The organism is Streptomyces sp. NPDC003036, from assembly GCF_040611175.1.
Classification (GTDB): domain Bacteria; phylum Actinomycetota; class Actinomycetes; order Streptomycetales; family Streptomycetaceae; genus Streptomyces.
In genome coordinates, this window is sequence record NZ_JBEXNO010000009.1 from 1 (window position 1) to 57671 (window position 57671).

Genomic DNA, 57671 nt, shown 5'->3' on the forward strand with positions numbered 1-57671 from the left:
GCCGCGCCGGCCCGTCAGAACAACAAGCCTCTTCCTCCGGCTATCGCGGAGAAAGAGGTGTCGGCGTACAAAAAGGGCTTGCCCAGGTGGCCTGAGTGAGGCGACCATCAGGACCTTCGAGAGCGACCGCGGGGACCTGCCCACCCCGACCGTTGCCCGCAGCTTCGAGGAAGTCCTCGGCTGGGCTCCGGGCAGCATCAAGACCACGCTGCCCGAGGCGATGGGCCGTGAGCCATCAGCCGACTTGGCCATGGACCTTGAATAGGCGCTCTGTCTGATCGCTGACCGTGGGCCTCGTCTGCTCAACCCCCGAGAGAGAACGAGGCCCTGGCCGCGACTTGTCAGGGAGGCGACCCGGGCCCGCACCGACAAGCTACCGACACCCCCGCACGGCTCTCCTCGGACACTCCGCCCGGCCCCGTCAGGTCACCCGATCAGTGGCTCCCGAACTCGCCGGAGAACACTGCCCACTGCCGAGTACATCACCGCCACGAACGGCCTACACCTCGCTCCCGTTCACACCGGAGCAGTGGCTCTCATACGACCCGATGAAATCAGGCCCGGGTCAGGCGCAGGAACAACCTGCGGGCGGGGCTCCCTCGTGTGTGGACTCAGTAGGTGTTTTTGGACCAGAGTAAGTGGGCGATGTTGAAGGCTGATCGTTGATTGAGCATGGCCTTGTACGATGGCAGACAAACTCGGTTGCGGCGGCGCGGGGAAGCCCAGTGAGATTCGTTCCATGGACGGTGCAACAGACGATGTGAACCACGCAATCGCCCTCGAGTTGCAGCTCATGGACCCGCGTGTCCGCGCCTCCCCGGAACTCGCCGGGCAACTCCTCGACCCAGATTTTGTGGAGGTCGGCGCGTCTGGGCGACGGTGGACGTATGAGGCCATGCTCGCCGAACTACCCGACCATCCGGGCAGTTCGCTGGATGCTCCCCGGTTCGAGCCCTCAGACATCTCAGGAGTGCTGCTCGCACCGGGGCTGGTGCATCTGACGTTCGAGACCATGCTCGGCGAGCGCAGGACGAGGCACAGTTCGATCTGGCGCAAGGGAGAGGGAGCTGCGGGGTGGCGGATGTACTACCACCAGGCCACACGCGTGCCCCCAGGTATCAAGTAAGGAAAAGTTCTCGCGCCATACGGAGCGGCCAGCCTGGCCGGGCCGGGCCCAGTGAGTAAGGCCTGGTCGACCTCGCCGCCGCCGAACAGCGGCAGGCGGCCGGGGCCAGCCAGGCCGGATCCCAGCCGACGCCGCCCGACACACCGCCCGGTCGGCGCTGGGCAACTCAGCCGGACCCGCGGACCGCGCGGCGCGGCGGGCGCGGTTCGCCGCAGCTGGAGGACCCGCGGACCGCGCGGCGCGGCGGGCGCGGTTCGCCGCAGGCAACCTCACAGCGGCGCGGCTGTCCATGGGCCGGTACGGGACGCCGGCCGCTCCGCGCGGCGCGGCGGCCGAGGAGCCCGGCGGACAGGCGGAACGGGCGCTGCACGGGCCCACTCGGCCAGCTCGCCCACCAGATGCGTGAGCCGCCTGCGGGCCGTTTACCAGCGCGCGGCGAGTGTTGCGTTCGACGATGGCCATGTACCGCAACGTCACGCGGGCGATGGTGGCGACCTCACCAGTGAGCTGCTTTCAGCGTCGACGCAGTGTAGGGAGATGCTGCCGTTCAACGAGTTCCCGGCGGACTGGATCGTTCGCCTCACATACCGTTATGCACGCGCAGTGCGCACGCCAACCGCTTGTCTCCACATTTCACGGGGGGTATGAACGTGTCGGAAATAGATGACGACTGGCTGTTGAAGGGACGCACCACAGAGCTCGGAATAATAGATTCCGCCGTCCGGCGGGGCCAAGGCGCTCTAATCGCCGGGTATTTCGGTATGGGCATGAGTCGACTGCTCTGCGAGGCGCTGACCCGCGCCCGGTCCCAGGGTCGGGTCGTGCTGTCGGTCGGCGGCATAGGTGGCAGGGCCGCCGACGCGGGCGACGCTTTCGACACCCTGGATGAGTGCCTGGCGCGGATGCGGCGAATGCGCCGTGCGGAAGGATCCGGCCCTCCCGTGCTCGGCATCGACGACGCACACCTCCTCGACACCGCCGCCGCCGCGCAGCTCCACACCTTGGCCTCCGCCCATCGCGTCTGCGTGATCGCGACCGTCATGCGGGAAGTCAGCCCGCCAGTGGGCATCGACCGGATGTGGCTCGAGCATCACGTCGAGCGTGTCGACCTCACCCGCTTCGACCGGATGACCGCCGCCCGAGCTCTGCGCGCCCGGCTCAGCGGCAGCGTCGGGACCGCCACGCTGGAGCAACTGTGGTCCGTCACCAGCGGACACCCGCTGCTGTTGCGGGAGCTGGTCGAACAGTCCCTCGCCGATGGCTCGCTCCACCGGGTGGACGGTGTCTGGCGCTGGAGAGGTCTGCCCGCCACGCCCGCCGAGCGGCTGGCCAACGTGGTGCTGCTCCGACTACGAGATCTGAGCCCAGAGGAGCACGAACTGGTGCGCATGCTCGCCGTTGCCGAACCCCTGGAGACCGACCTGATCGTGCAGTCGGGGCTGGGTTCCGCCGCCGAGTCGCTGTACATACGCGAAGTGGTGAAGGAGGAGCGGTGCGGGCGCCGGGTCCACCTGCGGCTGACCGAACCGCTCAGCGGATACGTGCTCCTCTCCCAGATCTCCGAACTCACCGGGCGCCGCCTGCGCAAACAGGTCGCCGACGCGCTCACCGCCACCGGCGCGCGCAGGGAGGACGACCTGCTGCGCATCGTCACCCTGCGCATTGACGCGGGGCTCGCGCTCGAGCAGGCGCAGCTCCTCGGGGCTGTCCGCAGCGCCGTCCAGCGGGAGAACCACCAGATCGCCGAGCGCCTGTGCCACGTAGCTCTCGCCCGTGAGGGCGCCGGGTCCGCTGACGGCGCCGCCGCCCGGCTGCTGCTCGCCCGGGCGTTGTTCGGCATGGGTCGCCACGAGGAGGCGGAACGGCAGTTCACCGCTGCGGCCGAGGTTCCCGGGTCGGTCCGGAACACCACCGAGTATCTGGCCGCCCTGCGGGATCGCATCGACAACCTCGCCTGGGGGCTGCGCCGCGTTGAGGAAGCTGCAGCGCTCACGCACAGTACGGTGGAGGACCTGGACGGCGCGGCGGCCAGAGCCCTTGAGGGCTCCCGGGCCGCGCTCGCCCTTCTCGCCGACCGGTTCGCCGACGCCGTCGCCGTCGCCGACCGCGTGCTCCCGCTGGAGCCCGCAGGCTCCCCCGCGGTACAGACCCTGCTGCCGGTGGCCGCGTTCGCCCGCCTGGAGCTGGGGGACCCGGTCGGTGCGCTGGAGCTGCTTCGCGCCCATCAGGGGCGCCTCGAGGACTGGGAGGAGGACGCCCGACGCTGCCAGACCACGGTACTCGTGGAATGTCTGTACCACCTGGGCGACCAGGACGCCGCGGCCTCAGCGCTCGAGGACATGGACCGCGGCACCGGTACCCACGACCGCTCCCAACAGCTGCGGACCTCCCTACTGCGGGCCCGCTTAAGCCGTCAGGGCGGCCGTCTCACGGAGGCGGTGGCGCTGCTGCGCGAAGCCGGCGCCGTACGCGGACGGCGGCACTGGCTCGACACCCGGGCCCGGGCGGTCGGCTGGCTGGCTGGCGCCCTCGCCGAGTCGGGCGAGCACAGCGAGGCCCTGTACACCCTGATCGAAGCCGGACATGAAGAGTACGTCAGCCGGGACTACGTGATCGTCGAAGACGGCATAGCCCACGAACGCGCCTTGGTGCTCGCCTACTCCGGAGACGTCTCGGGATCCGTCGCCCAGGCGCTGGAGGTCGCCCGGCGCGCCGCTGCGTCGGGCCGCAGCCTGGCTGCTGTCGCGGCCCTGCACCTAGCAGCCCGCGTCGCAGACGCCGCACCCCTCGCCCACCAGGCACGCAGGCTCGCCGACGGCACCACCTCCGCACTCGCCCGCCTCCAAGCCGACCACATCGCCGCGCTCGCGGCGTCTGACGGCGACGCCCTGAGCGACGTGGCGGCCCGGTTCCGGGCCATGGGCGCGCTGCCGCTCGCCGCAGAGGCCCTGGCTCAATCCGGCCGCGCCAACCAGTCGGCCGGACAACTGCGCAAGAGCCAGGCGGCATGGGCGGAATGCCAGGAAGTCCTTACCGCCACGAAGGGCTCGCTGCCGCCCTGGGCGGCGTGGGAGACGCCGGACGAGAGTCCGGCCGCCACGCTGACCACCCGCGAGCGGGAAGTCGCGGTCCTGGTGGCGTCCGGGCTGTCAAACCGTGAGGTGGCAGCCCGTCTGGTGCTCTCCGTACGCACGGTGGAGAACCACCTACACCGCACGTACAACAAGCTGGGCATCTCGGCGCGCACGGACATCGGCCGCGCCCTCACGGACCGGAGAGGCGGCCGCACCGCTGCCTGACAGACCTGTCAAGCCTACTTGTCGCAGTGTGGTGAGCAGCCCAGGCGCCTGAACAGGCCGCCTCACACACCGGACGGACTGAAGTATGCGCCCGGGCGGGTCGAAAGGACGCGCGCAAGAAGCCCTCCGCTGCTGTCGCTGAGTTCGCCCGTCTCCGGGTGCGGGACGGGTGCCAAGTGCGGCGGCAGCGGCGGCACCCGCGATGACAAGTACTCCAATGCCGCCCGCAGCGCCTGCTGTTCGTCCGTCAGCCGGTCGACATGCTTCCGCAGCCGGTCGATCTCCTGCGCGTTGGTCGAGTCGGCCCCCACCGGGCCACCCCTCTCAGCGGCCGACCGGTTGGTGCCCGCCTGCGGCCACGTCCGTACGTCGGGTCTATGCCCCGGGCTCAGCGCCGTGCCGGCCCGGCGAACCGACCCGGTGGTCGCCTCGGCCCTGCACTGCGCGTGGTGGCGCGCGAGTACCAACTGGCTGCGAAAGCCCACACGGTCGGGATGGGCCGCAACCAGCTCCTCCAGCGGGGCAAGCACCTGCCGGTACCGGCCGATGCGCACCGAGGCGTTATACAGGTTTTCCAGCGCGCGCAGCCTCTCCTCCTCAAGGCGGGCGGCTGCTTCCGTGTACAGCGGACCGTAATAGGAGCCGTGCTGAGCTGGTCCGCGCCATAACATCAGCGCCCGCTGCAAGAGCGCGACGGCAGTGGCCGGATCACTGACCACGCACTTGCGGGCCCTGGCCGCGAGAAGCCGGAACTCCACGCAGTCGAGTTCCTCAGGGCGTACGTGCAGGAGATAGCCGGGGCCCCGGGCGATCAGCCGAGGGGTATTGGCCCGGGCGGGCTCGCTCTCGATGAGCAGTTGCCGCAGCCGCGAAACGTGGGCTTGGAGCGCGTTCGCCGCCTTGTCCGGGGCGCGTTCTCCCCACACCTCTCTAATCAGCTCGTCCTTCGGCACCGGCGAGGACGGCCGGGCCAGCAACGCCCCTAGCAGCAGACGCTGCTTGGGACTGTTCAGATGGATCCGGCGCTGTCGCACCTCATCGAAGATCTCCAGCGTACCGAACACACGGAACTGCATCTGCGTACCCCTCATTCCGCACGGCCCCCGCCATGCGATTCGTTCGAGCAAAGCAGGGAAAGCGCGCGATGGCTTGAGTACGCGACACTCAAACCGATACGGTCGAAATCGACGGTCGGCCGTGAGATCGTACGTGGCGAGTTTGCGCAGGTAGAGCAGGGTGGAAGGATCCGGTCGGCCATGGAGAGCGGATCCTTGCCGCCCGGGCCGGGGCCCGGCGGCGCTCACCGCCCCGTCGGCATGCCGGGACTCCTCGCGACGTTCCATCCGCGCGGGGATCAGCTCGCTGATCAGGTGTTCAGTTGAGGGGATCGTCGTACTGGTCAGCTCTGCGCCGCAGAGCAAGGCCGGCTCGCGCTGTAGGACTACTTCGCCACAGGTTGTTCAGTCTGACCACCAACCCCTACCGCAGTAACGGCGCCGGAAGTCGCTCCTGTTGCTCCGGTGGCGTTTACAGCCTAGCCACTTCATGACTTGGCTCCGCGTGTACAAGCTCAGGCACTGGAAGGTCGCGCTGGACGCCCCCAGGGCGGAAGTAACAGCACCAGGCCGGTGGCCGTTCCGCCCCGCAGATCGCCTCGCCCCTGTCCTCGCGGCCTTGAGGGCCTTGCGCGAGGGGTAGGTGTAGAAACAGCACCAGCTGGACCCGCGTTTGCAGTGGCGCTGGATGTGCCACCCGAGGAACTCCAGCCCTCATCAGATATGGGTGATGAGGGGCTTCTCCACGGACAGGCGCAAACCCATCGTGGACAACACCTCCTCAACCTCGTTGCGCAGAGCTTCGGCGTTGTCCTTGGTGCCGTGGACCATCAGCACCAGTCATCCACGTACCTGGAAAACCGGTAGTTCGGTAGCCGTTTACGACGCCGCTTGCCCCGAACCCGGGGCGTAGGCCCCGGGTCTCCAGGCGACAAACGTCGCTTTCTTGATCCCGGAAGGGCAGCTTCGGTCGTGGTGCGAGCCGGTGCAGTCGGACGGTGTGGGTGACGCGTTAGTTGGCGGCCGAGGGTGAGCCAGTTGATGCGGCGGGCCTTGGTAGCGCGGGGTGAGCCTCGGCCGGGGCGGCCCTGGCGCCAATGCGGATTAGGTGGGCGCCTATGCCACGGATTCCGGTATGGCTGTACCACGTCAACGAACTACAGGGCCGGAAGCAACACGTAGATTCTCTGCGAGCCCTTGACGTCCTCCGGGTGCCCCCGCTCGAGCAGCGCGCTATGCCTCGCGGGCGGCACGCTGACACCGTGCTGACAACCTTGCGCAAACCTGACACCTACGCCCGCCGATCCACCTCGCCATCGACATCGCCACAGTTCAGAACCTATATCGACGGTTCGCCGCACCGCCGCTCCCATGTCAGCGGGTACCCGGCCGGGGCCTCTTCGGCTGCACTCGCCGCGAGCGCCTGCCTACGGTCCCAGCTGTGCGGGGCGAACCCTGCACAACAGCCCGTGGAAGGGAACGTGGGGAATGCGAAGGGTTTCGGCCGAAGAAGCACAGCAGTGGCTGATCAAGAAGATCGCCCACCGGACGGGTGTCCAGCCCGCCGACGTACCGCCGGAGCAGTACTTCGACGAGCTGAAGCTGGACAGCACCGAAGCGCTCATCCTCGCCGGTGAGATGGAGAACTGGCTCGGCTTCGAGCTCGGCACAACGGCGCTCTGGTACCACCCGACGATCCAGGACCTGGCGGCGCACATCGCCGAGGAGAGTGGGCAGCGTGCCACAGCCGCGTAAGGCGGTCCGCCTGGCGGTGCCGCCGATTGTGCTGCGGCACCGGCCGCCCGCTGCGGGGGGACGTACCGTCTACGCCGTCCACCCGGGCGCCCTACCGGTGGGCGTCTGGGGCAACCTGGCCGAAGCCCTGCCCCGGGACACCGGTCTCACCATCCTCGACCTGGCCGGGGTGCCCGAGTACTTCGAGGCCGCCCTCCTAGGCGACCACGACGACCTCAGCGTCGCCTCGCTGGTCGACCGCCTCGCCAACGCCTACAGGGACGAGCGTGCAAGCGCCCCGGACGGGCCGCCGCCCGTTTTCGCTGGCTGGTCCTTCGGCGGCGTCATCGCCCATGCGATGACCGAGTGGCTCGCGCGGGACGAGCGGCCCGACCGGCTGATCCTCCTCGACAGCATCGCCCCGACCTACGCCTACCAGCATCCCGAGGAGGCTCTGGACGCGCCCCTGCTGCTGCGCTGGTTCGCGATGTACCTGGGCGCGAAGCGCGACCGCACTATCTCGCTCGGCCCCAGCGGGACGGACGGCCGGGACACCGACACTGGCCTCGTCCGCCTCCTCGACGCCGCCGTCAAGAGCGGCGCACTGCCGTCGAGTACCCCGCTTCCTGGTCTGCGGAAGCTCTACAGCACTTATGTGGACGGCCTGTTGCGCAACAACCGCCTCACCGCCGGCCATCGGCCCGTGCCCTCGACCGTGCACCTGGTCCTGGTCAAGGCCGAGGGGAGCCTGATCGAGCAGGACGACACCCTGGGCTGGACGGAGCTCGCCGCCGACGGCCTCGACCTGCACACCGCCCCGGGCGACCACTACACGATGCTGACCCGTCCAGACGCCGCTGCGGCCATCGCTGAACTGTGCAGCCGCCCCTGACCGGGCGAACCCACTGTTCGCCCCAGAACCTGAGAGACTCGCCGTGAAACATTCGCAGGACACCGACATAGACCGTCGGCTCGCCCGTGACCCCATCGCCATCGTCGGCCTCTCCGCCCTCTACCCCAAATCCCGTGACGTGAGGGAGTTCTGGGGCAACATCGTCGCGGCATCCGATTGCATTGAGGACGTGCCCGAGAGCCACTGGGACCTCGACGAGCACTACGACCCGGACCCGACAGCACCGGACAAGACCTACTCCCGGCGCGGCGGCTTTATCCCGAATGTCGCCTTCAACCCACTGGAGTTCGGGCTCCCGCCTAACACCCTGGAGGTCACCGACGTCCTCCAACTGCTGAGCCTCATGGTCGCCCGCGACCTGCTCAAGGATGCGGGCGCCGACCAGCCCTGGTATGACGCGTCGCGCACCGGCGTCATCCTCGGCATCACCGGCGCCAACCAGCTCACCCAGCCGCTGACCGCCCGGCTGCAGACCCCGGTCATCAAGGAAGTCGTCCGCAGCTGTGGTCTGACCGACCAGGACGCGGAAGAGATCGCAGCCAAGTTCGCCAAGGCCTACGCCCCGTGGGAGGAGAATTCCTTCCCTGGCATGCTCGGCAACGTCGTCGCCGGCCGGGTCGCCAACCGCCTCGACCTCGGTGGCATCAACATGACGGTCGACGCGGCCTGTGCCAGCTCCCTGGGCGCCGTGCGGGCCGCCGTGAGCGAGCTCCTGGAGGGCCGCTCGGACACCATGCTGGTGGGCGGGTGCGATGCCGAGAACACCATCTTCATGTACCTGTGCTTCAGCAAAACCCCGGCGATGTCGAAGTCCGGCCGTATCCGGCCCTTCGACAAGGACGCCGACGGCACGCTGATCGGTGAGGGCATCGGCATGCTGGCGCTGCGCCGCCTCTCCGACGCCGAACGCGACGGCAACCACATCTACGCGGTCCTGCGAGGCCTCGGCACCTCCAGCGACGGGCGGTTCAAGTCCATCTACGCTCCGCGCAAGGAGGGGCAGATGACCGCCCTGCGCCGGGCCTACCACGACGCCGACTGCTCGCCCGCGAGCGTCGGGCTGTTCGAGGCACACGGCACCGGCACCGCCGTCGGCGACGCCACCGAGCTCAGCGCGCTCTCCGCCGTCGTCAGCGAGGCCACCGACGAACGCGGCTACGCGGCGATCGGCAGCGTCAAGTCCCAGATCGGACATACCAAGGCAGCGGCCGGGGCGGCCGGCCTGATCAAGCTGGCCCTCGCGCTGCACCACAAGGTGCTGCCGCCCACCATCAACGTCGACCGGCCCAGCTCGGCCGTCGAACCCGCCTCCGGGCCGTTCCACGTCAACAGCGAGCTACGCCCGTGGATCCGCGAGCCCCAGCGCCCCAAGCGCCGTGCCGCCATCTCGTCCTTCGGGTTCGGCGGCACCAACTTCCATCTGGTCCTGGACGAGTACGGCGACGGCGACGACCTGCGGGTAATGTTCCCGGTCGCCCAGGTTCACCTATGGCACGCCCCGGACACCACCGGGCTCGAGAAGGCCCTCGCCGAGGGCGCGCCCTCGCAGGGCGGCCCGGCACCGGCCGGGCACGCGCGACTCGCGCTGGTCGCCCGGACCGACGAGGAATTGACCACTCTCCGCGAGACGGCGCTGCGCGAACTGCGCGCCCGCAAGGACGCGGAGTCCTGGTCGCACCCCAAGGGGATCCACTTCCGCCGCTCGGCCATGGCCGACCCCGGCAAAGTCGCCGCGCTGTTCGCCGGACAGGGTAGCCAGTACGTCAACCCAGGTATGACGGCCGTGCTTGCGCTGCCACCGCTGCGTAGCGCCTTCGACCAGGCCAACCGGCACTTCGAGGGCATAGAGCCGCTGTCCCGCGTGGCCTTCCCGGCACCGGCGTTCGACGTTCAGGGCCGCACGGCGCAGGAGACAGCACTGCGGGCCACCGAATACGCCCAGCCCGCCATCGGCGCACTGTCCGCGGGCCAGTTCCGCTATCTGACCGAGCTCGGCTTCGCGCCCGAGGGCTTCCTCGGGCACAGCTTCGGTGAGCTAACCGCCCTGTGGGCCGCCGGGTCCCTCGACGATGACACCTACTTCGCCCTGGCCCGGGCCCGTGGCGCCGCGATGGCCCCGCCCGCGGACGCTGGCTTCGACGCCGGTGCGATGGCCGCGCTCTCGGCCTCCGAGGAGCGGGTGGCCGAACTGCTCGTCGACCGGGCCGGGCTCGCCGTCTGCAACCGCAACGCGCCTGACCAAATCGTCGTGGGCGGTGCCACCGAAGAGGTGCGCAAGCTGGTCGCGGCCGCGGGGGAGGCCGGGATCAAGGCCTCTCATCTGCCGGTGTCCGCCGCGTTCCACACCCCGTTCGTGGGCCACGCGCTCGACGCGTTCCGTACGCACGTCGATGTCGCCGACGTGCGCGCGCCACGCGGCCCGGTGTTCGCCAACACGCGTGGCGCGGTCTACGGAGACGACGTCGCCGCCAACCGCAAGGTGCTGGCCGAGCAGCTCATCCACCCGGTGGACTTTGCCGCCCGGGTGGAGGAGATGTACGCGGCGGGCTTCCGCGTCTTCGTCGAGTTCGGCCCCAAAAGGGTGCTCGCGCAGCTGGTGCGCCGCACACTCGGCGACCGCGAGCACCTCGCCCTCTCTATGGACGGCGGCCCCGGCAGGGACGCCGACATGGCGCTGAAGCAGGCGGTGGCCCACCTCGCGGTTCTAGGCCTGCCCCTCGGCACCGAGGACCGCTATGTGGCGCCCGTGCCGGTGAGCGAGCCCGTGAAGAGCATGAGCGTCCTGCTCAACGGCATCAACTACGTGTCCCCGGAGCGCCGGGCCGCTTACCGCGACGCGCTGGAGAACGGCTATCGCGTCACCCTGCCGACGTCTCCCGCGCCTGCTCCGATCATCCCGGCTGCGACTCGGGCCCAGGCACCGGTTTCGGCGATGAGCCCGGTTGCGGGCCCAGCTGCGGCCACCGTGGTGGCCAAGGCCCCCGCGCGGGTCCCCGCACCCGCCGCGCCCCAGAAGGCCCCAGCTGCCGCCCATCCCGCCCCCACTGACACGGAGGCAGCCCACGTGGACGCCGACCACCTGGCCCAACTGATGAGCGATCACCTCGCCCTGCATGACGACTACCTCACGGGTCAGCTGCACAGCACCGAGCGCCTTGCGGCGCTCCTCGAGCGCGCCGCCGACCAGGGCCGGGTCGGCGAGGTGCTGCCCGGCGTCAACGCCGTCAAGGAACACGGTCTAGCCATCGGCCGTACGCATCTGCGTGCCAATGAGATCCTGCGCGACCTCGCTGGGCTTGAGAGCGGCACGGTCCCAGCGCGTCAACTCGCTGCCCCTGCGCCCGTCGCCGCACCTCGCCCCGCGCCCGTGGCTCCCGCCCCGGTCCCGGCGGCTCTGCCTGCCCCGAAGACCGTGGCAATAACGGCGACATCCGCACCGCCGGCCACCCCGGCTCCGGTCACGGCCCCCCTAGCCCCCACCCCGGTCTCCGCACCGACTGCGGCTCCGGCCGTGGACGCAGAGGCAGTCCGGGCGGCGCTGCTCGAGGTCGTCGCCCAGAAGACCGGCTACCCCGCAGACATGCTCGACCTGGCCATGGACGTCGAGGCCGACCTCGGTATCGACTCCATCAAGCGGGTCGAGATCATGGGTGTCCTCCAAGAGCGCTTCGCCTCCGATACTTCCGCAGGCCCCGAGCAACTCGCCGAACTGCGCACGCTGAAGGACATCGTCGACTTCGTCGCCGGTCACGCACCGCCGGCCACCCCGGCTCCGGTCACGGCCCCCCTAGCCCCCACCCCGGTCTCCGCACCGACTGCGGCTCCGGCCGTGGACGCAGAGGCAGTCCGGGCGGCGCTGCTCGAGGTCGTCGCCCAGAAGACCGGCTACCCCGCAGACATGCTCGACCTGGCCATGGACGTCGAGGCCGACCTCGGTATCGACTCCATCAAGCGGGTCGAGATCATGGGTGTCCTCCAAGAGCGCTTCGCCTCCGATACTTCCGCAGGCCCCGAGCAACTCGCCGAACTGCGCACGCTGAAGGACATCGTCGACTTCGTCGCCGGTCACGCACCGTCGGCCACCCCGGCTCCGGTCACGGCCCCGGCAACGACTCCCGGCGCCGAGCCCGACGTCACAGCAGAGCGGGACCGCATCGGCCGGGCTCAGGCGGTGCTGGTCGCGCTGCCCACGCCCGACAAGCTTACCGACGCCTACCCCGAGAACGCCGGCGCGCTCGTCGTAGACGGCGGCGGCGACCTCACCCCGGTGCTCGCCGCACGGCTCGCCGACCTGGGCTGGCGAGTGCACATTCTACGCCTGCCGGGCGTGCCGGAGCGCACCAGCAGCTCCAAGGAGCACACCCTCACCGGCTGGGGCGTGACCGAACTCGCCGCACGGACTGAGGAGATAATCGCCGACGGCATCTCCCTCGTCCTTGACCTGACGGTCACGCAGGGAGATACCTGGGCCGACGGTGTGCGCCGACTGTCGCACTCGCTGCTCCTCGCCAAGCATGTCATCGAGCCACTGGCCAAGGCCGCCACCGACAGCCGAGCCGCGTTCGTTACCGTGACCCGGCTCGACGGTGCCTTCGGCTTCGGCGGTGTCGACGAGGAACTGGCGCCCGCCGGCGGTGTGGCCGGCCTGGTCAAGACCATGGCCATCGAGGCGCCCGAGGTCTTTTGCCGTGCCCTAGACCTCGCTCCCTCCCTGGACACCGCGACCGCGGTCGGCCTGATCCTCAACGAGGTGTACGACGCGGCGACCGAACCCGTGCAGGTCGGTCTCGACGGCACTCATCGGGTCGGACTCGGCCTCGGGGGGGACGAGCCGTCGCTCGCCTCAGGTTCGGACCTGCCGCCTCTCACCTCCGACGACTTCCTTGTCGTCACCGGCGGCGCGCGCGGCATCACCGCAGCGTGCATCGCGGAGCTTGCCCGCCGTGAGCGCCCGGGGCTGCTGCTGCTCGGCCGCACCCCGCTCGAGGAAGAACCGGCCTGGGCGCACGGCGTCTCGGAGGCCGGCCTGAAGGCCGCCGCCGCAGCCGAGCTGAAGACCGAGAGTGAAAAACCCACCCCCAAGCGGGTCGAGCAGCTCTACCGGTCCGTGATCGGCGCCCGGGAGATCCGGCAGACCCTGGAGCAGGTACGGGCGGCGGGCAGCGAGGCCGAATACCTGGCCGTCGACATCACCGACCTGGCCGCCACCGCCGCCGCCCTGGCCCCGTACCGGGAGCGCGTCACGGCCCTGGTGCACGGTGCGGGCGTATTGGCTGACCAACTGATTTCTGGCAAGAAGGCCTCCGAGATCGAGCGGGTCTTCGCGCCGAAGCTGGCCGGGCTGCGCTCGGTGACCGCGGCGCTGGACACCGACGCGCTGCGGCACGTGGTCCTCTTCTCCTCGGTGGCCGGCTTCTTCGGCAACCGGGGCCAGTCGGACTATGCGATGGCCAACGAGGTGCTGAACACCTGGGCGGCGTCCTGGAAGCGGCGCCACCCGCGGACCCGGGTCACCTCGCTCAACTGGGGTGCCTGGGACAGCGGAATGGTCTCCCCGGAAATCAAGACCGTCTTCCGGGAGCGCGGCATCACCCTGATCCCGGTGGAGACCGGAGCCGCGATGTTCGCCGAGCAGTTCACGGCGGAGCGCGCGGGGGACGTGGTAACCGTGCTGGGTCCGACGACCCCGCTGTCCGAGCGGGGGGCCGAACCGCTGACCGCCACGGTGACCGTGGAGCGCCGACTGGACACCTTGCTGACCGACCCGGTCGTCGCCGACCACGTGATCGGTGGCTCCCCGGTGCTCCCGGCGGCGGTCGCGCTTGGCTGGGCGATCGGCGCGGTCGAGCGGACCTGCGGCGCCGAGGTCCGCGAAGTGCACGACTTCTCGGTGCACAAGGGGATCGTCTTCGACGGCACCCAGCCCGACACTTTGCGCCTGGTGATGACCCCGGCCGGGGACGCCACCACCGAGGTGGCTATCTGCTCGGTCGGCGAGGACGGGTCCATGCGCCCGCATTACGGGGCCGCAACCGGCTTCTCGGTACCCGCCGCCACCAGAGTCGAGGGACTGCCTCCGCTCGGCGGCGGCCGGGACGCCGCCGGTCTCTACACAGACGGCACGCTCTTCCACGGGCCGTCCTTGCGCGGTGTACGCCGGGTGCTCGCCGAGACTGCGTCCCGCCTCGTCCTCGAGTGCTCGCTGGCGGAGCTGCGTCCCGCAGGCGGCGGGTTCGCTGGCTCGCGGTTCGCTCCCGGCACCGCCGACCTGCTGCTCCAAGCGGGCCTGGTCTGGGTGCGGCTGTTCCGCGGTACGGCCGGACTGCCCCTGTCGGTGCTCCGGGCGGAGCTACACCACCCGCTCCCGGATGGCGAGCCGTTCCTGGTCATGGTGGAGCCGGGCGCGTCTTCCGGCGGGGCCAGTACCTCACTAACCATCACCGCCTGTGCCCCGGACGGCCGGGTCCTCACCCGCCTCGACGGTGTCACTGTGGTCTCCGCTCCCCAGATGGAGGCGAAGTTTCGTCGGTAGCGAGCGCGTCGGCCGCCCGGTCGGCCCCACCGGGGCCAGCTGGCGGCTGACCCCGCCGCGCATCTGGCGAACCACGAGCAGGCCGGTCTGGACGGTCTTCTCAGCTGACCCTGGCCGTCCGGACCGGCCGCCCTTGAGAAGGGACCCCAAAGCTCTTATGAGCAAGTACGCCATCGTCGGCCTCTCCTGTCTGTTCCCAGGAGCGCGGACGCCTGCCGAATTCTGGCGGAACCTCCACTCCAGTACGGACAGCCGTCAGGAGGGGGGAGAAGAGGTCTTCGGGGCCGTTCCCGAGGCAAGGGACCTCGATCCGCAGCACGACATCTACTGCCGCCGCGGCGGCTTCATCAAGGACTTCGAGTTCGACCCCTCCGGCTATCTGCTGGACGGCGCCCACCTCGCCCGGCTCGACCGGCTCTTCCACTGGTCGCTACACGTGGCCAGGGAGGCGCTGCGTGACAGCGGCCACGCCGAACGCCCCCAGGTGCTGGCCCGCACCGGTCTGGTCCTTGGCAACTACTCTTTCCCCACGCCCACTTCGGCGCGGGTGAGCGTGCCGCTGGCGCAGGAGGCGGTACTCGAAGGGCTGCGCCGCTCCGGACTCCCGGAGCTGGCGGGGCTGCCCGGCGGCACCCCGCTGGTCGACGGCGGGCCGCTCATGGAGGAAAACCTGCGGGTCAGCGGCTCCCCCGCCGGGGTCACCGCCGCCGCGCTCGGGCTCGGCGGCCCACGCTACGCACTGGACGCGGCCTGCTCCTCCGCGCTGTACGCGCTCAAGCTGGCCTGCGACCACCTCGCCACCGGGCAAGCCGACCTGGTGCTGGCCGGCGGCGTGTGCGCCCCCGACCCCACTCTGATCCACCTGTCCTTCTGCGACCTCGGCGCCTATCCGCGCAACGGGTTCAGCCAGCCCTTCGACAGCCGGTCCGGGGGTATCCTCACCGGTCAGGGCGCGGGCATGGTCGCGGTCAAGCGCCTCGCGGATGCCCTGCGCGACGGCGACCGCATCCACGCCCTCGTAGAGGGCATCGGGCTGACCAACGATGGCAGCGGCCGTCACCTGCTGGTCCCTCAGGCCCACGGCCAGCTTGGTTCGTACGAACTCGCCTACGCTGACGCCGGGTTCGGCCCCGAACTCGTCGACTATGTCGAGTGCCACGCCACCGGCACCCCGATCGGGGACGCCACCGAGGCTGAGTCCGTCGCACGGTTCTTCGGCGGGTCCGGCAAAGTGCCGCTGATCGGTTCGGTGAAGGGCAACATCGGACACCTGCTCACCGTCGCCGGGCTGAGCAGTCTGCTCAAGGTCGTGCTTGCCATGGGCGAGGGGCACATACCGCCGACCCTCGGTGTGGACCAGCCGGTCACCTCCCAGGACGGCACAGTCGGCGCGCCGGTCCTGGTGCGCAACGGCCGCGCCTGGCCGGACGGCGACGGACGACGCCGAGCCGCGGTCTCTGCCTTCGGCTTCGGCGGGACGAACGCGCACGTGGTGCTCTCCGCACCGGATCCAGGTGCGGCAGACGCACACGCGGAGCAGCCCCCAGTCGAAGCGCCTCCCCTGGACATCGTTGGGCTCGGGGCGCACTTCGGCTCCCTGTCCAGTGTCGAGGAGTTCGAACACGCCGTGCACAGCGGCTCCGACGCAATTACGCCGCTGCCCGAGCGCCGCTGGCGCGGCCTGGAACAGTCCTCCGGCGGCTCCCTTGAGGGGGCCGGGGTCACGGCCGGGAAGGGTCCCCACGGCGCCTTCGTAGATGGTTTCGGCATCGACCCGGTGGACCAGCGCATCCCGCCAGCCGACCTGCGGACGTACAACGTCCAGCACGCGCTAGCCACCAAGGTGGCCGACGAGGCCTTGCGGGACGCCGGGTTTAGCCGGGAGGTGCCCGAGGGCGCCAAGGCGCCCGCCCCACGCCGGATAGCCGTCGTGGTGGCGATGGAGACCGAGCCTTACAGCCACGCCCGCCTCACCCGCTACGGCCTCGGCGCCTTTCTGCGCAAGGAGTACGAGCACGCCGGGCTGCGCCTGACCGACGAGCAGCAGGTTGCGCTGGCGGCCGTGGCCCGTGACGCCGTGGTTGACCCGATCACGGCCAACGAGGTGCTCAGTTACATCGGCAATGTCATGGCGAGCCGCATCTCCTCGCTGTGGAACCTGACCGGCCCGTCATTCACGGTCTCCTCCCAGGGGTCGGGCACCACCGAAGCCCTGGAGACCGCCCGGCTGCTGCTGCTCGACCCGAGCATCGAGGCCGTGCTGGTCGGCGCCGTCGACATGACCGGATCCGCGGAGAACGCCCTGCTCAAGCCCGGCGCCCTCGCCGCAGCCGGGCTGACGTTCGGCGAGGGGACTCAAGGGCGGCGCGTCGGCGAGGGAGCCGGCGCGATCGTGGTGAGGCGGCCCGGCGAGACGGACGGCCGCATCTACGCGCGTCTGGAGTCGCTTGCTGTGCGGCATGCCGCCGCGGCCGACGGGGCGGTGCCCCGGGCCGATGCGGACACCCTCGTGACGGCCGCAGAAGCGGCACTGTCCGCCGCCGGGGTGAGCGCGGCAGACATCGGTTACGTGGAGGCCCACGCGGGCGGCGCCGCCACTACGGACCGGGCCGAACTCGCCGCTCTGGCCCGGGTCTACCCGGTCGGCGACGGCAGCGTGGCCCTGGGCAGCGCCAAGGCGCAGATCGGCGACGCCGGGTGCGCCGCAGCCATGGCCGGGCTAATCCGCACTGTGCTCTGCCTGCACCACGGCTACCTGCCCGGTACCAGCGGCTGGCGCCGCCCGGCCGAGGAGCTGGTCGAGGACTTCGCCGCCTCCGCGCTGTACGTGCCCGAGGCGTCCCGCCCGTGGTTGCGCACGGCCAGGGGGACCCGCCGCCATGCGGCGGTAAATATGATCGGCTCCCAAGGGGCCCACGGCCACCTGGTGCTGTCCGCCGACGCCACCCGGGGCGCCGTCGCCCGTAGCGACTGGCGCAGGGCGGGCGGGGCGGTCCTGCTGCCGCTGGCGGCCGACACGCTCGACGGGCTGCTGGCCGCCGTCACGCGCCACCAAGAGCTACTGGAGAGCGGCACCTCTCCGTACAAGATCGCCCAGGAGGCGGCCCGGCAGCTTTCCGGCATGCGGCTGCGCGCGGTGCTGGTCGGCAAGGACGCGGCCGAGTTGCGTGCCCAGCTCGAGCTCGCCGCCAAGGGGATCGCCGAGGCGCACGCCAAGGGCGGCGAGTGGGCCACTCCGGCCGGGTCCTTCTTCACCGCCCGGCCGATCGGCCCGGACGGCAAGGTGGCCCTGGTCTACCCCGGCGCCTTCAACTCGTACCCCGGGCTCGGCCAGGACTTCTTCCGGGCCTTCCCCGGACTGCTCGACCGGTTCGAGGAGCAGGCAGACGAACCCGCCCGGCTACTGCGCGCCGACCGCCTCTACCCTCGCACCCAAGTCACCCCCGGGCGACGGGAGCTGATGGCGCTGGAGTCCTCACTCGGCCAGGACATCCCGTTCATGCTCGCCACCGGGACCAGCTTCGCCATCCTCTACACCGACCTGGTCCGCGAGGTCCTCGGCGTTACCGCTCATGGAGGCTTCGGCTATAGCCTGGGCGAGTCCAGCATGCTGTTCGCTACTGGCGGCTGGCTGCCCGAGGGCCGCCGCGATGGCCTGATCAGCGACACACCGGTCTTCAAGGACCGGCTGTGCGGACCACGCCGCACCGTACGCGAGCTGTGGCACCTGCCGCAGGAGACCCCGGACGACGCCGTGTGGGCCACGTTCGTGCTGCTCACCGATGCCGACCGGGTGCGCGAGGCCCTGACCCGCCATGAGCGGGTGCACCTCACCCACGTCAACACCCCCGGCGAAGTGGTGATCGCTGGTGACCCGGCGCAGTGCCACGCCCTCATCGGCGAACTCGGCTGCCCGGCGGCGCGCTCGCCGGCCAACGTGGTCATGCACTGCCCAGTCGTGGACACCGAACTCGACGGCCTGGCCAGTCTCAACGACTACCCGACCGGCTCGCTCGGCGGCCTGGAGCTGTTCAGCGCCTACGACTACGAGGCACTGTCAGAGCTGGACCGCAAGAGTGTCGCGAGGCGCATCACCCACACCCTGCGCTCCACGATCGACTTCCCGCGCCTCGTGCGCACCGCGTACGAACGCGGCTTCCGCTACTTCATCGAGGTCGGACCGAGCGCGACCTGCTCGCGCTGGATCCGTGACACACTCGGCGACTCCGCCCATGTCGCGGTGCCCGTCGATCGGCGCGGCGTCCCGGCCACGCGGTCGGTCGCCCAGCTAGTGGCCCGCCTGGTCGCGCACGGCCTGGACGTAGACCTGACGGCCCTGTTCGAAGCGCCCGCGCCCGCCGTGCGCGACAGCCGCGCCATCCGGTTCCGGGTGGGCGGGGGCGACCCCATGCCAGCCCGTATCAGCCAGGCTGTCCGCGCCCTGGCCACGGGGGACGGCCCCTTCTCCGCGACCTGCCCCGCTCCTGTACCCGTACCGCCGGAGGAATCCGCCCTCATGCCCGCCGACCCCACCCTCGCCGACGAGGTCATCGCCTTCGACGGCGAGCCGATCTCCCTCCTGCTGCCTTTGGCGCCCGCGGCGCCGGTGACGGCGGCCGCTCCCGCCGCCGCAGTCGCCGCGCCTCTCGAGGACACTGCCGCGTACGATTCTGACGCCCCGGGGCCCGGTGGTTCCCTCGGTACGCCCGTCGCCGCCCCGGCCCCGGCCGGACACGGTCCTTCCGCACCCGGCGGCTCCGCCGCCTCCGCGCTCGCCAGCGAGATGCGCCGCCAGATGCTCGACACGCACTCCGTCGTCATGGAGACGCAGCGCGTCCTGCAGTCGGCCACGCTCAGCAGGACCGAGGCCATGCTGGACCCGGCCGCGCCCTTGCCGAGCGCCGTGCCCGTCCCCGCACCCCGGGCGGCTTTGCCGCCCGAACCGAAGCAGGCCGCCCTGCCCGCCCCCGTACCGTCCGCTCCCGTGGCGTCCCAGGTCCTCGAGAGCGAGGTGGTCTGGGACGAAGGGGACCTTCTAGAGTTCGCCACCGGGCACGTCGCCAAGGTCTTCGGGCCCGATTTCGCCGTCATCGACGGCTACGCCAAGCGCGTCCGGCTGCCCGCGCCGCCGTACCACTTCGTTACCCGCGTCACCCGCGTCGAGGGCACCACGGGGGAGCTCAAACCCGCGAAGATCACGACCGAGTACGAGATCCCGGAAGGCGCCTGGTACGCCATCGACGGAGGCGTACCGCCAGCCGTGACCGTCGAAGCCGGCCAGTGTGACCTGCTGCTGGTCAGCTACCTCGGCATCGACTTCCGCAACAAGGGCGAGCGCGTCTACCGGCTGCTCGACAGCTCCCTGATCTTCCATGGCCCGCTGCCGCGCACCGGGCAGACTCTGCGCTACGACATCTCCATCGACCGCTTCGTCCACCAGGGCGAGACGACGATCTTCTTCTTCAGCTACCTCTGCTATGCCGACGGGGAGCTGATCCTCGAACTCAAGGACGCCTGTGCCGGGTTCTTCAGCAGGCAGGAGCTGGACACTCCGCTCGGGGTCGTCATCACCGAGAAGGAGAAGGCCGAGCGGGCTGCCCTCACCAAAAAAACGTTCAAGCCGCTCGCGTACACGGACAAGAACCGTCTGACCCCGGCCGACCTGGAGCTCCTCGCCCAGGGCCGCCCGGGCGACGTCTTCGGCCGGGACCACGCCCAGGACCCGGGCGTCAACCCAGCTTTGCGGCTGCCCGACGAGCGGCTGCGGATGGTGGACGAGGTCACTATCGACCGCACCGGCGGCCCGCGCGGCCTCGGCAAGCTCAGCGCGGTCAAGCGGCTCCAGCCGGACGCCTGGTACTTCGAGTGCCACTTCCCGGACGACCCGGTGCTCGCCGGGTCGCTGGTGGCCGAGGGCGCCGTCCAGCTCCTGCAGATTTACCTGCTGCACCAGGGCATGCACCTGACGCTGCCGGACGCTCGGTTCCAGACGATGACCGACCTCCAGATCGACGTCCAGGTGCGCGGCCAGATCACGCCAGAGCACCAGGAGATCCGCTACGAGGTCGAGATCATGGAGCTGACGCTACTGCCGCGCGCCTCGGTGGTCGCCGACATTCTGATCTACCTGGGCGACAAGCCGGTCATCCGAATGCGCAACCTGGGCCTGCAGGTCCGCGAGAAGGAGGGCACGCCCTACCGTCCCGAGACCGGCGGAGTCCCTGCCTTCCTCGGCCGCCGCAACCGCGACGGCGAGCCCGCGATGATCAACGAGATGCACTTGGCACACGCCGCCAAGGGCGAACTCGGCATCGCCATGGGCCCCGAGTTCGACATTTACGGTGAGCGCCGGGCGCCCTACATCCCCAACGGTGACTTCAAGTTCGTCGACCGGGTCATGTCGCTCTCCGGAACCCGCGGCGACCTGAGCCCAGGCTCAGAGATGGTCACCGAGTACGACTCGGCCCCCGACTCCTGGTACTACCGGGAGAACTCCTCTCCGTCCATGCCGAACTTCGTGTACATGGAGTCCTCCCTCCAAGCGGCCATCTTCCTCGGCTACTACCTCGGCGCCACGCTGAAGAAGCCCGAGGAGGAGTACGCGATCCGCAACCTCGATGGCCGGGCCACTCTCGTCAAGGATGTCGACTTGCGCGGCAAGACCATCCGCCACCACTCCAAGCTACTGCTGACCAGCGCGGTCTCCGGTGCCGTCCTGCAGAATTTCTCGTACGAGCTCTCTGCCGACGGCGAGGTCTTCTACACCGGCGAGTCGCTATTCGGCTACTTCAGCGACGCAGCCCTCGCCAACCAGGCCGGCCTCGACAACGGCGCCTACGTCGCACCATGGCTGGAGCAGGAGAAGCCGGACCCCGCCCGCGTGCGCACCATTGACCTATCCGGTCAAGCCCCGGCATTCCGGGACGCGACGGGCGGGCAACTACACCTGCCCGGCGGTCACTTCAAGCTGGTAGACAGCGTCGCCCTCGTCGTCGACGGTGGCCGCCACGGGGTCGGCTATCTGCACGGCAAGCGCGAGATCCACCCCGACGAGTGGTACTTCGACTGCCATTTTCACCGCGACCCGGTCATGCCCGGCTCGCTCGGCGTTGAAGCGGTTCTGCAGATCCTGCGCCTGTTCGTCATCGAGACGAACCTGGCCGACGGCTACGAGCGGCCGCACTTCGCGATGGCGACCGACGTGGAGATGGGCTGGAAGTACCGCGGCCAGATCCTGCCGCACGACCAGGAGCTGATGGTCGACGTGCACGTCAAGGAGGTCCGCCGCGAGGACGGCCGCCTGCTGGTGATCGCCGATGCGGACTTGTGGAAGCCGGGCCTGCGCATCTACGAACTTACTGATGTCGCCATCGAGGTCCGTCCGGCCCCCGCCCAGGCCTGACGGCCCTGCGCGCATAGCCCAAGGAGCACGTTTCCCATGCATCCCCACGACACTCTTCTCCGATGGTCCGGAGAGCGGTACCCGAGCACCGACCCGGCGGGCGTCTACGAGGCCCTGGCCGACCTGGACAACCCCTGCTACCTGACCATCACCCCGCAGGGCATCGGCGCCGTCTCCGGCGGCACCATAGCCGCCGGCGGCGGCGGCCTGCCCCTGCTGGCCGCCGTGGAGCCGCTGCCGCCACAGCGGCTCGGTTCGATCGCCTTCCGCAACACCCACGGCGTGCGCTTGCCGTACATGGCCGGGGCCATGGCGGGCGGCATCGCCTCCGCCGACATGGTCATCGCACTGGCCCGGGAAGGCTTCCTGGGCTCGCTCGGGGCCGCGGGCCTGCTACCCAAGACGATCGAGAAGGCGCTGGCCCGCTTCGCCGCCGAAATCCCCGGACTCCCGTACGCCGTCAACCTGATCCACAGCCCCAGCGAGGAGCGACTGGAGCGTGAGGCGGTGGAGCTCTTCCTCCGGCACGGCGTGAGCTGCGTCGAGGCGTCCGCGTACATGAACCTCACGCCGCACGTGGTGCGCTACCGGCTGGCCGGACTGCGCCGGGGCGCGGACGGGAAGGTGATCACCCACAACCGGCTGATCGCCAAGATCTCGCGCTCCGAGACCGCCGAGCGGTTCATGCGGCCCGCCCCGGCCGCGCTGGTCAGCGTCTTGCGCGAACAGGGTCTGATCACGGCCGAGCAAGCAGAGCTGGCCCATCTGGTACCGCTCGCGGACGACATCACGGTCGAGGCGGACTCCGGTGGCCACACCGACCGCCGCCCCCTCCCGGCCTTGCTGCCGTCCATCCTGCGGCTGCGCGACACCGTGCAGCGCGAGCACCGCTACCCACAGCCGATCCGGGTCGGCGCGGCGGGTGGCCTCGGCACTCCGCTGGCGGTCGCGGCGGCGTTCGCGATGGGCGCCGCCTATGTGGTGACCGGCTCGGTTAACCAGGCGTGCGTGGAGTCCGGTGCCTCCCCGGCGTCCCGGGCGCTGCTCGCCGAGGCGGGCATCGCGGACTGCGCGATGGCACCCGCGGCCGACATGTTCGAAATGGGCGTGGACCTCCAAGTCCTGAAGAAGGGCACGCTATTCCCGATGCGGGCCCGCCGCCTGTACCAGCTCTACCAGGCGTACGACGGGCTTGAGGCGCTGCCGGCCGAGGAACGCGGCAAGCTCGAGACGCAGCTCTTCCGCCGCCCGCTCGACGACGTCTGGCAGGACTGCGTCCGCTACTTCGAGCGCCGCGATCCTGAGCAGCTGGCCCGCGCGGCCGGGAACCCCAAGCGCAGGATGGCGCTGGTTTTCCGCTGGTACCTGGGGATGTCCTCGCGCTGGGCGGCAACCGGGGATCCCGACCGCGCGATGGACTACCAGGTCTGGTGCGGTCCGGCCATGGGCAGCTTCAACGACTGGGTAACCGGGAGCTATCTGAAGAACCCGGGCAACCGCAGGGTCGCGGACGTTGCCCACCACCTGATGCGCGGCGCCGCCTTCCACACCCGCCTGGCCCGGCTGCGGACCGCCGGTGCCCACATCCCCGCCTCCGCCGCCGACTACCGCCCGGTGCCCCTCGACGAGCCCGTTTCCGGCCTGCCAACGGGCACCCGATGAGCGCCCCTCTTACGCCCGAGGCGCTGGAGGAGTTGCTCGGCGACCCGTACGACCCCGCCAACCCGCACGGGTTCGCGGCGGCCGTCGCACGGGACGAGCGGGACGAGTTCCCTGCCCTGCTATGCGAGACACTGTGCGACGCCGGGTTCCACCTCAACTACCTGCCCAAGGAGTGGGGCGGCGCCTTCGAGTCGTTCGACCGCAGCCTGATCCTGGTACGGGCAGCGGCCCGGCGAGACGTCAACGTCATGCCAGGGACGATGTTCAGCATCATCGCGGCGACCTGCCTGCAGTTGCACGGCACGACCGAGCAGCGGGAGCGCGTGGCCGCGATCCTGCAGCGCGGCGGGGCGGTGGCGTTCGCCCTCACCGAATCCGGCCACGGCAGTGAACTGATCGCCAACGAGGCGCGGCTCGAGGATGGGCTGCTGCACGGCGAGAAGTGGCTGGTCGGCAACGGCCTACGCGCCGAAGCTCTGTACGTCGTCGCCCGTACCGGCGCCCGCGGCCCCGGCGCGTTCTCCTCGGTGCTGCTCGACCTGGCGGACGGCTGCGACGAGCGCCTCGTGCGCGTTCCGGCACCCCGCACCGGCGGAATGAGAGGCATCGACCTGGCCCGGGTGCGCTTCGACGCCCTGCCAGTACCACGTGACGCGCTGGTCGGCAAGGAGGGCGAGGGACTGGAGGTGTCGATCAAGGCCCAGCAGGCGGTCCGGCTGATGAGCATGGCCGGCTCGCTCGGCATCGCGGACAGCGCGGTGCGGCTGACGCTCGACTTTGCCAAGGAGCGCCGGTTCGGCCGTACGCGCCTCACCGAGGCGCCCTTCACCCGGCGCGAGACGGCGGTCGCCACGGCGGCGCTCCTGGCCGCCGACGCGGTCGCGCTCGCGGCCACCCGGGGTATTCACGGGGTGCCGGAAGCGTTCAGCGTGTGGGGGCCTGCGGCCAAGCATGTGGTGGCCGAGGCCACCGACGAGCTGATCCGGCGCTGTGGAGGCGTCCTCGCCACCCGTTCCGTCCTGCGGGACGGGGCAGGTGGCGCGGAGCTCTTCCAGAAGCTCCAGCGCGATTCGGCCGTGGTCCGGGTGATCGACGCGAGCCCGCTGGCAAACCTCCGCTCGTACGCGGGCCAGCTGCCCACGATGCTGCGCGGGGGCGCCGGGGCCGAGGCCGGAACCCTGGCCTCAATCTTCCGGTTTGACGCCCCGCTGCCGCCTTACCGGCCCGACCGGCTGGACCTCATCACCCGCGGCCTCGACCCCGTCCTCGACTCCCTGCCCCAAGCCGCCGGAGCGGTGCCGGGGGCCACACAGGCGGCTGCCTGCGTGGCCCGGGTGTCCGAGGCCGTGACCGCGCTGCCGGCCGAAGCCGACAGGGCCCGCCGCCCCGGCGCCGACCCCAACGCCCTGGTCGACCTGGCCGAGCGCTACGCGTGGCTGCACTCCGCCGCTGCCTGCGTCCACCTGTGGCACGCCAACCAGGACCGGTCGCTGTACGGCACCGCGCCCGGCTCGACGGGCTGGCTGGGAGCGGCCGTCGGGTATCTGCTGGCCCGCGCCGACGGCGTGGACCCCCGCCGACACGCCGCCGCCCTGACCCCCGCGCTCGACGCGGTCGCACGGCTGCGTGACGGTGGACTGCTCTTCACCGCGCGGCCCCTCCGGCTCGCCGCGACCCGATAGGAGAAACACCATGCCCAAGGCCGACCTGACCACCCTGGCGGCCCGGCTCGAAGCGCACCTCGGCGACCCCCACGACCCGGTGAGCCGTATGCCCTTCGCCACCATCCTCGACCATGACGAGCGAGAGGAGTACCCGTACCCGTTCGTCAACCTGCTGCGCCGATGGGGCGTCCCCGAGTACGCGCTCCCCAGCGAGCAGGGCGGCAAAGCGGGTGACGTGGAAGCGGAGTTCAACCTGGTGCGGCTCATCGCCCGCCGGGATCCCACCACCGCGACCGCGCTGGTCATCACCAACCTCGCCTTCATGCCGGTGTGGATCGCCGGGACCGACGAGCAGAAGCGGGCCGTCGTCGAGGCGGTCAAGCACGGCACCCGGCTGTCCTGGGGGCTCTCCGAGCGGGGCTACGGCAGCGATTTGCTTGCGGGCACCATGAGTGCTCGGAAGGTCGACGGCGGCTATCTGCTGTCCGGCGAAAAGTGGCTGATCGGCAACGCCACCTGGTGCGACACGGTCGTCGTCTTCGCCCGCACCGGTGAGCGCCCAGGGCCCGCAGCGTTCTCCATCTTCCTCCTCGACAAGCACAAGGCGCCCGCCGGGACGGTTGAGGAGCTTCCCCGCGAACGGCTGCACGGGCTGCGCGCCATGGACATCAGCGGCGTCCGGCTGACCGACGCCTTCGTGCCGGATTCGGCCCGGATCGGCTCCGAGGGCCGAGGGCTTGAGATCGCCCTGAAGGCCACGCAGACGGCCCGCGCCCAGATCAGCAGCATCCCGATGTCCGCAGTGGATACCGGGCTGAGGCTCACCCTGGACTTCACAGAGGGCCGCATCCTGTTCGGCAAGCCGGTCAGCGACATCCCGTACAGCCGCCGCCAGCTGACGGAGGTCTTCGCCGACCTGCTGGTGGCTGACGCTCTAACCCTGGGTGCGGTCCGCGGCCTCCAGGCGGCGCCGGAGCAGGCCAGCGTGTCGTCGTCGGTGACCAAGTACTTCATACCGACGCTGCTTGAGCGCACGATGTCCCAGCTGAGCATGGTGCTCGGAGCCCGCTTCTTCCTGCGCAGCCATCCGCACTACGGCATGTTCCAGAAACTGCTACGTGACCTACTGGTAGCGAATTTCGCAGACGGCAACACCGTGGTCAACCTGCGCAACCTCGGCCACCAGTTACCCGCTCTGCTCGCCACGTCCACCTCTGCGGACGACACCGTCCGCCAGGCGGCCGCTGAGCGAGCGGCCGTCCTGTACGGCATGAAGCGTGCGCTTCCGCCGTACGAGCCCTGGAGGCAGGAGCTGTCCAGCCGGAGCGGCCGGGACGATGCGCTGCTCGCCGCACCGGACGCCGTCCGCCGACTACGCGAGCTCGCCGACGGCGCCAAGGAGCAGGAACGGGAGTGGCTGCTGCGGGCGGCCGAAGCGGCGGACGGACTGCTCGCGCACGCCGTGTCCCTGCACGAGCGGTGCGAGGCGCTGAGCACGCGCCTGGGCCGGGAGTTCAGAGCGTCGGCGGAGCTGTTCGACCTGGCCAAGGAGTACTGCGTTCTGCACGCCACCGCCGCGTGTGTCCTCACTTACGTCCACTCACACGGCGCGCAGGAAGACCCGCTGCCCAGCAGCGCGGTGCTGCTGCTCCAGCTGGAGCGCCTGAGCCGCCAGCTACGTCCGCACGAGGCGGTCACCGACCAGGCCGTGGTCGACGAGGTGATGCGGGTCGTACGTGTGCTGCACCGCACGGACCGGCTCTTCTCGCACTGGCAGTTCCCGCTCGCCAAGCGCACCGGCGACCTGGCCCCCAGCCGCTACTGACACAGAGGAGGAGTCCGTGTCCGGCCCCGACCCCGTCTTCCTGTGGCTGCTGCCGGAATGTGCCGTCGGCCGGTTCGCCGATGAGCTGGGCGGTCTGCGGCTGCTGACCGAGGAGGAGCGGGCCCGGCTGCGGCGGCTGCGCGGCGACGGCGTCCGTCGCCGCTATCTGGGGGCCCGGCTGCTGTCTCGGTACGCACTGAGCGACCGCACCGGGCGCCCGGTGGGCCAGTGGCAGTTCCGCCAGGGCCCTTTCGGGCGTCCCGAGCCGGAACCGGACTGCGACGGCGTACGGTTCAACCTCTCGCACACCGAAGGCCTGATCACCTGTCTGGTCACACCCGGCGGCCGTGCTGGCGGTGTGGACGTGGAGCGCACCCCGGCCTCGGCGGAGGCGGTACGGCACCTAGAGCGGCACTTCGCCCCCGCCGAGCGGGCCGAGCTGGCCGCGCTGGACCCAGCCGCCCGCGCCGACCGGCTGAGCGAACTGTGGGTCCTGAAGGAGGCATACCTCAAGGCTCTGGGCACCGGGATGACCCGGGCCCTGGACGGGTTCTCCTTCACGGCCCGCGGCTCCGGCCACCGTATCGCCGTCAACGACCCGGGGCAGCCGCCGGGCGCCGACTCCCGGTGGTGGTTCGACCTGCTGCGCCCCGGCCCGGGACACGTCCTGGCGATCGCCGCCGAGGGCGGCTCCCCAATCACCCTGCACCGCACAGACCTTTTTCGCGAACTTTGCCCAGATTTCCAGTCCCCTGATGACTAAGGACAGATATATGCCCATTGACCGCACCCCTCGCATCGCCGTCGTCGGCTCCGGAGCAGCCGGCGTCTCCGCCGCCTACCACCTGCGCGAGCACGCCCGCATCACGCTCTTCGAGCGCGAGGACCGACTCGGCGGGCACGCCAACACGGTGGAGGTCGAAGAGAACGGCCGCACGCTGGGCATCGACACGGCGTTCGTCGTCTTCAATGAGCCCGCCTACCCCAACCTGACGGTGTTTTTGCGAGAGTTGGGGGTGGAGGCCGTCAAGCACCTGGGCGGCTTCAACTTCTTCGACTTGGACTCGGGCCTTGAGTACGGCACCGAGGAATTGGCCCTGGAGGAGGCCGAGGTCGTGGGCCGCTACCCCGAGGCGTTCGTGGGGATCTGGCGTGAGGCCCGCCGCTTCCACACTGAGGGCCGCAAGGACTTCCTGCGCAAGAAGACCGACATGCCGCTGGGCGAGTACCTCGACCGCGGCGGCTACAGCCAAGAGTTCCGCCACTCGTACGTCATCCTGCTCTGCTCGGCCGTCTGGTCGGTGCCCGCCGAACTGATCTGGGAGATTCCCGCCTCCACTGTCATCGCCTTCTACATGGGCCACGACGAGGGGGGCCTCGGCGGCCGCCGCGTCGACTGGCGCACCGTTGGTGGCGGCTCGATCTCCTACGTCCGCAAAGCGATCGCCGCGATCGGCGCCGAGGTGCGCAGCTCCGAGCCGGTCACCGGGGTTCACCAGGACACACAGGGCGTCACCGTGCGGACCGCCTCCGGTAATGAACGGTTCGACTATGTAGTGGTGGCCACCCACGCCGACGAGGCACTCGGCCTGCTTGAGAACCCCACGGAACGGCAAGAGAACGTCCTCGCTCCGGTCCGCTACAACGGCTCGCGGGTCATCCTGCACACCGATGCCGCGGTCATGCCCGCCGACCGTTCCCGCTGGGAGGCGTGGAACTACGGCAAGGTGGCCTTCGACGGTAAGGCGCGCACCTACGTCGCGTACTACATGAACAAGCTGCACGGCTTCACTGCCGAGCAGGACTACTTCGTCACGCTTGACTACCCAGGCGAGGTGGACCCGGCGAAGGTGATCTCCGAGTCCGCCTACACGCATCCGATCATCGACATCCATGTGCGCGAGCTTCAGAAGGACATCTACGACGTCAACGAGGGCCCACGGGTGAAGCTGTGCGGCTCGTACTTCCATTCCAAACGGCTGCACTGGGACCAGATCGGCTCCCACGAGGCGGCCTTCTCCTCCGGCGCTGAGGCTGCGGCGCAGCTCCTTCGCGAACTCGACGAGCGCGGCGGACTCCGTGCCCAGACGGCGGGCGAGTCCGGGTCGGCCGGCTGAGACATCGCAGAGGCAGACGCGGGCGAGTGGATCGCGTGGGGCGACTCCGGCGGGACGCGTGCCCGGATCGCGGCCCGGGCCGACGGCTACCGCGTCGCGACGTCAGGGCCGAGGCGGGCTACCGGACGAACCTGCGTGCGCACGAGCACGCCGAGTTCCTGTATCCCATCGAGGGCCGGCGGAGCAATCAGGGCCGAGCCCTCACCGGGGGCGGCGCGTTCGCGGCTTGCCGCGGGCTCTGTACACGACACCTTCGTCGCCGAGACTCCGGTGCGCTACATGCTTATCTTCAAAGTGACAGCCGGGGCGCCCGATGATCCGGATGCCCCCGCATCATGCCAGCAGTCGGTCAGGCCCCATGGCGCCTCGCCGACTCGTCCTCCTGCGCGAGCCGACGCAGCGCCATCAGCACGGGCTCGAGCAGTACGGTCAGCACCACGGCGCGTTCGGCTTGTTCGAGCGGGTCATCCACGCCCTGGAGCTGGTCGAGGTCGAGCACGGCGGTGCGCCGAGCCAGGTCTGCATAGGTGAGCAGGGTACGTGTGGGGATTTCCACCCCCAGCGAGCGCAGGGTCACCAGGGTCTCGCCGATGACCTGCTTAGCAGGCGCGTCCTCGGACACCTTCCAGCCGGCTGCCGCCAGCAGCTCGTCCACTTCGGCGACCGCCTCGGGGCTCACCTCGGCCGCCGACTTGTCCACCGGCCGCGCACCCAGCACCAATCCGAGCATCTGATGCGTGTCGGACGCGTGCTCGGCGACCGCGGTGAGCACCTCCTTGGTAGCGCTCACCGACAGGCCGCGCACGCCCACCAGAGCGCGGATCAGTCGGAGGCGCCGAAGATGGTGCTCGCCGTATGTGGCTTGGTTGGCTGCCGTGGCATGGCCCTGGGGCAGCAGGCCTTCCCGCAGGTAGTACTTGATCGTCGCGATCGGCACCCCGCACCGGCGGCTCAGCTCAGAGATTCGCACGATTTCTCGCCCCCGACTAGATATTGGATAGCTCTACACTCTACTATGGATAGCGACAAGTTCCATTACCCGTTGCCGAGGGGACAGCCCGGTGCCGACGCTTCCTTGGATCACTCCGAACCCGGCCACCCCGCACACGCGGGCGTTGGTCATGGCCTCCCGCTTCGAGGTGCGGTCCTTGAGCGACGTACCGCGCTTCTTCCTGCAGTCCCTAAGAGCCTGGCGCCAGGTGCGGTCGGCGCCGGGCGCCCTCGGCGCCTCGCTCATCGCCCAGCCGCTGAAGCGCACCTTCTACACGCTCTCCGCGTGGGAGAACCGCGACGCTCTCTACACCTATGCCCGCACAGAACCGCACCACAGCATCATGACCGGGCTCCAAAGCACCATGCGGACGTCGACCTTCGACTTCTGGGAAGTCCCCGCCGAGGAGCTCCCCATCACCTGGGGCGACGCCAAGCGTCGCCTGCGCGACAAGCGCGCCGCCGACGAGACCAAGCGGATGCGCCCGCAGGGCTAACCCCCTTCCTCCAAATCTCCCGGTCCGGGAGACCCCCGCTCCCGGGCCGGGCCTCTCTTCATCCCCATTGCTCGCCCAGCCGAGACCGATCAGAGGATCCGCATGACCACGCTGAAATCCACGGGTGAGGCACGCGCGCAGGCTCCAAAAGGACGCACCGTCCCCCTGTGGGTGACCATCGTCGCATGCAGCGTCCCAATGTTCATGGTGGCGCTCGACAACCTGGTGGTGTCCACCGCGCTGCGCACGCTCGCCGTCGACCTGAACGCGTCCACGTCCGATCTACAGTGGTTCGTCAACGCCTATGTCCTCGCCTTCGCCAGCCTGCTGCTCACCGCCGCTGGGCTCGGTGGCCGATTCGGGCAGCGCAAGGTCTTCGTCCTCGGCATCATCGTCTTCACCCTCTCATCCATCGCGTGCGGGCTTGCCGACACCACCAGCGAGCTCATCGTGGGGCGCACCCTCCAAGGAATCGGGGCCGCGGCTGTCATGCCGCTGTCCCTGACACTGCTCGCGGCGGCCGTCCCGGACCGCAAGCGTGGCCTGGCGCTCGGCCTCTGGTCCGGCATCAGCGGTATGGCCGTGGCGTGCGGGCCGGTCGTAGGCGGTGCTGTGGTCGAAGGCCTGGACTGGCAGTGGATCTTCTGGGTCAATGTGCCTGTCGGCGTGATCGCCGTGCCGCTGGCGATGTGGGTGCTCAAGGAAAGCTCGCTTCCGAGCGCCCGGGTCGATCTGCCGGGCATGGCGCTCGCCACGGGCGCTCTCGTCGGCATCGTCTGGGCGATCGTCAACGGCGAGCATGACGGCTGGACTTCGGGCCGCATCCTGGGCATTTTGACCGCTGGCGCGATCCTGCTCATCCTCTTCGTTCTGTGGGAGCGCCGAGCCCCGAGCCCCCTGCTCCCGCTCGGCTTCTACCGGATCCGGGCCTTCGTACTGAGCAACATCGTCTCCGCGACCATGTACTTTGGCGTATTCGGTTCGATCTTCCTGCTCTCGCAGTACCTCCAGATCGCCCCCGCCCGCACCCCCCTGCACGCCGGTGCGCTGACTCTGGCCTGGACCCTGATGCCCATGGCCATCGCCCCGCTCGCCGGCCTGCTCATCGAAAAGGTCGGCGGCGGACGCCTGATGGCCTTCGGCCTCTTCTTGCAGGCCGTCGGCCTGGCCTGGATCAACCTGGTAGCCACTGACGACACCCCGTACTCCAAGCTCGTCGCCGCCATGATCATCGGCGGTACGGGCATGGGCTTCGCATTCGCGCCGACGGCGGCGGTCGTACTCGGGTCGGTCCCTCGCGAGCACCAGGGCAAGGCGTCCGGCGCCAACACCACGGTCCGCGAGCTCGGCGGCGCCCTCGGCATCGCCGTCCTTAGCACCGTCTTCGTCAACAGCGGCAATGACCGCAGCGCCCAGGCGTTCGTCGACGGCCTGCACCCCGCCGTCTGGGTCGGCGTGGGAGTGGTGCTCTTCGGCGCCCTGTGCGCCCTGTTCATCCCGCGCCATCCGAATGCGGCCGCCGACGCGGCCGGTGACAGCGCTACCGTTGAGGCGCCCCGCTCCGAGGCGCAGATCAGGGCCTGACCGGCGGACCTGCCGCGTGGCGCGCCCCCTCCGGTGGCGCCTGCGGACCCGGCCCGACCATGTGGCGCGGACAAGGGCCACAGCTCTCGAAAGATCCGCTCCTACCTGTGCAGGCGCGGCATCCCGCACACGATCCCCGAACGTGCCGACCAGGTCCTCGGCCGACTGAACCGCGGCACGCGGCGGTCGGCCACACCCCACTTCGTCGCACCTTCACATCGCTCGGCCAGGCCGGAGTCCCGCCACGCCTTCGCGTCCGCGGTCGTCCCGGGGACCGGCCTGGCCGCCGCTATGACGAGCTTGGGGTCGGCATCGATGATGACCTGCACGTTCGCGGAGAACCGGTAGTTGCGTGAGGAGGCTCCGACCGTGCGGTCACGGACCGGGATCAGGGTGCCGTCCACGATCCACAACCGCTCGATCACATCGGCAGGGCGGGTGGCCGGCTCGACGGCCAGGAGCGGCCGCAGCCGCTGGATGACCCGGCACACCGTCGTCGGCGAGACGCCGAACAGCGGCGCGAGCTGCCGCATGGTGAGGTTCGTGCGGTAATACACCGCGACGAGCAGCACCCGGTCGGCCAGCGGCAGGCACCACGGCCGACCAACACCAGGACCGTTCCCACCCCGTTCCCGGACCACCTTCAGCAGTCGCTCGAACTGCCGCATCCGCAACCCCGTGAACGTCTCCCCCACAACGGCTCAGCCCTCAGCACCCCACCCATCAGGGAAAATGCCCGAACACCGCCTTCTGCAACACGCTTTAGCGACCTGGACAGTAGACCCTGGTAAGACCGTCCTGTTTTCCCTTGACTCTGACCTCCTGAAATGCAATTTTCTGCGGTGCTTGCAGCCGCTGCTCGCCAGGTCAGACCTCGGTCCTACTCCCCAAGCACGTTTCGGTTCTTTGGGGACGTCCCATCACCACACCTTTGGCGGCGGTCGGCTGCGGCGCGTTCGGCCTGTGGCGGCTGCTCCGTGCCCTGTTCCGGTCGATGCGGGCCATCATCCGCCACGCGTCGGCTCGGTGCCGAAGCCAAGGCGCAGGGCGCGGCCGCGAGGACGCCCAGCCCGAGGCCGCGCCAGCGCCTGGGTCCTCAACGGCAAGGCGGGGCCGTGTTCCGGTTCGAGAGCTTCGCCGTTGGCTCGTTGTCGGTGCCGTGGCCTGGTGCGTGCCGTACCTGCGCGGCCTGGGCCGGCGTCGGGTCACCAGGGGGCTCGTTCCCTGGCGCCGCAGACGGCCTCCCACTCGGCGAAGGTGAGGCACTGCTCGGCGGTACGCGCGCGGTGGGCCCGGTCCGCCTCAGCGAGCGAGGCGAGGATCCGGTCGCGGATGACGAAGCCGGGCGGATCGGGTTCAGGCTCGACGGGCGGGTGCAGGTTGTGCAGGCGGTCGCGCACCGCGTCCAAGGCGGCTAGGAAGGCGGCGTTGGGTGAGACTGCGGTGGCCGCGTCCTCGCGGCCGCCGGGGGCCGGGGCTGATTGATCCTGGTCGGCGCGATCGTTCCAGCGCGCCATGATCACGCTGGCCGGGGAGGCTGGCCGCCTGGGCACGCGCCAGACCGACAGGTCGGCAGCGATGTCGGCAGCGGAGAGGCCGGTCGCGATCCAGGGCCGCAGGGCGAAGGCGAGGCGTCGCAGGCCCTCGCCCTGGGTCCAGGGCACCCGGGGGCGGACCCAGGCGGCGACAGAGACAGCTTGGGCCGCTTGCGCGGGGCTGGCCCGGTAGGGCTCCGGGACCTCTTGCCGGCGGCGGGGCTGCGGCCGCGCGCCGCGGGGCGTGCTGGTGTTGTTGTTCTTCCCTCTCATCTCAGCTTTAGGACGTGGGTGGTTGGTCTTACAGGAAGGGGTGTCACGGCGGCGGGATGGCCGGGTGCGTCGGCGCGCGTCGGCGATGGCCAGCTGGCGTCCGTGTTCGGTGAAGCCGATGTGCCGGGCGTGGTAGCCGTGGCCGCTCACGCGGTGGCCGTGCGCGTCGTCCCAGGCGCGGGGGATGACGGCGGCGTAGATGGTGGCGGTGCCGCTCCACTCGCCGCTTCCGGCGGGGCGGGTGTTGGTACGGGTTCCATGGACGGCCCAGACGAGGAGGCCGAGTTCGCGCAGGACGGCGATGTGCCGCTCCAGGGTGCGCCGGCTGATGCCGAGGCGACGCCACATGGTGTCGCGGCAGTAGGCGACGTGCCCGTCGGCGTTCAGGCGCGCGGCGAGGTCGCGTGCAACGCGCAGCGTGGTGTCGCCGGCCTTGGGGTGCAGGCGCTGTGTGATGGCCCAGGTGGCGGCGCGCAGGAAGTCTCCGCGGCGGGTGCGCCGGGACGCGGTCGAGCCGATCTCCTGGTCCGCGTGGTCCCAGACGGGGGAAAATCGACTGTTTGGGGATATTCGGTGCCGTTCGCGCGGTTTGCGCGGCAAAGCGGCGGCTGCTTGGACCGGCGCGTGGGCATGCTGCATCATGGGCAGGGCAAACCCTCCTTTCGGGCATGCGGGAGCCCCTCTTCGGTGGGGCCGGGTTCTTCGGGAACCAAGTGGTCCGCCCTGGCAGGGGCGGTGTTGCCCAGTCTGTGGACCGGGTTCTTCGCCAGGCGAACTGGACACTCGCCGGGTGGTGGCAGAGGCGCGGCGGGCGGGCCGAGGTGCTGGACACACCAAGGGCCTGCTGCCACGGGGCAGCCCACGGGGGGCCTGCCTGCTGTCAGGTCATGCGCTCATCGGGCTCCAGCGTGGCGGGCAGTCACGAAGGTCAGTGGCGCATGCTGGCGCCGCCGTCAACGGGCGCCACGGCACCAGTGACCTGGCCGCCCGGTACGCCTGGGCCAGCCGAGGTCGACCAGATCTATCTCTCCGCGCTTCCATCGCGGGTGGTCATTGAGGCCTCCAGGGTGGGTAATGAGGGGGGTGCAGTAGTCAGCGGGTGGGGGCTTGTCGGTGAGGCGGCGGACGAGGAGCAGGAACCCGAGGACGATGACTGCTGCGGCGCCGCCTTGCCCACGTGCCGTTTTCGGCTCCGGCGGCTGTCTGGCCGAGTCCGGTGCTGACGCGGACGCCACGGTGGTGGGGGAGGCTGGTAAGGACGCTCATCGGCGTTGCCCCTCGTAGAGACCGACGCGCTCGATGAACCGGATCAGTTGGTAGTCGTTCTCGACCGCGCGAGCCGCGCCGACCAGCACGAGCTCGCCAGGTGACGACGCGCGGTTCAGCGTCTTGCGCAGAGGGCTGCCAGGCCGCGCGAGCCGGATGAGGTGAGCGAGGGTCGGCAGGGTCCTGATGGTCTGAAGCAGAGCGGCATCGAGCACGCAGCCGTCGTCGGGGGCTACGAGAGAGACACGCATCACGGTGTGCTCCGCGTTCGCCGAGGTTCTGCCCAGACCCTCGCTCGTCGCCGCGCGAGCCGCCGCGGCGATGTGGCTGACCGCTGGGGAGTAATCGGCGGCCGGTGAGGGCTGGGCGAAAGCTCGTGCCGACAGCAGAACCGGCCCATACTGGTCGCACCATGCCACCCGGAGCCGGGCGGCGCCCTGGTCGATGCCAAGCACGGGCAGGACCCGCTGCGCGTAGAGCACCAGCCTGCGGAACAGCAGCCCGCGGTGGTTGAGGAGGACGGACCGGTCGTGCACCTTCGTGTCCGTTCGCAACTCAGCCCACGCGGCCGACACCAGATGCTCGCCAATCGTGGGGCCGCTGACGGTCTGGATGAGGTACTGAGGTCCGGAGATGTGCTGTTGGATCATCACCTCGCACGAGCTCGCCTGGTACTGGGCGGCCCGGCGCGCCCGGCGCCAGGCGGTGACGACCTCGGCGGGTGTGGAGCAGATGACGGGCTGCGCCGTCACCGAGCTGTCTGCCGGCGCGACGACATAGGACGGGAAACGGGCCATGTCGGCCCACTTCAAGGCGTCCATCACGTCGGTGGAGTACATCGAGGCGGCGGACGCGATCCCCGAGTCCGCCAGCGCGGCGGCCTGGATCGCCCGGTTGGTCCGCACGAAGGTTGTATCGCGATCGTTGCCGGGAAGGCCGAGGGCCTGGGAGAGGCGATCGGCGAGTTCCACTCCCAGACCGCTGCCGGCGACCACGAGGTCTGTCCGCCGGGCTACCAGGTTCCTCACTGTGCGCCGCATCCCGGAGTGCACGACGGTCGCGGAGTACCCAGGGGCGGCCGCCGTGTGGTCGCGGTAGGCGGCGGGACGCTGGTGATCGGGCAGCACCACGGCGATGCAGTCCCAGCCGAGGCGGGAGTACTCGCTGATGTGGCCACCGTCGTCGCCGTACGGTGCAACGACGGCAACGGTGCCAGCGGACGGCCGGGAGCGGGACAGGGTGGCCGGGGCAACGGCGAGAGACATAAGTGGCTCCGGAACAGCGTGGAGTGGAACGAGTAGCAGGGAGGATCAGGTGGTGGACGGGGCGGGGCGGAGGCCCATGGGCGTCCGGGGGCGGGCCGGTGCGGCCCCGAGCAGAGCCGAGAAACTCGCCGTGAGCAGCCACAGCCGTGGATCGGCCAGTGCGCCCGACGGGAGGGCCCAGTCCGCGCGGGCCTCCTTCGGTGCCGGGCCGTCCGCGGCCAAGGGTCCAGGCCAGCATGCCGAAAGAGGAGATAGACGAAGGCGTTGAGGTGGAACAGCACAGCGATCCAGCCGAGCTGACCACCAATCCGCCGATGGCTCCGGTGACGGCGGCCACGTTGATGCCGAAGTGTCGCACCGCCGTGGTCACCGGACGGTGGGCATCGTAGACCGCACGGGTGGATGCAGTGGTGGTGTCCATGACCGCCACCAGGGTTCTACGGCGGCTGACTCGGTCGGTGAGCCAGCTGGCGGTCGGCTGGCCCACGAGGCAGCCCGAACGCCTCGAACACGTGACCCGCCGCGGCGGTCCTGAAGCCGCCTCAGCCGCGTGACAGGAGAGGAACGGGTGGCGGAACCGGGCGGCCCGGGCCAGGAAGCTACCTAGAAGAAGAATCAAGATCTTCGTCGGCCATCGCCGAGGGGACGTCGGATAGGAGGTGGACGGTACTGCGCGAGAGGTGGTGACCACACGGAGCTCCCCAGGATGAAGGCAAGTAGGAGATTCTCGTGGTGCGGCCCCGAAAAGCGGCTTCTGGCAGAAGAGTGGGGAGGGGTGCCGCCGCCGACGGCGGCACCCCTGGCAGCCGAGAGCGCCCGCGGGGGGCGAGCAGGGCGGGAGGGGGGACCGCGCCCGTACTCTCGGCGTTCTTGGGCAGCCCCGGGGGGTGCAGCCGATCAGGAACGGTGAGGGAGACGGCCAGCGATACGGCGATACCCCCGCGAAGTGGGGGAAGTGTTCGAGGCATGACAAGGCTCCCTCCGGCGGGCAGGGGAGCTTGCCGTTCGGATCGCTGCCAAGGACACGCCCTGTCCGAGGTAGTGATCGAGGGCTATTCTGCGGTCGGCGTGGTCGCAACACGCCAACTCCAAGCACCCCTGCGGTATAGGTCGGCTTCTGTACTGGTGGTGCAGACCCAGGCGAGTCATGGTGGCCGTGCTCTCTCCTCAAAGAGCACGGCCACCCTCGTTTCACGGACGAAGGATGAGGCCGCCTTGGGATTTGGTCGGTCGCAACGGCCACGGAACGGCGAAGCCGGCTCCTTAATCGTGGAAGTCCGGAGCGTTAATCGCCATCCGCTCGGCAGCCCTTTGCGGATTCGGATGGCGCGGAACACGCCACGCGCTGATCAAGGACAGGCCGCGCATCACATCCCCCGTTCGGACAAGCTCCTTCATGCCTCCCGCCAAGACTTCGAGCGCGGACTTGCGCACCGCAAATACAGGCACGCGCAGTCGCGCTGCGAATCCCCGGAAGGACCAACATCCCCGATCTTGCTCTACGGGTCCGAGAGGTGTCAACAATTGTGGACTCGGTGCTTGGAGTTGTCTCGGCAGGTGATCGTGACTCAGGAGGCAATAGAGGGCTAACCTGCATCCATCCGAACACCCACCCCCCTGGAGATCGCCCGTATGAACGCCGCCGATACGCCGCCCGATGACCTTGCGGCGCTGATCACGGCGATCAACGACCTGCTCCCGCCCGCCGAGATGACCCACGCGGACCTGGAGTTGGACGCGGTGGCCCACGAGACCGGCATCCCGGAGGAGGCCATCCTCGCCCTGCTTCGCGGCGAGCCGGTCCCGGACGACAAGCTGAACCCGAGTTTTACCGAACGCCTGACCTTCCTGCTGGACACCCGACGCGCGCCGAACGGAAAGCCTTACAGCAAGACCCACATCGCAGACACGCTCGGTGTGTCCCGCGGCATGGTCTTCGCCCTCTTCTCGGGCGACCGAGAGGCTGGCAGGACCATGACCGCCGCGCTGGAGGAGTTCTTCGACGTCGACCCCGGGTTCTTGAGCACGAGCGGCCGACGGGCCCTCGCGCGTGCGCTGCGCCCCACCTACCAGACTCTCGTCACGCTGAGCTACCTCCGCAACAAGCGAGTCAGCCACTTCGCCATGCGCAGCAGCACCGACGTGGGTGACATCAAGCTCGCTGGCCAGCTCCAGCAGGCTCTCCACGCGGTCCTCGCCCAGCCTGCGCCCGAGCGCGAGGCGGACCAGGAGGAGCAGGAACTGCGAGAGATCACAGAGCAGGTCCGCGCCCTCGCCCCAACCTCTCGGACGCGGCTCATAGGCACCATGCGGAAACTCCTGCGCCAGCAGTGACCGCCAGCTAGCCGTGCTGCCGACGCCGATCCCCGAGTGCGACTAAGATCCGGAGCACCATCTGTTGCAGCAGCGCGGCGCCGCACCTGACCGGCGAGGGCCCGCAGGGCCCGACCAGGAGGGATGCCCGGGCCTTCCGGACCGCCGCCGAGCGCGCTTCCTGCACCTGGAGAACAGCCCGAAGGAAGGGCCGATACGCCGCGACCGTGAGGTCGACGATCGGTTGTGCCGCCTCCAAGGAAGCGGCAGCGATGTCTGTCTGGGTGGCGATGAGTGCCGCGACCGGCGCCGTGCCGGCCGCCTCGGGAAGAAGGTCCTTGGCCGTCAACCCGTGCTGGGTGAGGGCCTCGTCTGAGATGCCGACTCTTCCCTCCCGAACGTCCTCCGCGATGTCCTCCAGGAAGTCGAGCCGCTGCATGGCCGTGATGAGCTTCAGGCATGCACGCTCGAACTCAGCCGCTGCCGCAGCGCCGTCAGGCGCCAGCAGGCACATGGACAGCATCAGTGCGGGCAGTGAGTATCCCTGGATGTACTGCACGACCTCGGCCTCCGAGCTGAACCCCTCCCAGGTCACCTCCTGGGCGGCTCCGTCGAGGAACGCGTCGATACGGCCATGCAGCATCGGATGCCGGCCAACTGTCCACGAGAGGGTCTGGAGCACCGGCTGCGAGGATGTCCCGGCCGCCAAGGCCTCCTTCGTGAGCCTCTTCCACCGCTGCAACGCCTCCTCGCGCTCAAGGCGGTGTCCGCGGTCGATCCGGTCATCAGTCTCGTGCATGAAGGCGACCAGGGCGATGATGTCGGGCTGGATCAACGCGGGCAGCAGCAGCCGTGCCGCCAGGTACTCAGCCGGCGCGAACCGCCGCACCGCCTGGAGCTGGGCCGTGTATCCCCGGCGGGCTTCCGGTTCCTGGATGCCCGCGCGGTCAAGAACGCTTCCCCACATGCTCGAGCCCCTCAGCTGCTGAGCAGCACGCGGGCCGCCCGGGCGAGGAACCGGAAGTCGGTGAGAGCCTTCGGCGGCAGTTCCATGTTCACGACCCCCATGTACCGCGCGTTAACGGCGGAATCGCACACGGAGGCCTCGGTGATCCGGTCGGCGACCCACTTCTGCACGCGGTACCCGCGGGGGTATGGACCGGTGACATGGGGCTGCGCGAGATCGGCGACTGTGGAAAGCTGCCAGGCGCCTTCGACGACGGCTTCGGCGAGGCGGAAGTAGTCCCAGGCAGGGCTCTGCGGGGAAGGTGTGGAGCCGAGGTAGGCGCCGAGGGCGTTGGCCGCCAAGGCCGCCAGCGTCAAGCCCTGGCCATAGACTGGATTGACGCTGGCGAGGGCGTCTCCCACTACAACGAGGCCGCCGGGAAACCGGCACAGGCGGGTGTGCACCCGACGGCGGCTTTCGACGAAACGATACGTCTTAACATCGCCGATCATCGCGGACGTGTCCGCCACCGTCTGAAGGGGCGCGACGCAGCGGCGCATCCGGCGGAGGAACTCCTTGTGGTCGGGCCCGGGACGGTGGTCGGCGTAGCCAGCTAGGACGACCGACCAGCGGTCGCCCTCCACCGCGGCGAGAGCGCCGGGCTCGGTCACTGTGGGCTGGTAGTTACTCGCGGGCCCCGGGCTGGAGTGGGCGATGACCGTGCTGCCTAGCTCGGTGCCGCGGTGGAACATGGCGGTGGCGTACCCGAGGTCGATCCTCATGCGGTCGACGGGTGCCTTGTCCCAGCCGTTTTGGACGAGCCAGTCCTCCAGGGGACTGGTGCGGCCCATCGCGTCGACCACGAACTCGGCCTCGATGGTCTCCGCCGTTTCCCCGCTGTCGAGGGCCGCGGTGGTTACGCCGATCACACGGTCCTCGCGGAGCACGAGGCCCGTGGTCTGCGCCTGGCGGAACCGCACGTTCTCGATGGCAGCGACCCGGCGCCGCAGGTGGCTCTCCAGAAACGGCCGGGTGGCACCGAGCATACGGGCGCCCGCCACCGCGGCCTTTAGGCGCCCGTCCAGGTAGAACTGCACGTCATCGCCCTGGCCGAGAACGGCGCCGCCCTGCACCAGGTCGTCGGTGATCCCGGGGAACCACCGTTCCAGCTGTGTGTGTCCCATGGCCAGCAAGGCGTGGAGCTGGTGCCGCTGCGGGGTGCGCCGACCGAACCCATCGTCCCCTATGACGTCGGGTTCCACCACCACGACATCCTCGGCATAGTCACTCAACACGCGAGCGGCGAAGAGCCCCGCGTAGCTTCCGCCCATGACGATGGCCCGCTTCACATGTACTCCCCGCCTCAACACAACACTGAGTCCTCGAACGCTGTTTGCCGATCGGCCGTGCACCGGCCGATCAGGACACTACCGCGCGCCCGCCGCGGGCCCCTGTTGGGCGATGTCCTGGACTCCCAGCTCTTGCAGCGCCGAGCCGACCAGCGGATGGTCCAGGTGGGCGGCGACGAGCAGAAGCCGGCCTCGCTCGTCGGACGCAGCAGTGTCTTCCCCAAGAAGTGCAGAAACCGATGCTTCCGACGGGATCAGACGCGCCTGCCGGGAGCGAGCTGCATGGGACCGTGCCGTCTGTAGACGGCGGCTGGCATCGCGCAACACGGCCGCGGTCACAACAGCCTGCCGCTTCGCCGTCGGCAGGGACGAGGCACTGGCTTCCACGTGACGCCTGATGATCTCGACCGCGTCCGTCGACGACCAAGCCCGCAGCACGCGCATTCCGTCAAGGATTTCGACCACCCGGCGGTGCAGCAAGAACCGGACGTTCGCGAGGCGGAGGCCGCTCCCGCTCGGGGTCAGCGCGAGCCGCTCGTCAACGTCCTGCACAGCAAGCTGCCACAGCGGCTGGAGAGCCTTGATGTCCCGTCGCTCGCGCAGCCATGCGGTGATGGCAGCACCGGTCATCCCGTAGCTGGTGAGGACCGCCGCCACGGTGCCGAAGAGCGACCCGAGGACACCTACATCGTCAAGAGCATGGTTGCCGAAGCTCGCGAAGAGGACAGCTGGGGCGTTGCACAACACATACCCGAAGCAGATCACCATCGACACGCTGAAGTACCGGACCGCGTGCTGGAGAGTCGGATCCGCAGGGACTGTACGACGGGCCAGCCGGGCGGTGCTGAGCGTGGCGCAGGACAGCGCGCTCAGAAACAGGATCAGGAAGACAAGCACGACGGGACGGCCTTCGACGAAATCCGTATTGAAGCGCATGGGGTCCGCAGGGAGCCCGTCAAGGTCCGCCGACCAGAAGGCGACCGCCATGGCCACGAGCACACCGGCGTACGCACCTGCCCAAGTGCGCGCCCGTCGGTTCACCAAGGCACGCTCACCAGGAGACGCGGTCACGGTCCACAGCACGGTGAGAACGTGCGTGATGGCGTAGCAGACGACGATGCCCATATACACCAGCAGGGTCGCCGCACTGGGGCGCCCCGTGGCTTCACCGAGACCGCGGTAGCCAGCCGGACTCGCCGCCGCGTACACCAAGACTGACACGGCGAAACTCAAGGTGATCAGGGCCAACGTTGTTGTGCGCTCCCGCAGAAGGGCTACACCTTTTCCGATGCCGATGACCAGATTGATGGCCGCCATGACGAGGTAGACCCCCGTGGTCGGGTCCTCAGACACCAGCACTCCTGTGGGCGAAGGTCGATGAAACCGATTCGTCCCAGCGTGTCCTGGAGAGCTGAAGGCGCTGCAGCATGGTGGTGGCGAACGTCTCCGCGCCCCACTCGGCTTCCTTGGCGTAGTGGGACCTGGTCAGGATCTTTATCACGGCCTCGGGCTTGACGCCTGGCAGGAGTAAACGGATCGTCTCCTCATCCATCTCCAAGTCGTGACTGCCGTCCTCGGCGGGGTGCTCCTCTAGGAGGTGGAAGAGCTCGTGCAGGGTGGAGTGGGCCTGTGTCAGCTCACCGGCCTGCGAGTCGACGACTACATAGTCCCGGTCATGGCCCCGGATACAGAAGGCGGACACCTCGGGCGGAAGCGGCACCCGAAATATGACGATGCTCTTGCCTCGTCTCTCCTCGACGGCCCGTACCACGGAATCCATGTCACTCGCGCCCATGAGACCCAGATCGCGGTTGATGAGCCGCCGAGCTTGCCGCGTAGCCGCCCATAGACGCCCCTGCTCGCGCAAGACGTTCCACCTGCCGGCCGCTCGCCGCCCGCGTACGTCCGGACGTCGCAGCTCCCTCGGCATCTCTGAATCTCTCCTGGTGGTTTTGGTGGCTTTGATGTGGCCGGACCGCGCCGTCGGCGGCGCCTCTGGCGCCCACGGCGTCGACCGCGGGGGCGGTTAGTCCCAGTCTGGCTCCTTAGGCGTCGTCCGCCCGATCAGCGTCACCGTGGCCGGCGCCCCCCAGTCCGGCTCTGACGCGACCACGGACTGCGGGCTGGTCTCGGCAGCCTCCACGACAGCCACCGATCCGATCGCGAGCACGGCCAGGGCAGCTGCCCCCGCCAGTCTGGATACAACCCTGTCCACCGTTGTCATAAGGACAGACTCCTCCGCTTGAGTCCTCTGCGCAGCGTGTAACGCCGTCCTGTGCGTTCACTCTGCATGAGCTCGCCAGCTCACGGAGAGTTAGGCTCCCGTATCAGCTTGGTGCTCGCAAGGAAACAAGGGTGCCCATCGGCGCATTGCGCGGATGGGCAGCAGGGGGGAAGCTGTGCTTGAAGGTCGTGAAACGTCCAGTGAGGCCGAAAACCTCAGCCTGTCCGACGAAGACGCGCGCCTCTACTGGGAGGTTCGACGCGGCGACAATGACCTGAAGGCGGACGACCCGCGACTTGAGAACCTGCGGAGCATCGGCGCCGTCTTCACCGAGCCCCTCACCAACCGGCCCAGCACAAGGCCGCTGCCTCACGTCGAGCGAGAACTGATTCGCCAGGAACTTGACGAGGTCGAACGACGTCTTCAGCGCATCCGGCAGATCCCGATCGACCTAGACATCTTGGGCCAGGCGACCGCCGGAGGGCAGCTCAGTACCAACGCCATCGAGATCATTAAGAGCCCCATGGCTGTCCATCATCTTCTTCACAACGCGATCGAGACCTCCACCGCCATCTGGTCATCCCAGACGCAGCCAAGGCCTCCGGAGAGGATGGCGGCTTCAACCCTCCGCGACGTCGCCAACCTGAAGAAGAGGAAGGGGGGCGTCCACTACCGCAACCTCTACCCAACTGCTGCCCGCACGCGGGCCCCCGAGACCGACTACGCCAGGAAGACGGCTCAGACCGGAGCCGCCGAGAGCAGAACCTCCTCGCGCAGGTTCCCCCGCATGATCATTACCGACACGATGGGGCTGATCTCAGACCGCCGGGTGGGCGAGGGCAGTGGCGAGCCCGCCATCGTCATCCGCGACCCGGCGTTGCTCGCATGGCTGCGGGACGAGTATGAGCTGCACTGGGAGGCCGCGGACCCCTGGTTCCCGGCGCCAGCGGACAGCCCCAGCGACCGCGAGCTCATCGAGCGCGACATTCTTCAGATGCTTTCCGAGGGCGGCACCCGCGAGGCCATCACCCGAACGCTCGAAATCAGCCCGCGCACCTACACGACCTACATGGCTGCTATTCGAGACCGTCTCAAGGTGAAGACGAACGAACAACTGATGTACGTAATCGGCCGACGGCAGGGCTCGTGAGGCCACGCGGCGCTGGCACCCAAGCCGACACCCTGGCCGCATCAGCAATCAGGACCCGGAGCTCCCTTGGCCCTGTCGCGGCCGAAGTTCCTCAGCAGGTGGGCCGCGTAGACGGCTGCGATCCACTCAGCCTCTTCCGTTGATGGAAAGCGGCCATTGTCTCCCTGGTCGATCCGCGGGGTCTGGATGAACGTGCGCAACCCTCCATGCCCGGTGGGGCCGTAGATCCCGGCCAGCGGACCGGCGGATGTCTCCGGGACCAGGCCGTTGGTGGCGAGGTGGTCCGCCAGCGCGGTCAGCTCGGCGGCATCCGGGCGGCAGCGAGCGCCTGCTCGAACGTTGACGGGCCCGCACAGGGATGCTGACCCTTTCGGCGAAGATCTTGTACCGGGGGTGCCGTGCCTCGCAGCAGGCGGCGGATCACGGAGCGGCCTTCCGCGGCCGGGCCGACGGTGCGGCGGCCGGCCTGTCTGCGGGGATGCGGTAACCAGCGCCGGGCACGGTTTCGATCACCGGCGGGTCGCCGAGTTTGGTGCGCAGACGGCTGAGGACCGTGGCGGTCGGCTCCTGGGCGCCCGTGTCGGTGTCGTCGTCCTCGCCCGGCGCGGGCCGCAGGCCGAAGGGTCCGTCCTGCCCGGGCAGGTCCCCAGCGTGGGGGCGCCCTTGAGGCGGTGGGCTGCGTAGTTCATGCGCTGATGCTCCCCGCCATCTGGCCCGGAATGCTCCCGGCGCTCTGGAGGGCTGCGAAATCGGCGTGCGCCGCCGCGACGGCCTTCGGGTACACCTATCGCTTGTCGTACTCGGCGAGCGCCCGGTAGAGGCTGGACAGGCTACGGACAGCTCCCGGTCCGCGCGGGCCGCGGCCCGGGCGACGGTGGTATGCAGTATCGATCACGCGTCGTACCCGAGCTTCCTCAACAGACCGACTGCCTGCCCGAGGTGCTGGAAGGCACGCCGAGCCCACTCACGCCGTCCGTTCCAGGCGTTGCGGCACGACTTGGCGGCCGGCCTTCTCTCCGCGGGCCCGACGCAGGCGGCGGCCTCGGTCGCCGCAGCTTGACGGCGCTGTGCGCGGGCCTGCTTGATCGCGGCTGGTGCACCGTCTGGGGCTACGTCAGGTTCGCGGAACGCCCGGCGGCTGAGCTCGCGCATCGCGTGCGGTCTACCGCTGCACCGCCGCCGCGATGGCCGGGTCCTTCGGGAGATTCCGGCGCGACGGCACGGTTGGCTTCGAGAGCGAGGCGGTAACGCGCAGCGCGGTGCTGTCCGGCCGCTCCGCCAGCAGCTGACCGGCCGGGGCGGTCAGGAGGCCGGCCGCATCGAGCGGAGTCGGTCGGCGATGTCGTACACGGTCAGCCGTAGCCCGCGAATATCGCGGATCAGGTCCTCCCACGGACCGAAGGAGTCGTCGACATCCTTTCCGGAGGCCCGGATGTACGCCACGGCGACGCCGTACGCGAAGTACGCGTTTCGGGCCGGCAGCGGGCGCAGCAGCACCAGCTGCTCCAGCATCGCGGCGGCACGCCAGTAGGCGTCAGGCTCGCCGGCCTCCAGCTGCGGGGTGTTCACCTTGTGCCGCGCGACTGCGGCCACCAAGGCCGAGTAGTCCCGGACACCGAGTTCCTTGCCGAGCAGCTCCTCCTGGCGGTCGAGGAGCCACCGGATATCGATGTGCAGCTCCAAGATCAGGCCGCCCGCGTGTCCTGAGGGGCCGGCGCGTCGTCAGGGAAGGCCGCGTCGAACGCCTCGGCGATGCCAGGCTTCGAGGTGACCTCGCGGAACACCTGCGTCGCCTTGTTCAGCTTGACCTGGTTCTCTTCCTCTATGGCCAGCTGCGCCAGATAGGCGCGCACGCTCTGCCCGCGGGCCGCGGCGACCGCGGCGAACCGGTCCCTGGTCTCCGAGTCGACCTTCACAGTGGTGTCTGCCATACCTCCGAGTATGCATCCATGGATACCTTCGCGAATACCGTTCCCGGGAAGCGCCACCCACCGCGGCCCAGCGCGCCGCCGCGGAGGTTACCCACAGTGGGTAAACGGCGCCGCATCCGCCGAGCAGCGAGCAGCGCACAGGAACGCGTCGCTCGACGGGCTCGGCGGATCCGTCGCTGGGGCGCGACTGCCAGGTGCACGGCGGGCACGGACCGGCAGGCCTGGCCAGGCGCGCGCCGCCATCGGCGTCTCGAGCGCTACCGCAGCCGCACGGTCTGGGCGTCGTGCGCGGCGCGCGCCGTTTGCCCGCTGCGGACGCTGCGTACGGCGCCCGCGCCGATCGTGCCGTGATCATCCTGCGGGCGTATCGCCGGCGAGCTCAGGTAGCCGGGCGGGCATGGCAGGCGCACCGGCACTGAACGCCACGTTCGCGGGTTGGGCCCGCGAAGGCCACGTTGTGCGGCGGCTCAGGCGGCGGTGCTCAGGTCCACCGCGGTCACCGCCACGCTGGGGCGAGCCGTGGCCTTGAGCCGCATCCGCTCCTTGACCACGTCTGCTTCCTCGAAGGTCTTCCAGTACGGGTGGGTGGCGACGATCGCGCAAAGCTCGAAGCACTCCTGGCGCAGCCGGGCGACGGCGGCCTGCTACTCGTCGGTCCATCCGGGCTGGCTTCCTGGCCTCCGTTGACCTCGATGGTGCGGCGGGTTTCGGTACGGGGGGCCAGCTGCCCATCCCTGCCTTGGGCGCAGTCAGGCAGGGAGGCCAATCTGATGTCAGCCGTCGCCGCGCTGCTCCCAAGCTCGGACGATCTCGGGAGGAATACGTCCGCGGTCCTGGAGTTCGTACCCGTTGGCACGTGCCCATGCCCTGATTTCTTTAGGGCTCGTTGTGGCACCTTCTGTGCTGACCCGCACGCTGGGGCCGCGTTCTGGTGGGGCTGGGGAGAACACGGGCCCTGCAGTGGGAAGCGTGCGAGGAAACATGGGGACTTGCGCGGACCCCTGCAGGACGGCGAGGATGAATTCGCTAATCTTCCCCTCGAATGTGAACCAGCCGCCGCGCATGGCGTGATTGACCGTAATTTTCCAGGAGTCCGGATCTTCGACGGGATCCGTGATCCAGAAAATGTAGTCGCCGTTTCCTGTGACACCTGTGGCCAGAAGATTTTCGACATTGCAGGGAAGTGGCTCGGCATACGGGTCGGCCTGCCAGATCTGCTTGATCTGTTCGCGGAGGCGTCTCGGCATGGGACCGGTCAGGCTGTATTCTTCATGCCCTCCGGGCTGGTAGAGGGTGATGAAGTTGTTGAATTCACCGCGCCCATAGAGATCTGCGACCTGCTTGTAGTCGTCAGGCAGGCACAGCCCGACAGACTGCTCCGCTTCGTCCCAATCGTGACGGCTGGGATCCGAGGGCGGCGGGTACAGCTGAGTCAGAGCAGTGATCGCAGCCATATATTCTCCAGGATGTTACGGGCGCGGCTCGTCATGGGCAGGGTTGTCAATCCAGTCCTCGATATCAAACAGGAGCTTTTTGTGCTCGTCTTTCTTGTGCCCCCGCTTCGAGCTGGATGCTCTTCGGAGGTGAGTCCGGGTCATCGTTGGCGTAGTGAAGGAAGACATTATAGGTGACTACTTCTCCATCTCCTTCACAGCGTTGTAGATCTTTCTTTCGAAATTACTCATCTCCGGACTGTTCGTGGGATTCTGCGTGATCGTGAACAGGTTCTCCGGGATGTCGCCTGAGCCGCCCAGCCATCTTGCCAACAGGTGCCCTCGGGCTTGGCCTTTCCCCGATTCATAGCCGGGAGGGATAATCGATTCCCTGGCATGAGTGCCCTCGTCCAAAATATCGCGCATGACGATGGCGTTCATCTCATACGGGCGGCCGTGTTCGTCCAACGACCAGCGAACCCTGCCCCCCCATGTGGGGTCGGCTTCGCAGCCGGCCAAACCCAGAGGGTCTGAGTAGCAGAAGGGGTTGTTGACGTAGGCGTAGTGGTTGATGGACGGGGGGCGAGGCCGAGTGGGTCAGGGGTGATGTAGCGGCCGATATCGGGGTCGTAGTAGCGGTTGAAATTTTGGTGCAGTCCGGTCTCGGGATCGAAGTACTGCCCGGGCTGGCGTAGGGGGTGTAGGCGGTGCTGTCACGGTTCCACTGCGTGGCCCCCCACGCGGTGCTGCGGGCGCGCCAGGTGATGGTGCCGTCCGGTGCGACAAGTTCACTGGGGCGGGGCGGTGGTCATCGCGGTCGTCCTGGCCCGCGACAGCACGCCGCGCACCGCAGGGACCATCAGCACGGTGCCGGCCGGCAGGCGGTGCAGACGCGATACTCCGCCGCAGTCACCTGATGCGCACGGGGCCGGAGCGGGCCGGCACCAGCACGGCCCCAGCACAGCTAGGCGGTCGGCTTGGCCGGACATGAGGCCCGTGGCAGGGCCCTGGTCGACCTCATCGGCGGAGGCAGCGGATACGACGCCCCGACACGGAAGCGAAGCGGAGCGGCCGGGCAAGCAACCCAGCCAGGGGCGGGCGGCAAGACCGGTCTGCCCCGCAGCGACGGGCGCGAGCGGCGGCTGGCGGAGCCGGGCGGGGAGCGGCAGACCGGCAGCACGGGCGGCCCCGCGCCGCCGAACCAGGGCGGAAGCTGCAACGCTTCCAGCTCGACCCGGACAGGCCGCGGCCCCGTACAGGGCGGCGACCATACAGCGGTACGGCGGGCAGTGGGCGCGGGGCGGCGGAGCGCCCGGCCGCAGGGCGACGACGGAACAGCGCTCGAGCACGCGGCCATACAACGGGCGGCAGCCGCTCGGCGAGCCGCGGGACGACGGAGCGCGCGGCCGTACGCTGACCTCGCCCAGCGGCCGTACCGGGGCAGCCGGTGACATCGCTCGATATCTGCGGCCAGGAACGACAGGGCGTCATCGGCGCGGCCGCCGGCGACGGTACCGCAAAACGTCGCCGCGAGCTCGGGCAACGCCCGCACCACAGCCACGGTGTCCGTACGATGCGCACGGCACAGCGCCACGACACAGACGACGGTCGCGCACACGATCCCGACCGCGAGGAGCACGGGCGCCAGCAGCAGCAGCGGGTCGATGGACATGGTCGGTCCTCCAAGAAGTCGAGTTCGGAAAGTCCCGCCGCCCCGGCCTCCCGGTCGGCGGCGGCTACACCGTGGAGGACAGACCTGTTAACCACGCAAGCAGCCCACCACCCCTTCGGCGGCGGGCGGATCGCCAGACAGGACCCGCAGCCGAACCTCCTGGAGATCACCAGCCCAACGGCGCGCATTCAATAGCCGCCGGCTGGCGATTCGGGATAGTGAGCCCCTCACGCCCAGAACGGCGAGAAATCCGCAGACCTCCCTTGGCTTCGTTGATCTCTAAGAACAGCGTTGGTGACCGGTTCCGGAGGCAGTTGGGGATCACCTGGCGCACGGATCTCGATGAGAAACGACGGCACTGTCGTGTCCACGAACGTGCGGCTGCCGGCCGCTCGTCAGAGCGGCCGGCCGTTGAAGGGGTGGCCGGAGCCGGGCTTGAACGTCGTGCCGAGGTCGTACTGCGCGATCCCGAACGGATGAAAATCGGCATCGGAAAGGATGCGGTAGAGGAACTCAGAGGTGGACATGTCGTACCGGTGCCATGGGCCGCCGTCATGGGACCGTGCAAGGACGGGGTAATCGCCCGGCCGCTCGGCGTCGATCAGCCAGCAGTACTCGTCGGCCCATTCGGTGGAGCCCCACTCGACCAGTCCCTTGCCACCCGGCGCGTAGATCGCATAAGGATCGACGACGGAGACGTCGCCGAGTGCGCTGTCCTGGTCAACCGACAGGGAGACTCGCCACTGTGTCAGGAAGTTGAACGAGACGCCCTCGTCGCGCCCCAGAAAGTAGACGGAATCGCTGAAGATGCCGCCGCCGAACGCCTCGCAGAGCTCCTTGTAGTCCGCCGGCAGCGGAACCCCCAGCTCGCCCTCGATCGCCGCCCAGTCGACGGAGATCCCGAGCGGCTCCCACCCGGTCAGTTCAATCACTCGTTGAACCCACATACAACGATCTTTTAGCACCGGTCTTCGTTCCGATGTCCCTCAACCCCCTCGTAGCTCACGTCGAGATCGGCAGCTATCGCGCTCACCCGGCCTTGACGGGTTCCTCGGCTCGTGCTCGGGTGCTGGCGAGGCGGTAGGAGTCGGTGCCGGTCTCGATGATGGTGCCGTTGAAGGTGAGGCGGTCGACGATGGCCGCGCAGAGCCTGGGATCGGTGAACGTCTTGGTGCAGCCGCCGAAGGACTCGTTGGAGGCGATGGCGACGCTGTTCTTTTCCTCGCGTTCGGTCAGGACCTGGAAGAGGAGTTCGGCTCCGTGGCGGTCAAGTTCCATGTATCCGGGCTCGTCGATACAGAGGAGATCGACGCGGCCGTAGCGGGCGATCGTCTGGCCTGCTGACGCCGGACTTGGCGACGTACTGGTCATTCGAGTAGACCTCGATGTCGGCAGGCTCCGCCTCGGCGCGGGCCGCATCGCCCGGGGACGACGCAGAGGGCTCTGGACGGGGCTGGGCCGTCACAGCACGTCACCCGCCCTGTCGTGGAAGACCTCCGGCCAGTACCGGTAGTCGTCGGGGCCCTCGGCGGCGCGGCAGGCTATCGGGTCGACCGAGGACAGCACCTCGATCATGGTGTCGGCGAGCTGGTGGTAGAAGTCCTGGGTGAAGTCGTGCTCTTCGTCGAGGTCTTGCTCCCGTTGGTGCAGCCAGAGGGTGAAGGCGAGCGTGGAGAGGTCGGCGTTGACCGGGACGACGTGGTCGGCGCCGGTCTCCGTGTAGAAGAGGGCACCGGTCCGGCCGTCGATGAGGACGGTGAAGTCGTGGACAAGCCCGCCGAGCACGACCAGGTGCTCCGCGTCGGGCGGCAACTGCTTGTCGCCGTGCCACAGGTGCGCGTGCTGGGGGTTGCTCTGCGACTCGGCCCAGTCCTGCGGGAGAGTGGGCAGCGGCCCCGGATCGGGGCCGTAGAACATGAACCCGTCGGAGGGCAGGCCCACGTCCGTCAGGAAACGGCGCGTCGGCGCGTGGACGAGGGCCGACGGCAGCCGGTCCTCCGTCAGCCGCACCATGTTCTCGGCGCCAAACACCCCTTCCAGCAGGCCTTCCGGCAGTGCCAGGGCAAGCCCCCGCCCGGGCCCGGCGATCAGGCCGAGCGGACGGATCGCCGCCGCGATCCGCCAGAACGCCGGTATTGGCTGGTCCCAGCCGGACCGCGGACCGGCCGGACCCCAGCCGTCCTCGCCCCACGCCTCCTCGGTGAACACCGCGGTCAGCGCCTGCTCAGCCGCCCGCACCGCGTCGGGCCCCGTCCGCCCGGCCAGGCATGCGAACCTGCCGCGCAGGCTCCGGAAGTCGTCCACCGCACCGAGGAAGCGGAGCAGCGCTCCGACCGATGGTGCCAGCGGGAACAGTTCGGCTCCGTCCGGCGACTTCTCGTAGAGCCACATGCTGAATACCCGCCCGGTGGCACCGTCGAGGACGACCTCCTCGGCCTCCTCCCCGTCCACGATCAGATGGCCGATCAGCAGCAGTTCCGTGAGGTCCGGATCGAGTTGCGCCGGATCGCCGCCCCGCATGGTCAGATGCTCACGGACCGACAGCAGCGACGGCTCGGTGAGCGGGCGGAAGCTGACCAGGCCCTGGCCGTCCAGCCGCTCCCCCGGAGCCAGAGCGCGGCGGGTCGGCGTGTGGACGATCGACGGATGCGGCGCGTGTCCCGGCATGACGATGCTGGTCGCGGACATGGTTCCCCCACGTGCTGAGTTCGAGCGACACCCCACCATAAGAGCCACCACTGACACAGCCCTGCCCCGCTGGCCCTGGCCCGTACGCTGTCCGCGCGGTGCGGGCACGGCCCGCACCGTCACCCGCACCGCACCCCCAAGGATCCCGCCTGCCCGGGGACACGCTCGTCACCGTGACGCTGGACGCAGCCAGGCGCAGACTCTGGCCGCCTCCCTCAGCCGACGCGACGCCCTCCCCCGCCAGACGCCCCAGTCCGAGGCCGGGTGAGGTGCTAGGCGGCCGAGACCGCGACCGCCGCGTTCGCCGACGCCTCCGTGCACACGGCACCAGCGCTTACGCGCTGCTCCTGACCTCCGGCCGGGTCAGCGCCGGCCTCTCCCCGCAGTCCGCACAAGCGGTGGTCGCGGCCCTCACGGCCCGACTTGGTAACGCATCATGTCACAAGCGACGCCGCGGGCTCGGATGCAGCTTCAGAGGCATCGCCGCCTCGTAGTCAGCGCTCTCCCTCCCCCTGCTTGGCGATTGTTGGTGCCTGACCTACGAGCAGGTGTTCGGAAGGTAGGGGCTGAAGCGGCCGAAGCGGGCCAGCAGCGTCCGTGCCGCGTCCTCGTTCAGCCCGAGCGCCTCAGCGGCCTGATCGGGCGTCGTCTCCGACAGGGCATCGCGGGCTGGCCAGTACCCCAGCCGTACGGCGGTCACCTCCAGCCGGCGGGCTGCCCGCAGGGCGGCCAAAGGGGAGGTCTTCGTCAGCCTCTCGATCTCCTCCTCCAGCTGGGACAGCAAGGAGGTGACCGCCTCCGGCAGGGGCACAGCCGAGGCCTCCACTTCGGTGGTGTGCACATCCCAGTCCATCAGGCACGCGTCTGCCGCACCCGCTCCTGCCTCGGCCAGCTCCCGCTCACCGATCTCGTCCCAGTCCAGAGTGTGCTCCGTGCCGGTCCAGCCGCACGAGCACACCGCGCGCAGCGCGGCCGCGCGCGGCCCGCGCGTGCTCCGGCCGTCGTAGACGCTCCACTGGGCGACCGACTGCCCGCCCCCACCGGAGCCCGCGTCAAAGACAACGGGTCCCGGGACGGTCCCGTCGGCCAGAAGGACACCGACCGCGCCCTCATGCGAGGCGCCGAACTCGTCGGTCGCCCAGGTCTCCCGCTCACCCATGCCGCTCCTCCAGCCGCTTCCTGTCATCGCGCGCACCCGGTCACGGGGCGCCGGAGACGACGATGCCGCAGACTCGGCGACCTCAGGGGCGAAATCACCTATCAGGTGACCCTGTCGGTGGCCCGGCCCCGCTGCCGAGCCGGACCTGTCAGCAGTGGGGCTCCCTCGTCAGGGTGCTTGGCCCGCGGCCGGGGAACCGGCCGGCCAGAAGGAGCCGTCAGCCGCGGCATGAAGGTCGATGAGCAGACATCACCGAGCGCGGGCTCGTCGTCCTGGACGTCACAGCCTCGGACGAGGAGACCGTCACCGCGGTGATGGAGAGCCTGCAGCAGATGTGGGCGACATCTGGCGTCACCCGGGTTTGGCGCACCCCGGGCGAGCCCGGCGTGCGGGCGCGGGTGTACGCCGGACCGGCGCCGTCCACTAGCAGCCAGGGCGCTCGTACAGCCGTGAACAGCCCCGTACCGGCCTTCCCGTTTCCACACGCCTGGCGCTCGTCGGGTGCGAGGATCGCAACGTCTCGACGCCGCCCCCCCATTCTTCATACTGCAGAAAGGTCTTTGGTGAGCCGTACCGTACGCACCACCGCACTCGCTTCTGCCGCGCTCGCGCTCGCGGCCCTGGCCACGCCGAGCCAGGCCGCCTCAACCACCGGCGCCCTGATGCTCACGCAGGTGCGGCCCAACGCCGCCGGCGCCGACACCCGTGACGGCACGCAGCTCAACTTGAACGGCGAGTTTTTCGTCATCAAGAACGTCACGTCTCGGGCCGTCAACACCGGCGGCTACGTACCCGACATCACCACCAACACCTATGGGCGCGCCCTGCCCTCCTACAGCCTGCCGGCCGGCGCGAAGGCCTTCGTCCACACCGGCAGCGGCCGCAACTACCGCGACAGCACCGGCGTCCACCACATCTACCGCGGCTACGCCCGCCACGTTCTGCCCAACACCGCCACCACGAAGAACCCGGACCTGCGACTGAAGAAGCCCGGCAGCCCGGACAACAACACCACCGGCAGCATCACCAGCTGCAACTGGAACACCGCCGCCAACGGCACCACCTACGCCTGCTGACACCGTCATAGGACCGTGCCCGCAGCGCAGAGCCACACGGCGGGCGCCAGCTCCGCGCTGCGGGTACTTCCATCACCGCTGACCACGATTGGGCACGCGGCGAATACATCGGGACGGCGCAGGCCCCTGGGAAGAACGTTGCAGCCTCACGGCCGCCTTCTGCCCGACCACCGACGCCACAATGAGCATTCAGCCACACTCCCCACTGCGAGTCCCACGTGCCGGGTCGTTTCTCCTTTACGACTTGTGCGCACGAGCGGGTGGCGCACGGGCGGTTGCGGTGCGGCAACCGAACCTGCCGTTCTACACATCGGCCGTATGAAACGCATCGCTGGCTCCGCCCGCAGGACTGTCGCCTCGACCTGGACGCCGATTGCGGCCATACCCGCTCGTGCCGCCGAAACCACGCCTACTCTGCCGTCGGCCACGTCCGGCGCAGCTCGCCCCGGCGGCATGGGCCACAACCAAGCTGCGCCGCGACGTGGCCGTGGACCAAGCCGAGCTGGCCGCGCTGTGCCGCCTGGCGGCCACGTGCCCCACGACGACCAATGCATACCAGCACGCCACCACTGCCAGTCACCTCTACACGCGAGGGGCGGCCGGTGACCCGCAGTCCGTGGCCGGTGCTGTTCACAGCGGTCTTGCTCATCCTCGCCCACGCAAATACCGCCTACGCCCAGGCGCCGCTCGCCACGGCGCCCGCGCCATGCATCGGAGGGGAGAAGGACTCCCGCGGCCGCTCCAGCGTCGACCAGGGAGAGGTGTCCTGGGAAGATCAGACGAACAGGTCATCTCAATTGGTGTGTTCGATAGCCTGCCGGAGTGGGGATCGTTGAGCGGCTGGTGCCAGATGAGCTGTGGGAGTTGTTCCAGCGAGTGGTGCCGGCAGCGCCGACTCGTCCGCAAGGCGGAGGCCGACGTCGGCATGGCGACCGGGAGGTGCTGGCTTCCATCGTGTTCGTGGCCACCTCGGGCTGCACCTGGCAGCAGTTGCCGTCGGCCTCGTTCGGGCCGTCGGGAGCGACAGCTCACCGGCGCTTCACGGAGTGGTCAAAGGCCAGGGTGTGGGCGAAGCTCCACCGCCTGGTCCTCGACGAGCTCGGTGCCCGCGGCGAGCTGGACTGGTCCCGCTGCGCGATCGACTCCGTGAACATGCGAGCTCTGAAAAGGGGGACCTGACAGGCCCGAATCCTGTGGACCGGGGCAAGTACGGCTCGAAGATCCACTTGGTTACTGAGCGAACCGGTCTGCCCCTGTCCGTCGGCATCTCCGGCGCGAACACGCACGACAGCCAGGTGCTCAAGCTGGTTTTCGTCGTGCCAGCCGTCGAGGCGCATGTCGGCCCGCAACTGGTCGAGGGCTTCGGGATGCGCCGCCAGCTCGGTGTACCCGACTTCGCCCACGAAGGCGGCCGCGTCCTGGCAGTGGACGAGCCAGTGCGGGTCCTGCCAGGCGTGGAAGCCAGGGGTGCGGCGGGTGACCTCATGCAAAACATCCTCGCTGACACCGTCGAGCCCGTAGGAGTCAGTGAATTCGCCCGCGAAGCGTTCAGCTGCGCTCCCGTCTGCGATGCACCACGGGCAGAAACGTCCGTTGACCTCGTGTGCGGTGTAGAAGGTGGCCGTGTAGATCCAGCCCGTGTTGCGTTTGCAACAGGCGCACGTATCGGCGGCCGTGCGGATGGACCCGCTGGCGAGGGGATCTGGGTGATAGCGAAAGAAGGGCAGGCTGGCACTCATCGCCGGTTCCCGATCTGCGCCCTGGTGGCCATCCCTACTGATCCCATGGAGAGCAGTCTGTCCGCGATCAGGTCCTCGATCAAGCGCGGCCTCGGATCCTCTCGACCCAGCCAATTGAGACAGCTTGGAAGTACGACGATGCCCGTTCGCACGCCGCCAAGGCGTGGTCGTCAAACGGCCTTAACAAGATCCGATTCCCTCAGGATGATGCCTCGCGGATCGCCGACCTGGAATGGTCCGACGTCAACGAAACCAGCGGGCAGTGGAAGGACGTCGGCGCCGCCTGGACCCCTTTCCCCGGCACCGACGTCATCCGCATGAACGACGCCTACCCCGCCCAGGGCAAGAAGTTCGGCACATCCGCCAAGCGCCGCATCGTCGCCACACACGAGCTCGGCCACGCACTCGGCTTCTGCCACAAGTCACCGGCCTGGTACCCGACGCTCATGGCTCCGAACGCCAACGACGCACCGGCTGACGGCAAGCCCACCAGCCGCGACCGCTCCAACTACCACGCCCTGTGGGGATGACCACGAACAAACCCCTCGCCACTGCCCTCGCCGCAGCCGCCACCGCGATCCTGGCCACCACCGGCTACCTCACCTACCAGTACCTCACCACCCCCCTCCGCCCCCACCGAGGCCATCACCCTCTACGACCCCGAAAACGCGCGGGAAGTGGCGGGCAGCGCCGACGACGTCTTCCACGGCACCGTCATCCGCCACACCGGCCAGCGCACCATCGCCGAAATCCCCTCCGACCTCTACGAAGTGCGGGTCGGGCACGTCTTCAAGGGCCGGGTGAGCGGCACCATCACGCTCACCCAGCCCGCAGACGCACCCCGCCTGGCCGCAGGCAAGAAGTACGTCTTCGCCACCGCCTCCTGGCACAACCCGGACAACGAGCACGCCGTCCTGTCCGACACTCGCCCCACCCCGGCAGCCGACCTCACCACACCGGTACGGGGCGCGGCCGCAGGCACAGCCTCCACCATCGCCGAGTACTGGCAGCGCGCCGTCGCCCACCAGATCGACGTCACCCCCAACTAGCCGGGCCAGAACACCCTCAAGCCCCCGTCACCCCCCATTACTTTTCGTGGCTCCGCAATGCTGCCTCTGGTCTTCAGGTACGGCATGACTTCTCCCCTGGTCGTTCATGATCCGGGGGGTGGTGTCACGGGGTCCGGAGGCATCGACAGACCCGGTGATGACGGGCTTGAGTGCCGGCTTGATCCGAGCCGAAAGAGCTCTCC

General features: G+C 69.4%; 33 protein-coding genes and 9 pseudogenes. 22 read left to right on the forward strand and 20 right to left on the reverse strand.

Annotated elements, in window-relative coordinates; genetic code table 11:
- Positions 1–739 precede the first annotated feature (739 nt).
- The gene (locus ABZX67_RS08785; protein ID WP_355356664.1) at positions 740–1126 is read left to right on the forward strand and encodes a nuclear transport factor 2 family protein; all 387 of its coding nucleotides are present in this window, start codon (positions 740–742) and stop codon (positions 1124–1126) included.
- A 767-nt stretch (positions 1127–1893) separates the two neighbouring features.
- Positions 1894–4425, forward strand: coding sequence for a helix-turn-helix transcriptional regulator (locus ABZX67_RS08790; protein WP_355356356.1), 2532 nt, complete (start codon positions 1894–1896; stop codon positions 4423–4425).
- Positions 4426–4487: 62 nt separating this feature from the next.
- Here the strand turns inward: ABZX67_RS08790 and ABZX67_RS08795 are convergent, their stop codons facing one another.
- Entirely contained in the window at positions 4488–5501 is a 1014-nt protein-coding gene (locus tag ABZX67_RS08795) for an AfsR/SARP family transcriptional regulator (RefSeq protein WP_355356358.1), read from the reverse strand.
- Positions 5502–6968: 1467 nt separating this feature from the next.
- On the opposite strand from ABZX67_RS08795, the gene ABZX67_RS08800 reads away from it, so the two are divergent.
- The 9 genes from ABZX67_RS08800 (at position 6969) to ABZX67_RS08840 (ending at position 29329) form a co-directional block, all read left to right on the forward strand.
- Positions 6969–7235 (forward strand): acyl carrier protein, encoded by a 267-nt coding sequence (locus tag ABZX67_RS08800; RefSeq protein ID WP_355356359.1) that lies wholly within the window; start codon positions 6969–6971, stop codon positions 7233–7235.
- The gene (locus ABZX67_RS08805) at positions 7219–8106 is read left to right on the forward strand and encodes an alpha/beta fold hydrolase (protein WP_355356361.1); all 888 of its coding nucleotides are present in this window, start codon (positions 7219–7221) and stop codon (positions 8104–8106) included. The genes ABZX67_RS08800 and ABZX67_RS08805 overlap by 17 nt, the downstream gene beginning before the upstream one ends.
- 43 nt (positions 8107–8149) lie before the next feature.
- Entirely contained in the window at positions 8150–14659 is a 6510-nt protein-coding gene (locus ABZX67_RS08810) for an SDR family NAD(P)-dependent oxidoreductase (RefSeq protein WP_355356363.1), read from the forward strand.
- 157 nt (positions 14660–14816) lie between these two features.
- Entirely contained in the window at positions 14817–22061 is a 7245-nt protein-coding gene (locus tag ABZX67_RS08815; RefSeq protein ID WP_355356365.1) for a beta-ketoacyl synthase N-terminal-like domain-containing protein, read from the forward strand.
- 36 nt (positions 22062–22097) lie between these two features.
- Positions 22098–23723: a PfaD family polyunsaturated fatty acid/polyketide biosynthesis protein gene (locus tag ABZX67_RS08820; RefSeq protein WP_355356367.1), complete on the forward strand. Its 1626-nt coding sequence runs from the start codon at positions 22098–22100 to the stop codon at positions 23721–23723.
- Positions 23720–25405, forward strand: coding sequence for an acyl-CoA dehydrogenase family protein (locus ABZX67_RS08825; protein ID WP_355356369.1), 1686 nt, complete (start codon positions 23720–23722; stop codon positions 25403–25405). Before ABZX67_RS08820 ends, ABZX67_RS08825 begins: the two co-directional genes overlap by 4 nt.
- Positions 25406–25415: 10 nt before the next feature.
- The gene (locus ABZX67_RS08830; RefSeq protein ID WP_355356371.1) at positions 25416–27212 is read left to right on the forward strand and encodes an acyl-CoA dehydrogenase family protein; all 1797 of its coding nucleotides are present in this window, start codon (positions 25416–25418) and stop codon (positions 27210–27212) included.
- Positions 27213–27228: 16 nt separating this feature from the next.
- Positions 27229–27975: a 4'-phosphopantetheinyl transferase superfamily protein gene (locus ABZX67_RS08835; RefSeq protein ID WP_355356373.1), complete on the forward strand. Its 747-nt coding sequence runs from the start codon at positions 27229–27231 to the stop codon at positions 27973–27975.
- A gap of 10 nt (positions 27976–27985) precedes the next feature.
- A complete protein-coding gene (locus ABZX67_RS08840; RefSeq protein ID WP_355356375.1) occupies positions 27986–29329 on the forward strand; it encodes an FAD-dependent oxidoreductase in 1344 nt (447 codons plus the stop codon).
- A gap of 349 nt (positions 29330–29678) precedes the next feature.
- Here ABZX67_RS08840 and ABZX67_RS08845 read toward each other — a convergent pair whose 3' ends face one another.
- On the reverse strand, positions 29679–30299 hold the full coding sequence (locus tag ABZX67_RS08845; protein ID WP_355356377.1) for a MerR family transcriptional regulator: 621 nt from the start codon (positions 30297–30299) through the stop codon (positions 29679–29681).
- A 91-nt stretch (positions 30300–30390) separates the two neighbouring features.
- Here ABZX67_RS08845 and ABZX67_RS08850 point away from each other — a divergent pair, with 91 nt between their 5' ends.
- From ABZX67_RS08850 to ABZX67_RS08860, 3 genes and pseudogenes are all read left to right on the forward strand, one after another.
- Positions 30391–30816: a DUF3291 domain-containing protein gene (locus ABZX67_RS08850; RefSeq protein WP_355356379.1), complete on the forward strand. Its 426-nt coding sequence runs from the start codon at positions 30391–30393 to the stop codon at positions 30814–30816.
- 102 nt (positions 30817–30918) lie between these two features.
- Complete coding sequence (locus ABZX67_RS08855; protein ID WP_355356381.1) at positions 30919–32400, forward strand: DHA2 family efflux MFS transporter permease subunit; 1482 nt, start codon at positions 30919–30921, stop codon at positions 32398–32400.
- 66 nt (positions 32401–32466) lie between these two features.
- Positions 32467–32577: pseudogene (locus ABZX67_RS08860) on the forward strand (IS5/IS1182 family transposase); the annotation flags it as partial.
- 113 nt (positions 32578–32690) lie between these two features.
- On the opposite strand, the pseudogene ABZX67_RS08865 reads toward ABZX67_RS08860, so the two are convergent.
- From ABZX67_RS08865 to ABZX67_RS08875, 3 genes and pseudogenes are all read right to left on the reverse strand, one after another.
- A pseudogene (locus ABZX67_RS08865) lies at positions 32691–33124 on the reverse strand (transposase family protein); the annotation flags it as partial.
- Between the two features lie 481 nt (positions 33125–33605).
- The gene (locus tag ABZX67_RS08870; RefSeq protein WP_355356383.1) at positions 33606–34850 is read right to left on the reverse strand and encodes a hypothetical protein; all 1245 of its coding nucleotides are present in this window, start codon (positions 34848–34850) and stop codon (positions 33606–33608) included.
- 620 nt (positions 34851–35470) lie between these two features.
- The gene (locus tag ABZX67_RS08875; protein WP_355356385.1) at positions 35471–36739 is read right to left on the reverse strand and encodes a hypothetical protein; all 1269 of its coding nucleotides are present in this window, start codon (positions 36737–36739) and stop codon (positions 35471–35473) included.
- 236 nt (positions 36740–36975) lie between these two features.
- Here ABZX67_RS08875 and ABZX67_RS08880 point away from each other — a divergent pair, with 236 nt between their 5' ends.
- On the forward strand, positions 36976–37128 hold the full coding sequence (locus tag ABZX67_RS08880) for a hypothetical protein (protein WP_355356387.1): 153 nt from the start codon (positions 36976–36978) through the stop codon (positions 37126–37128).
- Between the two features lie 1243 nt (positions 37129–38371).
- On the forward strand, positions 38372–39073 hold the full coding sequence (locus tag ABZX67_RS08885; RefSeq protein ID WP_355356389.1) for a hypothetical protein: 702 nt from the start codon (positions 38372–38374) through the stop codon (positions 39071–39073).
- Positions 39074–39080: 7 nt separating this feature from the next.
- Here ABZX67_RS08885 and ABZX67_RS08890 read toward each other — a convergent pair whose 3' ends face one another.
- The 4 genes from ABZX67_RS08890 to ABZX67_RS08905 all read right to left on the reverse strand — a co-directional run bounded on the left by ABZX67_RS08890 (position 39081) and on the right by ABZX67_RS08905 (position 43127).
- Positions 39081–40019 carry a squalene/phytoene synthase family protein gene (locus ABZX67_RS08890; RefSeq protein WP_355356391.1) on the reverse strand — a complete coding sequence of 313 codons (939 nt, stop codon included), beginning with the start codon at positions 40017–40019 and terminating at the stop codon, positions 39081–39083.
- 11 nt (positions 40020–40030) lie between these two features.
- A complete protein-coding gene (locus ABZX67_RS08895; RefSeq protein ID WP_355356396.1) occupies positions 40031–41347 on the reverse strand; it encodes an FAD-dependent monooxygenase in 1317 nt (438 codons plus the stop codon).
- A gap of 78 nt (positions 41348–41425) precedes the next feature.
- Positions 41426–42700 carry an MAB_1171c family putative transporter gene (locus tag ABZX67_RS08900; protein WP_355356398.1) on the reverse strand — a complete coding sequence of 425 codons (1275 nt, stop codon included), beginning with the start codon at positions 42698–42700 and terminating at the stop codon, positions 41426–41428.
- Positions 42693–43127 (reverse strand): hypothetical protein, encoded by a 435-nt coding sequence (locus ABZX67_RS08905; RefSeq protein ID WP_355356400.1) that lies wholly within the window; start codon positions 43125–43127, stop codon positions 42693–42695. The genes ABZX67_RS08900 and ABZX67_RS08905 overlap by 8 nt, the downstream gene beginning before the upstream one ends.
- A 598-nt stretch (positions 43128–43725) precedes the next feature.
- Between ABZX67_RS08905 and ABZX67_RS08910 the strand changes: the two genes are divergently transcribed.
- The gene (locus tag ABZX67_RS08910) at positions 43726–44721 is read left to right on the forward strand and encodes a LuxR C-terminal-related transcriptional regulator (RefSeq protein ID WP_355356402.1); all 996 of its coding nucleotides are present in this window, start codon (positions 43726–43728) and stop codon (positions 44719–44721) included.
- Between the two features lie 420 nt (positions 44722–45141).
- Here the strand turns inward: ABZX67_RS08910 and ABZX67_RS08915 are convergent.
- From ABZX67_RS08915 to ABZX67_RS08960, 10 genes and pseudogenes are all read right to left on the reverse strand, one after another.
- A pseudogene (locus tag ABZX67_RS08915) lies at positions 45142–45270 on the reverse strand (helix-turn-helix domain-containing protein); the annotation flags it as partial.
- Between the two features lie 415 nt (positions 45271–45685).
- Positions 45686–45913: pseudogene (locus ABZX67_RS08920) on the reverse strand (DUF721 domain-containing protein); the annotation flags it as partial.
- 110 nt (positions 45914–46023) lie between these two features.
- Positions 46024–46404 carry a toxin Doc gene (locus ABZX67_RS08925; RefSeq protein ID WP_355356404.1) on the reverse strand — a complete coding sequence of 127 codons (381 nt, stop codon included), beginning with the start codon at positions 46402–46404 and terminating at the stop codon, positions 46024–46026.
- A 2-nt stretch (positions 46405–46406) separates the two neighbouring features.
- Entirely contained in the window at positions 46407–46652 is a 246-nt protein-coding gene (locus ABZX67_RS08930; protein ID WP_355356406.1) for an antitoxin MazE7, read from the reverse strand.
- Between the two features lie 773 nt (positions 46653–47425).
- Positions 47426–48106 carry a histone-like nucleoid-structuring protein Lsr2 gene (locus ABZX67_RS08935; RefSeq protein WP_355356408.1) on the reverse strand — a complete coding sequence of 227 codons (681 nt, stop codon included), beginning with the start codon at positions 48104–48106 and terminating at the stop codon, positions 47426–47428.
- A 177-nt stretch (positions 48107–48283) separates the two neighbouring features.
- Positions 48284–48881: pseudogene (locus ABZX67_RS08940) on the reverse strand (RHS repeat-associated core domain-containing protein); the annotation flags it as partial.
- 1271 nt (positions 48882–50152) lie between these two features.
- Positions 50153–50689, reverse strand: coding sequence for an SMI1/KNR4 family protein (locus tag ABZX67_RS08945; protein WP_355356410.1), 537 nt, complete (start codon positions 50687–50689; stop codon positions 50153–50155).
- A gap of 97 nt (positions 50690–50786) precedes the next feature.
- Positions 50787–51092, reverse strand: a pseudogene (locus ABZX67_RS08950) (ATP-binding protein); the annotation flags it as partial.
- A gap of 126 nt (positions 51093–51218) precedes the next feature.
- Positions 51219–52445, reverse strand: coding sequence for an SUKH-4 family immunity protein (locus ABZX67_RS08955; protein WP_355356412.1), 1227 nt, complete (start codon positions 52443–52445; stop codon positions 51219–51221).
- Between the two features lie 538 nt (positions 52446–52983).
- The gene (locus ABZX67_RS08960) at positions 52984–53604 is read right to left on the reverse strand and encodes a hypothetical protein (RefSeq protein WP_355356414.1); all 621 of its coding nucleotides are present in this window, start codon (positions 53602–53604) and stop codon (positions 52984–52986) included.
- A gap of 272 nt (positions 53605–53876) precedes the next feature.
- Here ABZX67_RS08960 and ABZX67_RS08965 point away from each other — a divergent pair.
- The 3 genes and pseudogenes from ABZX67_RS08965 to ABZX67_RS08975 form a co-directional block, all read left to right on the forward strand.
- Positions 53877–53951, forward strand: a pseudogene (locus tag ABZX67_RS08965) (DUF6207 family protein); the annotation flags it as partial.
- 216 nt (positions 53952–54167) lie between these two features.
- On the forward strand, positions 54168–54680 hold the full coding sequence (locus tag ABZX67_RS08970; RefSeq protein ID WP_355356416.1) for a hypothetical protein: 513 nt from the start codon (positions 54168–54170) through the stop codon (positions 54678–54680).
- 822 nt (positions 54681–55502) lie between these two features.
- Positions 55503–56029 (forward strand): annotated as a pseudogene (locus ABZX67_RS08975) (IS5 family transposase); the annotation flags it as partial.
- On the opposite strand, the pseudogene ABZX67_RS08980 reads toward ABZX67_RS08975, so the two are convergent.
- A pseudogene (locus ABZX67_RS08980) lies at positions 56003–56419 on the reverse strand (CbrC family protein); the annotation flags it as partial. The pseudogenes ABZX67_RS08975 and ABZX67_RS08980 sit on opposite strands and share 27 nt — an antisense overlap.
- A 317-nt stretch (positions 56420–56736) precedes the next feature.
- Between ABZX67_RS08980 and ABZX67_RS08985 the strand changes: the two are divergent.
- Both ABZX67_RS08985 and ABZX67_RS08990 read left to right on the forward strand, forming a co-directional pair.
- Positions 56737–56949: a hypothetical protein gene (locus ABZX67_RS08985; RefSeq protein WP_355356418.1), complete on the forward strand. Its 213-nt coding sequence runs from the start codon at positions 56737–56739 to the stop codon at positions 56947–56949.
- 147 nt (positions 56950–57096) lie between these two features.
- The gene (locus tag ABZX67_RS08990; protein ID WP_355356420.1) at positions 57097–57468 is read left to right on the forward strand and encodes a hypothetical protein; all 372 of its coding nucleotides are present in this window, start codon (positions 57097–57099) and stop codon (positions 57466–57468) included.
- Positions 57469–57671: the final 203 nt, after the last annotated feature.

What these genes read in the sequence shown, in the direction of transcription:
- ABZX67_RS08785 (WP_355356664.1), top strand. Translation starts at nt 740, where the DNA reads ATGGACGGTGCAACAGACGATGTGAACCACGCAATCGCCCTCGAGTTG.
- ABZX67_RS08790 (WP_355356356.1), top strand. Translation starts at nt 1,894, where the DNA reads ATGAGTCGACTGCTCTGCGAGGCGCTGACCCGCGCCCGGTCCCAGGGT.
- ABZX67_RS08795 (WP_355356358.1), bottom strand. Translation starts at nt 5,501, where the DNA reads ATGCAGTTCCGTGTGTTCGGTACGCTGGAGATCTTCGATGAGGTGCGA.
- ABZX67_RS08800 (WP_355356359.1), top strand. Translation starts at nt 6,969, where the DNA reads ATGCGAAGGGTTTCGGCCGAAGAAGCACAGCAGTGGCTGATCAAGAAG.
- ABZX67_RS08815 (WP_355356365.1), top strand. Translation starts at nt 14,817, where the DNA reads ATGAGCAAGTACGCCATCGTCGGCCTCTCCTGTCTGTTCCCAGGAGCG.
- ABZX67_RS08820 (WP_355356367.1), top strand. Translation starts at nt 22,098, where the DNA reads ATGCATCCCCACGACACTCTTCTCCGATGGTCCGGAGAGCGGTACCCG.
- ABZX67_RS08825 (WP_355356369.1), top strand. Translation starts at nt 23,720, where the DNA reads ATGAGCGCCCCTCTTACGCCCGAGGCGCTGGAGGAGTTGCTCGGCGAC.
- ABZX67_RS08830 (WP_355356371.1), top strand. Translation starts at nt 25,416, where the DNA reads ATGCCCAAGGCCGACCTGACCACCCTGGCGGCCCGGCTCGAAGCGCAC.
- ABZX67_RS08840 (WP_355356375.1), top strand. Translation starts at nt 27,986, where the DNA reads ATGCCCATTGACCGCACCCCTCGCATCGCCGTCGTCGGCTCCGGAGCA.
- ABZX67_RS08855 (WP_355356381.1), top strand. Translation starts at nt 30,919, where the DNA reads ATGACCACGCTGAAATCCACGGGTGAGGCACGCGCGCAGGCTCCAAAA.
- ABZX67_RS08870 (WP_355356383.1), bottom strand. Translation starts at nt 34,850, where the DNA reads ATGATGCAGCATGCCCACGCGCCGGTCCAAGCAGCCGCCGCTTTGCCG.
- ABZX67_RS08875 (WP_355356385.1), bottom strand. Translation starts at nt 36,739, where the DNA reads ATGTCTCTCGCCGTTGCCCCGGCCACCCTGTCCCGCTCCCGGCCGTCC.
- ABZX67_RS08880 (WP_355356387.1), top strand. Translation starts at nt 36,976, where the DNA reads ATGCCGAAAGAGGAGATAGACGAAGGCGTTGAGGTGGAACAGCACAGC.
- ABZX67_RS08885 (WP_355356389.1), top strand. Translation starts at nt 38,372, where the DNA reads ATGAACGCCGCCGATACGCCGCCCGATGACCTTGCGGCGCTGATCACG.
- ABZX67_RS08890 (WP_355356391.1), bottom strand. Translation starts at nt 40,019, where the DNA reads ATGTGGGGAAGCGTTCTTGACCGCGCGGGCATCCAGGAACCGGAAGCC.
- ABZX67_RS08905 (WP_355356400.1), bottom strand. Translation starts at nt 43,127, where the DNA reads ATGGATTCCGTGGTACGGGCCGTCGAGGAGAGACGAGGCAAGAGCATC.
- ABZX67_RS08910 (WP_355356402.1), top strand. Translation starts at nt 43,726, where the DNA reads ATGGGCAGCAGGGGGGAAGCTGTGCTTGAAGGTCGTGAAACGTCCAGT.
- ABZX67_RS08930 (WP_355356406.1), bottom strand. Translation starts at nt 46,652, where the DNA reads ATGGCAGACACCACTGTGAAGGTCGACTCGGAGACCAGGGACCGGTTC.
- ABZX67_RS08935 (WP_355356408.1), bottom strand. Translation starts at nt 48,106, where the DNA reads ATGGCTGCGATCACTGCTCTGACTCAGCTGTACCCGCCGCCCTCGGAT.
- ABZX67_RS08955 (WP_355356412.1), bottom strand. Translation starts at nt 52,445, where the DNA reads ATGTCCGCGACCAGCATCGTCATGCCGGGACACGCGCCGCATCCGTCG.
- ABZX67_RS08960 (WP_355356414.1), bottom strand. Translation starts at nt 53,604, where the DNA reads ATGGGTGAGCGGGAGACCTGGGCGACCGACGAGTTCGGCGCCTCGCAT.
- ABZX67_RS08985 (WP_355356418.1), top strand. Translation starts at nt 56,737, where the DNA reads ATGAACGACGCCTACCCCGCCCAGGGCAAGAAGTTCGGCACATCCGCC.